Source organism: Xylanimonas oleitrophica (assembly GCF_003244315.1).
GTDB classification, from domain to species: domain Bacteria; phylum Actinomycetota; class Actinomycetes; order Actinomycetales; family Cellulomonadaceae; genus Xylanimonas_A; species Xylanimonas_A oleitrophica.
This window is the reverse complement of the sequence record NZ_QKWH01000001.1, coordinates 54,596-111,595: the sequence shown is the minus strand read 5'-3', so window position 1 is coordinate 111,595 and position 57,000 is coordinate 54,596. Positions and strand designations below refer to the sequence as shown.

Sequence of the window (57,000 nt, the reverse complement as noted above, 5' to 3'; positions counted from 1 at the left end):
AGCCGGTCGAGCTCGTCGTCCGCCACCGACACCTCGCCGGCGGCGGTGCCGAACGCGTCCAGCACGAACCCGGCCAGGCGCGGGGAGAACACGGCGTCGCCGCCCGCCACCTGCACCACGGCCGCCGAGAGGTCGGACGCCGAGATGTTCTTGGTGACGTAGCCGCGAGCGCCGGCACGGATGACGGCGACGACGTCCTCGGCGGCGTCGGACACGCTCAGGGCGAGGAACCGGGTGCCGCCGAGGAGGTCGGCGCACTGGCGCACCACCTCCGCGCCGCCACCGCCGGTACCGCCGGGCAGGTGGACGTCGAGGAGCACCACGGGCGGGCGCTTCTCGCGCACCACGGCGATCGCCTGGTCCACGTCGGCAGCCTCGCCCACCACGGTGACGCGCTCGTCGAGGGAGGCGCGCACCCCGGTGCGGAACATGTGGTGGTCGTCCACGAGGACCACGGGGACGGGCAGGGCCACGTCGGGGGCGTTCACGGGCGGGCTCCTTCGTCGGGGCGGGTGGGCGCTGCGGCGGGAGCCGGTGCGCCCGGGACGGTCGGGGGCACGGTACCCGGGGCGGCGGGGCCGCCGTCGCGCGCTGCCGCCTGGTCGGGGCGCGCCGCCGCCTGGTCGGGGCCCTGCGCAGAGGCCGACGCGTGGGGCGTCGCGGGCGCGGGCTCGCGCGGCATGCGCAGGCGCACCTCGGTGCCCCAGCCCGGCCGGCTGGTGACGTCGGCGGTGCCGCCGCGACGGCGCACGCGCCCCAGGATCGACTCGCGCACGCCGAAGCGGTCAGAGGCGATGTCCTCCATCGCGAACCCGTCACCGCGGTCACGGACGAACACCTCGGCCGCGGCGTCGGAGACCTCGAGGTAGACAGTCACGGGCGGGCGGCCGTGGGCGACGGCGTTGACCAGGGCCTCGCGCGTGGCCTGCAGCAGGGCGGTGGTGGCCTCGGTGGGCACGCAGTCGCCCACGACGACCACGTCGACGGCGACAGGACCCGCGTCGTCGGCCGCCGGCTTGCCGACACGGCCGTCCTCCACCTCGGCCACGAGCGAGCGCAGCTCGGCGGCCAGCGACGTGCCCGGCTCGCGCCGGTCGTCGTACAGCCACTCGCGCAGCTCACGCTCCTGCGCGCGGGCCATGCGGGCCACGGTGTCGGCGTCGTCGGCACGGTTGCGGATCAGGGCGAGGGTCTGCAGCACGGAGTCGTGCAGGTGCGCGGCGATGTCGGCGCGCTCGGCCTCGCGGGCGCGAGCGGCGCGCTCGTCGCCCAGCTCGCGAGCCAGCCGCAGCCACCACGGCGCCAGCACGAGCGCGAACCCCGTCAGGACGGCGATCGAGGCGAACGCCGCCTGCACCACCGCCCAGCCCGGGGTGTCCTGCCCCACGAACAGCAGCACGCCGGCCAGGACCAGCACCAGGCCGCCTGCCAGCCGGGTCAGCGCCGGGCCCCGGCCGCGGTCGCCGCCGTCCGGGCCGGCGCCGCCGCGCTGCAGGCTGTCGAGCTGGCTCCAGGCGAGCGCCAGGCCGCCCAGCGCGAGCACGGACGGCAGCACCCACGACTGGCTCCAGTCCCAGCCCGCGCGGACCGCCACCAGCACGGCGGCGCCCACGAGCAGCACGGCGCCCACGAGGATGTCCCGGCGTTGCATGCGCGCCACCGGCCCGGACAGCCGCAGGCGCGGCGCGAGCCGGTGCATGGCCGCCGGCTCTCGGGCGGCCGCGGCGTCACGCGGGTCACCCGTGGGCACCGTCACCCACCAGAAGACGTAGACGGCGACGCCGGCACCACCGGACAGCGCCAGCAGCACGACCAAGATCCGCACCACGGGCAGAGGCAGGCCGGTGTGTGCCGCCACGCCCGCGCACACGCCTGCCACCCAGCGGTCGCGCTGCGGCCGCCGCAGGGGCAGGCGGGCAGCGCCGCTCTCGGGACGTCCGGTCGTGGTGCTCACGCCCCGATCGTGGCACGTCCGCAGCACGAAGACGCCCCTCCGGGACACGAACCAGGGTGCCGGCACCCTCGCTCCGGGCACCTTTCAGGGTCGGCTCAGGGCAGCACCCCATGTCCCGGCAGCGGCGGGCGAGCAAGGATCGAGGCATGAGATCGCACCACCGGAGCACGCGGGGCACCTCGCCCCGCAGCGCCCACGACGTCCCCGGAGGCTCCCGATGAGCGCGCCGTTCCCCCCGCCGCACGAGCCCGGCCCCCGGCCGTCCGGCGCATACGGCCCCCCGCCTCGCCCCACGGGGCCCGCCGGAGACCGGTTCTTCGACTCGGTACGCCGGTCCGGGATCGCCCGTTCCGAGGACCGGTGGGTCGGCGGCGTCGCCGGTGGCGTGGCCGAGCGCCTCGGGTGGGACCCCCTCCTGGTGCGCGGCCTGCTGATCGTCAGCTTCTTCCTCACCGGGGCCGGCCTGGTGGCCTACGCCATCGGCTGGGCGCTGCTGCCCGAGCGCAGCGACGGCCGCATCCACCTGCAGCAGGCGCTGCGCGGCGACTTCGACGTCGCACTGCTCGGCTCGGTCGCGGTGCTCCTGACCGGCTTCGCCTGGGGCGACGGTTTCGCCTCCTGGTGGAGCACCGGCTGGGACTGGTTCTTCGGCATCTTCTGGCTCGCCGTGTGGGGCACGGTCGCCTGGCTCCTGTTCCGGTACCTGCGCGAGCGTCACCGCGACCGGCAGCAGGCCGCCCACGGTACGGCTGCCCACGGCGCGGCTCCCTGGGGCGCGGCGCCGTCCGGCCCCGGCGCACCCGGCACCCCGGGGCACGAGGGCGGTCCCGCGCCGGAGGCTCCGCGCCCGGCGACCGGCGCGCCCGGAGCTGCCGCGCCCGGCCCCGCCGCGTCTGGCACGTCCGGCACGTCCGGCAGCGACGACCCGCTGCACGACGACGCCGTGCCCGCGCACGGCTCGGCAGCGCGAGCCTCGGCCCCGGAGCCCGGCCGTACGGACCGCGAGCCCGTGCAGACCGCGCCCGCTCCGGGTGCGCCGCCGGTCTACGCCTCCCCGTACCTGCCGTCCGGTGCGCAGACGGGCTACGTGCCCCGCCCGCCGGCCGGGCCACCGGTGCCGCCGCCCGCCCCGCGCCGCCGCGAGATCGTGCGCGGCCCCGGCGGGCGCACGGTGGGTGCCGTCGTCGGCCTGGTGCTCATCGCCGGGGCGGCGCTCCTGGCCCAGCAGCGCACAGGTGTGGTGCTGCCGTGGCTCGGCAGCTCCTACGACGCCCCTCTCACCTGGCTGGGCGTCGCCCTCCTCGTCGTCGGGGCCGGCATCGTGGTCAGCGGCGTGCGGGGCCGGTCGAGCGGGTGGCTCGGGTTCTTCGCGATCGTCGGCCTGGTGGTGACCCTTCCGTGGGGCTTCCTCTCCGGGCGGCCCGTCACCCTGTGGGACGGCGTGGTGGTGGTCGACGGCCAGCCGCTGCGCGTCGCCACCGACGGCGCTGCCGAGATCACGGAGGGCACCATCACCGCGCGGTCGGTGGCCGAGGCCCAGGAGGGCTACCGCGTGCAGTTCGGCGACCCGACCGTCGATCTGTCCGAGCTGGACCTGACCGACGTCCCGCTGGGCGAGCCCGTCGAGGTGCCCGTCTCGCTGACGGCCGGCGACGTCACCGTGATCGTGCCGCGCGACGAGGCCGTCGAGGCCGAGGTGCGGCTGATGGCGGGCCAGGTCGTCTGGCGGCTCGACGGCGAGGAGCGCTCCGTCAGCCGCGTCGGGGGCGGCACCTCCCACCTGCACTCGGACGAGGCCGTCGACGGTGCCCGTCTGCGGCTCCTGGTCGGCGCGGGAGCCGGCAACGTGACCATCGAGGAGAAGTGATGAGCCAGAACCCGAACCACGACGACCCCACCGAGACCGCAGCGCCCGAGGACGCCGCGGCCGACGACCCCGCGCAGACGCAGGTGCTCCCCTCCGGGGGCACCCGCCTGCTGGGCCCTGACGAGACGCGGGCCGACGCGCACGACACGCAGGTGCTCAGCCCCGAGGACACCCAGGTCCTCGATGCCGGCGACGGCACGGGCGACGGCACGGGCCGCAGCGCCCGCCCGGACGAGCCGCTCTCGGTGTTCGACGTGCCCGACGTGCCCGACGACGAGCGGACCGTGGCCGCCGCAGGCACCGCCCCGTTCGGGACGACACCGCCCTACGACGCGCCGTCCGCCGCCGCTCCCCAGCACGCGACTCCCTCGCCCGGCGGGTCGCCGCACCCCGGACCCTTCTCCAGCGGGACGCCCTACGGCGCGGCACCCGGTGGTACGGGCGACGGCCCCGGCGCCTACGGCCCGGGAGCCTACGGCCCTGGGTATCGGGGACAGACCGGCTGGGCGCCGGCGGCGACGCCGCCCGCGCCCCTGGTCCGCACCACCCCGCGCACGGGCACGATCGTGTGGGGCTTCATCGTCCTCGCCGTCGGCCTCGGGGTGCTCGCCGTGGCGGCGGGCGCCCGCATCGACGTCGGGCTCGCCACGATCCTGCTGCTGGCGGTCGCAGGGGCCGTGCTCGTGGTGGCGTCCGTGGTCAGCGGCATCCGGCGCCGCAACCACGCCGACGGCGACGCCTGAGCCTGTCTCCCACCAGCCCCCCGTGCCCGAGGCGGCTAGGCGGTGGCTAGGTGGTGGCCAGGCGCCGACGGGGCGGGGGCCGGACCGTGCGCACGGTCCGGCCCCCGCCCCGTCGGCGTCGCCCTGGCCCCAGGGCTTCCGGGCCCTGACGTGGACCCTGCCCCGTCAGCCCGGCCCGTCAGCCCGGCCCGTCTGCTCCGCTCGGGCGGGGCGTGGCGACCGGCGGCTGCGCCGAGGCCGGGTCGGCGTGCCGGCCGGCCACCCCGCCTGCCGCGGGCACAGGGTGCTCGGGCGCGCTGACGGAGACCTCGGGACGGCCCGCGAGCCGCCGCAGCGCCGTGCCCAGCAGCACGAACAGCACACCGAGCGCCACCACCAGGGCGCAGAGCCCGAACGCGACGACCGACGTGAACAGCGAGGCCCGCAGGAACGAGGCGGTCATGACCACCTCGCGCAGCGGGTCGCCCTGCTCCAGCTCCGCGTACGTGCGCCCACCGCTCTCCGCGAGGGCGTGGTGGTTGATGATGTCGGCCTGCGCGTACGCCGTGAGCGGGCCGCGCACCGGCTGGCCGTCGAGGAACCGGGCGTCCTCCGCCACGGTGATGTCCTCGTCGGCGAGCTGCGAGGCGACCAGCACCCAGACGCCGACCCCGGCGAGGATCATGAGCAGCCCGGCGAGGATGCTGACGAGGCCGATCCCTCGGACCCCGCCGGTGGGACGTACTGTGACGGTGCTCGACATGGCGATCCACTCCTCCGGAGTCCCTGGTGGACGACGTGACGGGTCGTTGTGTCGCACGTCACGCTAACGACACCGGGCGCTCGCCGCCCGGTGAAACGCCAGGTGGGCGCCCCGTGAGCCCCGCCAGAAAGGAGCCGGCCGTGCGAGTGCTGCACCTGAGCGACTCCTACCTCCCGCTGCTCGGCGGCATCGAGACCCAGGTGGCGCACCTGGCGCGGCGACAGGTCGCCGCGGGCCACCAGGTCGACGTCGTCACGACGACGCCCTCGGAGCCCGGTGCGCGAGGCTGCACCACCGCCGTCCAGGACGACGGCGTGCGCGTCCACCGCATCGCGGCACGCGTGCCGGGCGGCTTCCCCGTGCACCCCCGCTCCACCCATCACCTGCTGGCGCTGGTCGAGCGGCTGGCGGCGGCGGGCGAGCGCCCCGACGTCGTCCACGTGCACATGGGGATGCTCGCGCCCACGGCACAGGCCGCGCTGCGCCCCCTGACGCGGCGCGGGCTGCCGACCGTGCTGACGGTGCACAGCGTGTGGGGCCGCTGGTGGCGGGCGTTCGCCGCGCTCGACCGGGTCACCCGCTGGTCGCGCTGGCCCGTGGCCTACACCGCCGTCAGCCACCTGGCCGCCGGGTTCGTCGAGCGGGCCGCCCACGGCACGCCCGTGACGGTGCTGCGCAACGGCGTCGACCTCGCGTGGCGCGCCGAGCGCGTGCCACCCGGCGAGCGCCCCACCCAGGCGTTGCACGTGGTGGCCGCCAACCGGTTCGCCCCTCGCAAACGGGTGCTGCCGATGCTCGAGGCCCTGCGGTCGGCGGCAGGACGCCTGCCCGCCGGCGCCCTGCGCGCGACGGTCGCGGGCGAGGGGCCGGAGCTCGATGCCGCCCGGCGGTACGTCGCCCAGCACCGCCTCGACTGGGTCGAGCTGCCCGGGCGCCTGAGCCCCGAGGCGCTCCACGACCTGTACGCCCGCGCCGACGTCTACCTGGCGCCGGGCGTCCAGGACGCGTTCTCGGTGGCGGTCCAGGAGGCCTGGGCGGCGGGCCTCGCCGTCGTGAGCCGGTCGCAGTCCGGCGCCGCCGAGCTGCTGGAGGACGGTGTGTCCGGCCTGCTCGCCGCCGACGACGACGCGTTCGCCGACGCCGTCGTACGGCTGGCGACCGACCGGGCCCTCCTGGAGCGGGTCGTGGAGCACAACCGCTCCGCCGCCCCGCCCACCGCCTGGCCGCAGGTGCTCGCGGACACCGACGCGGCGTACCGCCGTGCCGCGGAGCTGGCCCGGTGACGGGCCTCGACGACCTCCTCGGCACCGACAGCCTGACGCCGGCGCCGCAGGGGGCGCGCTGGGCCGACGTCCGCGACGTGCCGCCGCAGACCCTGCCCGACGTCCTCCTGGAGCACTGGGAGGACCTGCACCCCAAGGACCTGCGCTCCGCCGTCCGGGAGGCGTGGACCTCCCAGGACGACCCGGAGGCCCTGCTCGACGCCGAGACCTGGGCGGAGCTGTTCGACGAGGCCGGCTACCAGGTGGACGGGCGGCCCGCCGACAAGGAGAGCGACCTCGAGCCGCTGATGGACGACGTCGTGCTCACCCTGTACCGCGCGGCTCGCGAGCCGCGCGGCCTCGGCTGGACCACCGACCTGCGCGCGGCGCGGGCCGCAGCGGCACGCGACGGCGGGCGGGTCTGGCGGGTGGCGCTCGGCCCCGAGTACGTGCTCGCGCGGTTCACCGACCCGTGGGACGGGACGGAGCAGCTGGTCGTCGACGTCACCGACCTCGACGGCGGGGACTTCCGCCCCGTGTGACCGTCGGGACGCGGCGAGCCGCCCCACCACCCGGTCAGGTCGGTGGGACGGCTCGCCGGTCACTCCCGGCCGAGAGCCGGAGGGATCACTCCCACTCGATGGTGGCCGGCGGCTTGCTCGTCACGTCGAGCACCACACGGTTGATCTCGCGCACCTCGTTGGTGATGCGGGTCGAGATCGTCGCCAGCACCTCGTAGGGCAGGCGGGTCCAGTCGGCCGTCATGGCGTCCTCGGACGACACCGGCCGCAGCACCACGGGGTGCCCGTAGGTGCGGCCGTCGCCCTGCACGCCGACCGAGCGCACGTCGGCCAGCAGCACCACCGGGCACTGCCAGATCTCGCCGTCGAGGCCCGCCTTGGTGAGCTCCTCGCGGGCGATGGCGTCGGCCTTGCGCAGGATGTCCAGGCGCTCCGCGGTGACCTCGCCGATGATGCGGATGCCCAGGCCCGGGCCGGGGAACGGCTGACGAGAGACGATCTCCTCCGGCACACCGAGCTCGCGGCCCACCGCACGCACCTCGTCCTTGAACAGGGTGCGCAGCGGCTCGACCAGCTCGAACTTCAGGTCCTCAGGCAGGCCACCCACGTTGTGGTGCGACTTGATGTTGGCAGCGCCCTCGCCGCCGCCCGACTCCACGACGTCCGGGTACAGGGTGCCCTGGACGAGGAACCGGACCTCCTCGCCGTGCTCCCCCGCCTCCGCGATGATGTCGCGCTGGGCGTCCTCGAAGACGCGGATGAACTCGCGGCCGATGATCTTGCGCTTGGTCTCCGGGTCGCTGACCCCGGCCAGGGCGTCGAGGAAGCGCTTCTTCTCGTCCCGCACCACGAGGTTGACGCCGGTGGCGGCGACGAAGTCGCGCTCGATCTGCTCGACCTCGCCCTCACGCATCAGGCCGTGGTCGACGTGCACGCAGGTGAGCTGGTCGCCGACGGCCTTCTGCACGAGCGCCGCGGCCACCGCGGAGTCCACGCCGCCCGACAGCGCGCAGATGACGCGGGCGTCGCCCACCTGGGCGCGGATGGCGGCGACCTGCTCGGCGATGACGTTGCCCGGCGTCCAGTCGGGCGCCAGCCCGGCACCGTCGTACAGGAACCGCTCCAGCACCGCCTGGCCGTGGGCCGAGTGCTTGACCTCCGGGTGCCACTGCACGCCGAACAGGCGGCGCTCGCGGTCCTCGAACGCGGCCACGGGGGCGCCTGCCGTCGTGGCGAGCACCTCGAAGCCCTCGGGCGCCCGGTGCACGGAGTCGCCGTGGCTCATCCACGCGTCCTGCTTCTCCGGGGTGCCAGCCAGCAGCACGCCCGCCGAGCACACCTCGACCGGGGTGCCGCCGAACTCGCTCAGGCCAGTCCTGGCGACCTCGCCGCCCAGCGCCTGCGCCATGACCTGGAAGCCGTAGCAGATACCCATGATCGGCACGCCCGCCTCGAACAGCGAGGCGTCGATGCCGGGGGCGCCGTCGGCGTACACCGAGGCCGGGCCGCCGGAGAGGATGATCGCCGCCGGGTCCTTGGCGAGCATCTGCTCGACCGGCATCGAGTGCGGCACGACCTCGGAGTAGACCTTGGCCTCGCGCACGCGGCGAGCGATCAGCTGCGAGTACTGCGCACCGAAGTCGACCACGAGCACCGGACGGTGCTGCTCGGCGACCTCCGCGGCGATCTGCGCGGTGGTGGGCGCGTCGGCCGGCGCGGGGGCGCCGGAGGCGTTGTCAGGGGCGGTGGCGGGCGTCGTCACCACACCAGTCTAGTTGCGCGCGGGACCGCCGGGCGGTGGCGTCCCTCACCGAACGCTCAGGCGCCGGCGACCTCGTAGCGCTCGGCGAGCCCGGCGAGCTTGGCCTCGCCGTCGGCGTGCACGCGGCGCTCGACGACGAACGACATGAGGGGCACGACGCCGCTCAGCACCATCGTCGTCAGGCGGCCCCAGCCCCAGCGCATCACGGACCACAGGTGCAGCACGGTGACCAGGTACACCACGTAGACCCAGCCGTGCACGATGGGGATCCAGCGCAGGTAGGTCATGACGCCGTCGACGTCGACGAACTGGCCGATGGCGTACTTGATCACCATCTCGACGACCAGGATCAGGAGCATCACGCCCGTGACGAGGGCCATCGTGCGGTAGCGGGAGAGCGCTCCCCGGGCCTTGCGGATGGCGGTGGCGGCCTGTTCGGCGGAAACCTCGGTCACGCCCACCAGCGTAGGTGCCTGCCCGCGCGAGGAGAGCCCCTCACTCGGGGGCAGTCTCGTGACGGGCACCACACCACGACGCTGCGACACCGGGACACCGCTCCGCTGAGACAGGGCTCCACCGGACACGGCTCCACTGCGACACGGCTCCACTGGGAGACTGGGCACATGCCCCGGGACACCGAGCTCGACGCCATCACCGTGGACTCGCTGCGCGCCGCCGGCAGCGTCAAGTGGACGGCGTTCCCCGACACCCTGGGCGCGTTCGTGGCCGAGATGGACTTCGGCACCGCTCCCCCGGTGGCGCGCGCCCTGCACGACGCCGTCGACCGCGGCCTGCTCGGCTATCTTCCGGGCCACCTGGAGGTGGGGATGCAGCGTGCGTATGCCGCGTTCGCGCTCCGCCGGTTCGGCTGGGAGGTGGACCCGCAGCGGGTGCGGCCCGTGCCAGACGTGCTGGTGGCGTTCGAGGCGGTGCTCACCCACTTCACGCGCCCCGGCTCCCCGGTGATCCTCCCGACGCCGGCCTACATGCCGTTCCTGCCCCTGCCGGCCGACCTGGGACGCGAGGTGCTGCAGGTGCCGCTCGTGCCGGACGAGGCCCACGGCGGGCGGTACGCCTACGACCTCGACGCGCTCGACGCCGCGTTCGCCTCCGGGGCCCAGCTGCTCGTGCTCGTCAACCCGCACAACCCCACCGGCCGCGTGCTGGAGCGGGCAGAGATGCTGGCGATCAGCGAGGTGGTGGAACGGCACGGCGGGCGGGTCTTCGCCGACGAGATCCACGCCCCGCTGGTGCACCCTGGCCACCAGCACGTGCCCTACGCGTCGGTCTCCGCCGCGACGGCGGCGCACACGATCACCGCCACCTCGGCGTCGAAGGCGTGGAACGTGCCCGGGCTCAAGGCGGCCCAGCTGGTGCTCTCGGACGAGGCCGACGCCCGGCGCTGGTCCCGCGTGGGCCGGTGGGTCGAGCACATGGTGGCCACCCCGGGCGTGGTGGCGCACACGGTGGCGTACGACGACGGCGAGCCGTGGCTGCAGGACGTGCTGCGGTACCTGGACGGCAACCGCCGGCTGCTGGGGACGCTCGTGGACGAGCTGCTGCCCGGGGTCCGGTACACCCCGCCCGAGGGCACCTACCTGGCGTGGCTGGACGTCCGGGGGGCGGGTCTGGACCAGCCGGCCAGGTTCTTCCGGGAGGCGGCGGGCGTCGCCCTGACCGACGGGGCGGACTGCGGCCGGGCCGGCGAGGGGTTCGTGCGCCTCACGCTGGCGACGCCGCGTCCGGTGCTGACGGAGATCGTCGAGCGGATGGCGGACGCGCTCGCAGCGCGCTGACGGTCGGGGCGGGGTCAGCCGGGCAGACCGGCGATCCCTGCGTCCTTGCCGCGGCGCGGGCGGGGCGCCGTCCCGCCGGGCTGCTCGGCCCCGGCGCGCGCGGCGGCGAGCTCGTCACGGGCCAGGCGCACCCACAACGCGAGGGCGAACAGCCCGAACACCCACCACTCGACGGCGTAGAAGAGGCTCTGGAGGTTCACGCCCGCGCCCTCGACGACGGGCCGGGGAAGCGCGGCAGGGCCGCCGTCGGCGGCAGCGACCTGCGGAGGCTGCGAGCCGGTGACCACGAGGTACCCGTCCCAGATCGGCCCGCCCCAGAGGTTGACGAGGGAGGCCGTGGAGATGGCGTCGGTGACGGGCGGGCCGCCCGGTGCCGGCGCGGGCGCGGGCCTGCCGGAGGTCGCCTCGCCCGCCTGGAGCCACCCGGTGATCCGCACCTGTCCCGTGGGCACCGCGAGGCCCGGCGCGTCGGACGCCGAGGGCACCCAGCCGCGGACGACCGGCAGCACCGGGGACCCGGAGAGGTCGGCCCAGGAGGCGCCGCCGGTGCCGTCGTCGTCCACGCGCAGGGGCGTGAGCACCAGGTAGCCGGTGCGCCCGTCGAGCGCACGGCCCTCGACCAGCATCTGCCCCTCCGGCTCGTAGGTGCCCGAGACCCAGACCGAGCGGCCGACGACGTCGCCCGACATGGCGGACTGCGGGGCGACCAGGGTGCCCAGGCCGACGGGCTGGGCACCCACCTCGGCCGCGGCGTGCTGCTCGGAGAGGTCGGCGCGCTCGTAGGCGCGGTCGAGCTGCCAGATCCCCAGGCGCACGCAGAGCGCGACGGCGAGGACGGCGACGACGAGGGCGCCCAGCAGGGGCAGCCGCAGCAGCGCGCGGGCGGTGGACGGGCGGGGCACGGCCCCACCGTATCGAGGCCGCGCGCCGCGCGACGAGGCCGCCGGCCCGGATGTGCCAGGGGTCACTCGCCCCGGGGCGGCGCGGACGCCACCTGCTGTGATTGGATGTGGTCAGTCCACACCGGGAGGGTGGTGCACCGCTCCCGCCGTGGGCTCCGTCTCCGCCTGCGGACCCGCAGGTTGTGCGATGGAATGAAGGGCGCGGACGCCGCGAGTCCCCAACCGACGGGAGCGTGTGATGACGACGACGACAGCCACCACGAAGGCCGCCTGGCGAGCCACGGGGGTGGCGGACCTCTCGGAGGAGGCCCTCGAGACCATCGACAGGTGGTGGCGCGCCGCCAACTACCTCTCCGTGGGGCAGATCTACCTGCTCGACAACCCTCTGCTGCGCCAACCGCTCCAGCGTGACCACGTCAAGCCGCGCCTGCTCGGCCACTGGGGCACCACCCCCGGCCTCACGTTCCTCTACGCGCACCTGAACCGCGCGATCAAGGAGCGCGAGCAGTCCACCGTCTACGTCACCGGCCCCGGTCACGGCGGCCCCGGCCTCGTCGCGGCCTCCTACCTCGACGGCTCCTACTCCGAGACCTACTCGGACATCACGCAGGACGCCGAGGGCGTGCGCCGGCTGTTCAAGCAGTTCTCCTTCCCCGGCGGCATCCCGTCCCACGTCGCCCCCGAGACCCCCGGCTCGATCCACGAGGGCGGTGAGCTCGGCTACGCCCTCTCCCACGCCTACGGCGCCGCGTTCGACAACCCCGACCTGCTCGTCGCGGCCGTCGTCGGCGACGGCGAGGCCGAGACCGGGCCCCTGGCCACCAGCTGGCACTCCAACAAGTTCGTCAACCCCGCCACCGACGGCGTCGTGCTGCCGATCCTGCACCTCAACGGGTACAAGATCGCCAACCCGACGGTGCTCGCGCGCATCCCCCAGGAGGAGCTGCGCGACCTCATGGTCGGCTACGGCCACAAGCCGTACTTCTTCGAGGTGGCCGACGACTCCACCGAGTCGCACCGGGAGATCCACCGCCGGTTCGCCGCGCTGCTCGACGAGGTGCTCGACGAGATCGCCGCCATCAAGGAGCGCGCCGCCGGGGGCGACCTCTCCCGCCCCGCCTGGCCCATGATCGTGTTCCGCACCCCCAAGGGCTGGACGGGCCCCGCCACGATCGACGGCAAGAAGACCACCGGGTCGTGGCGCGCCCACCAGGTGCCGCTCGCCAACGCCCGCGACACCGACCAGCACCTCGCCGACCTCGAGGCGTGGCTGCGCTCCTACCGCCCCGAGGAGCTGTTCGACGACGAGGGCAAGGTCCTCGACGACGTCGTCTCGCTGACGCCGCCCGGCCACCTGCGCATGAGCGACAACCCGCACACCAACGGCGGGCTGCTGCTCAAGGACCTGCGGCTGCCGGACTTCCGTGCCTACGCCGTCGACGTCCCCTCCCCCGGAGGGGCCATCGCCGAGGCCCCCCGTGTGCTGGGCAGCTACCTGACCGAGGTGGTGCGCCGCAACCCCGACAACTTCCGGATCTTCGGCCCCGACGAGGTCGCCTCCAACCGCCTGCAGGCCGTCTACGACGAGACCGACAAGCAGTGGAACGCCGAGTACCTGTCGGCCGAGGTGGACGAGCACCTGGCCCGCGCCGGCCGCGTCATGGAGATGCTCTCGGAGCACCAGGTCCAGGGCTGGCTGGAGGGCTACCTCCTCACCGGCCGCCACGGCCTGCTCACCAGCTACGAGGCGTTCATCCACATCGTCGACTCGATGTTCAACCAGCACGCCAAGTGGCTCAAGGTCACCAACCACATCCCGTGGCGCCGGCCCATCGCGTCGCTCAACTACCTGCTCTCCAGCCACGTGTGGCGCCAGGACCACAACGGGTTCAGCCACCAGGACCCGGGCTTCATCGACCACGTGGTCAACAAGAAGGCCGAGATCGTCCGGGTGTACCTGCCGCCGGACGCCAACACCCTGCTGTCCACCTACGACCACTGCCTGCGCAGCCGGCAGTACGTCAACGTGGTGGTCAGCGGCAAGCAGCCGGCACCGCAGTTCCTCACCATGGACGAGGCGATCGAGCACTGCACGCGCGGCCTCGGCATCTGGGACTGGGCGGGCACCGAGGCACCCGGGGAGGACCCCGACGTCGTGCTCGCCGCCGCCGGCGACGTGCCGACGGTCGAGGTGCTCGCCGCGGCCGACATCCTGCGCCGCGAGCTGCCCGACCTGAAGGTCCGCGTCATCAACGTCGTCGACCTGATGCGGCTCCAGGACGAGAAGGAGCACCCGCACGGCCTGTCGGACAAGGAGTTCGACACGCTGTTCACCACGACGAAGCCGATCATCTTCGCGTACCACGGGTACCCCTGGCTCATCCACCGCCTGACCTACCGCCGCAACGGGCACGGCAACATCCACGCCCGCGGCTACAAGGAAGAGGGCACCACCACGACGCCGTTCGACATGGTGATGCTCAACGACCTGGACCGGTACCACCTGGTCATCGACGTCATCGACCGCGTGCCCTCGCTCGGCTCCCGCGCCGCCGGCCTGCGCCAGCGCATGCAGGACGCCCGCATCCGCGCCCGGGCGTGGACCCGCCAGCACGGGGAGGACATCCCCGAGGTGCGCGACTGGGTGTGGCCCGACGTCGGCGAGACCGGCACCCGCAAGGGCGGCCCGCAGTACCACGCCGCACAGGACACCGGCGGGGACAACGAGTAAGGCCCTGCCAGAGCCCGGCCGGGGGACCCCCGGCCGGGCTCGCCACTGCCGGGCGCGCCACGATGCGCCCGGCACCCCGAGAGAACCGAGGAGCACCACGCCATGACGGCGACCCGCAGCATCGTCATCGCCTCCCCCGAAGGAGACTCCGGAAAGTCGACGGTCGCCCTGGGCGTCATCGACCTGCTCGTACGCCAGGGCCAGCGGGTGGGGGTGTTCCGTCCTGTCTCCCGGGTGCCCTCCCAGCCCGTGGGCGACGCCGCCACGCAGCGCGACCACGTGCTGGAGATGCTGCTGGACCACGACGGCGTCGACCTGACGTACGACGAGTCGGTGGGCATCACCTACGACGAGATCCACGCGGACCCCGAGGCGGCCATGAGCCGCATCGTGGCCCGCTACCACGAGGTCGCGGACCGCTGCGACGCCGTGGTGGTGCTGGGCACCGACTACACCGACGTCTCCGGCCCCACCGAGCTCGCCTTCAACGCCAAGGTGGCCGCCAACCTCGGCGCACCCGTGCTGCTGGTGGTCTCCGCGCAGGGCCGCAGCACGGAGGAGACGCGGGCGCTGGCCGCCCTGTCGCTCGGCGAGCTGCGCGCCAACCACGCCCAGCCGGTCGGCGTCGTCGTCAACAGGTACGACGGCGAGCTCCCCGCCCCCGTGGAGGCGCTCAACGCCGACACCACGCTGCCGCTGTGGGTGGTCCCCGAGGAGAGCTTCCTCCAGGCCCCCACGGTGGCGCAGCTGCGGGAGGCCGTCGAGGGCGAGCTGCTGCTGGGCGACCCCCAGCTCATGGGCCGCGAGGCGCTCGACGTGCTCATCGGCGCCATGTCGCTGGCGCACCTGCTCGAGCACGTGTCCGACGGCGCCGTCGTCATCACGCCCGGCGACCGCACCGACGTGCTGCTGGGCCTGCTCGCGGCCCAGAGCGCCCCCACCTTCCCGTCGCTCGCCGGCATCATCCTCACCGGCGGGTACACGCCCGAGGGCACCCTCGGCGACCTGGTCCGCGCGCTGGACCCGCACGTGCCCGTGATCTCCACGCAGCGCGACACCTACCCTGCCGCCCGCGCCGCGGCCAAGACGCGCGGCAAGGTCACCGTGACCTCGACCCGCAAGATCGACGTCGCCCGGGCGCTGTTCGAGAAGAACGTGGACGGCGCCGAGCTGCTCGCCCGCCTCGACGTGCCCCGCCCCGAGGTCGTCACCCCGCTGATGTTCGAGTACGAGCTCATCGAGCGGGCCCGGGCCGACCGCCGCCGCGTGGTGCTGCCCGAGGGCGACGACGACCGCATCCTGCGCGCAGCCTCGACGGTGCTGGCCCGCGGCATCGCCGACCTCACGATCCTCGGCGACGAGACGTCGGTGCGGGCCCGCGCCGCCGAGCTCGGCCTGGACATCGCTTCCGCCCAGGTGCTCTCCCCGCACGACCCGGAGCACGTGGAGCTGTTCGCCGAGGAGTACACGCGGCTCCGCTCCCACAAGGGCATGACCGTGGAGCGGGCCCGGGAGATCGTCACCGACGTCTCCTACTTCGGCACGATGATGGTGCACCTGGGCCTGGCCCACGGGATGGTCTCGGGCGCCGCCCACACCACGGCGCACACCATCCGGCCGTCGTTCGAGATCATCAAGACGGCGCCCGGCATCTCCAGCGTCTCGTCGGTGTTCCTCATGTGCCTCGAGGACCGGGTGCTGGTCTACGGCGACTGCGCCGTCATCCCCGACCCCACCACGGAGCAGCTCGCCGACGTCGCGATCAGCTCGGCGGCCACCGCCGCGCAGTTCGGCGTCGAGCCGCGCATCGCCATGCTGTCCTACTCCACGGGCGAGTCGGGCTCCGGCTCGGGCGTGGACAAGGTCCGTGCGGCCACCGCGGTGGTCCGCGAGCGCCGCCCGGACCTGTCGGTGGAGGGCCCCATCCAGTACGACGCCGCGGTGGACGCGTCGGTGGCGGCGTCCAAGCTGCCGGAGTCCTCGGTGGCGGGGCGGGCCACGGTGTTCGTGTTCCCCGACCTGAACACGGGCAACAACACGTACAAGGCCGTGCAGCGCTCGGCGGGAGCGGTCGCCGTCGGCCCGGTGCTGCAGGGCCTGAACAAGCCCGTCAACGACCTGTCGCGCGGCGCGCTCGTGCAGGACATCGTCAACACCGTCGCCATCACGGCCATCCAGGCCCAGCAGCCGGCCTGAGCGCCCCGGAACAGGAGCAGAACCTCGTGAGCATCATCCCCGACGCCGAGCGCCCCAACCCTTACAGCGCGTACGGCGCCCACGGCTCCGTCCTCGTGCTGAACTCGGGCTCGTCGTCGCTCAAGTACCAGCTCGTCAACCCGGTGGGCGGTGAGGCGATCGCCAAGGGCACGATCGAGCGGATCGGCGAGTCCTCGGGCATCGTGACGCACAAGTTCGCCGGCAACACCACGCGCCGCGAGCAGCCGGTGGCCGACCACGGCGCGGCCCTGGAGGTCGCCCTCGGCCTGTTCGAGGAGATCGGGCCGCGGCTGTCGGAGGCCGGCATCTACGCCGTCGGGCACCGCGTGGTGCAGGGCGGCGAGCTGTTCTCCGGCCCCGTGATCGTGGACGACGAGGCGCTGGAGAAGATGGAGTCGCTGGTGCCGCTGGCACCGCTGCACAACCCGGCCAACATCCAGGGCATCCGGGTCGCCCGGCAGCTGCTGGGCGACGTGCCGCACGTCGCCGTGTTCGACACGGCGTTCTTCCAGGACCTGCCGCCGGAGGCGTACACGTACGCGATCGACCGGGACGTGGCCGACCGGTACGCGGTGCGCCGCTACGGCGCCCACGGCACCAGCCACCAGTACGTGGCCGGCAAGATCGCCCGGGTGCTGGGCCGCCGGGTGCAGGACCTCAACTCGATCGTCCTGCACCTGGGCAACGGGGCGTCGGTCTCCGCGGTCAAGGGCGGCGTGCCGATCGAGACGTCGATGGGCCTGACCCCGCTCGAGGGTCTGGTGATGGGCACGCGCTCGGGCGACGTCGACCCGGCCGTGGTGTTCCACCTGGCGCGCAACGCGGGCATGAGCATCGACGAGATCGACGACCTGCTGAACAAGCGCTCGGGGCTCAAGGGCCTGGCGGGCGAGAACGACATGCGCGAGCTGCACCGCATGGTCGACGAGGGCGACCCGGACGCAAACCTGGCCTTCTCGGTGTACGTGCACCGCATCAAGAAGTACATCGGTGCGTACGCGGCGCTGCTGGGCCGGGTCGACGTCATCGCGTTCACGGCGGGCATCGGCGAGAACGACGCCCTGACGCGCACAGCGGTGATCGACGGCCTCGAGCCGTTCGGCATCGCGATCGACGAGGACCGCAACGAGGCCCGCAGCGACGACCCGCGGATCATCTCGCCGGAGTGGACCAAGACGCTGGTGATGGTGGTGCCCACGATGGAGGAGCTGGCGATCGCCCGCCAGTGCGTCGAGGCGGTGGAGACGGCGCGCACCTGATCCCTGTGCCGTGACAGTCGTGGCCCGGTTCCGCGTGCGGAACCGGGCCACGACTGCACCTGCGACGGTGTGTCTAGAGGGCGAGGGCGTCGCGCACGGCCGGGTCGACGAGCGCCCGCACCGCCTCGCGCGCCTCGGACGCCGACGTCGCGGCCAGGGCGGCGTCCGCCGCGGCCCGGCACGTGTCCAGGTCGTGACGCCGCAGCAGGTGCCGCACGGCGGGCAGGGCACCCGGGCTCATGGACAGGCTGGTGATGCCCAGGCCCGCCAGCACCAGTGCCATCAGGGGGTCGGCGGCGGACTCGCCGCACACCCCGACGGGCTTGCCCAGCTCCGCGCCCGCCCGCGCGGTGGCGGCCACGAGGTCGAGCACCGCGGGCTGCCACGGGTCGAGCAGGTCCGCGAGCGACCCGCGCAGACGGTCGGTGGCCATCGTGTACTGGGCCAGGTCGTTGGTGCCGAGCGACACGAAGTCGACGTGACGCAGCAGGTCCGCGGCCCGCAGCGCCGCCGACGGCACCTCCACCATGACACCCACCTTGCACGGCTCGGTGAGCCCCACCTCGTGAGCGAGCGCGGCGAAGTCGGCGGCCTCCTGGGCGGTGGCGATCATCGGAGCCATGACCCACGGGCTGGTGCCCGTGTCCTTCGCCGCCTGCGCCAGCGCGGCGAGCTGGGTGCGCAGCAGCTCCGGCTCGCGCCGCACCAGCCGGTAGCCGCGCACGCCCAGGGCGGGGTTCTCCTCACCGGGCTGGGTGACGAACGCGAGCGGCTTGTCGGCGCCCGCGTCCAGCGTGCGCACCACCACCTTGTCGCCACCGCCGCGGCCGGCGAACGCACCGAGCACCTCGGCGTAGACGGCGGTCTGCTCCTCGAGCGTGGGGGCCGAGGACCGCTCCAGGAACAGCACCTCCGTGCGGAAGAGCCCCACGCCCTCGGCCGGGGTCGCGGCGGCGCGGCCGGCGTCGGCCGCCGTGCCGATGTTGGCGAGCAGCGCGACGGCGTGCCCGTCCGCGGTGGAACCCGGGGCGGTGTCCCCCTCCAGCTCCTCCTGCACGCGGGCGCGCTCGCGTGCCTGGGCGCGCAGTTCCTCGGCGGGGTCGACGACGACGGTGCCCGTCGCGGCGTCGACCGCCACCTCGCGGCCCGCCTCGACCTCCATGACCCCGGTGGTGCGCACCACGCAGGGCAGCCCGAGCTGGCCCGCGATGATCGCGGTGTGCCCGGTGGGCCCGCCGTGCTCGGTGACGATGGCCAGCACCTTGTCCACCTCGAGCGCCGCGGTGTCCGCGGGCGACAGGTCCTCGGCGACGACGACGCTGGGCACCTCCAGCGCAGGCACGCCCGGCTCGGGAAGCCCCAGCAGGAGGGCGAGGACGCGGTCGCGCACCGAGCGCAGGTCGGTCACCCGTTCGGCCAGGTACCCGCCCGCGGCGCGGAACATCTCGGCGAAGCGGTCGACCGCACGGTCCACGGCCTGGGCGGGGCTCTCCCCCGCGGCCACGCGCTGCTCGGCGTCCGCCAGCAGAGCCGGGTCCTGGGCGATCTGGGCCGTCGCGGCGAGCACCTCGGCGATGGCGCCCTCGGCCGCCCCCGCACGCTCCTGGAGCGTCGCGGCCACCGCGGCGAACGCCGCGCGCAGCGCCTCGGCGTCACCCGGGCCGCCGTCGGACGGCACGGCCGGGGACGGGTGCGCCTTGGCGACCGGGCCCACGACCATGCCGCGCCCCACGCCGACGCCCTGGAAGGTGGTCGGACCGGCGTCGACGGTCACGAGGTCGCCTCCTGCGCGGGGGCGGCGGTGCCGGCCGCGGCGCCCGCGTCCGGCGCGTCGAGGTCCGTCTCGATGAGGCGGGCCAGGTCCTCCAGCACGCCCTCGTCCTCGCAGGCGAGGGTGACCTCGTCGCCCAGCCGGGCGCCGAGCGTCATGACCAGCAGGGTGCTGGCGGCGTCGACCGGCGCGCCGTCGCCCTTGGCGATCGTGACGGGCACGCCCGTGGCCGCGACGGCCTGGGTGAACAGTGCGGCGGGGCGGGCGTGCAGGCCCTGCAGCGACGCGACGACGGCGGTGCGCTGGGACATCGGTGTCTCCTACGGTCGGGGATGGGTCGGGGTGGTGCCCGGGCGGGAGACGGTGCCTGCCGGGGCCTGGTCGGCGAGCTCCAGGAGCTCGGCGGGGTGCAGGTGCGCGGGCGGCTCGGCCACCGCGCGGACGGCGGTCAGGTCGACGTCCTCGGGGCCCGGCGCCGCGCTCCCCGGCAGCGCCACGGCCGCCCGGCCCCACGCGACCGCGGTCCGCAGCCGCTCGAGGACGTCACCGTGGGCCGCGAGGAACCCGGCGAGGGTGCAGTCGCCCGCTCCCACGGTGCTGCGCGGCACGAGCGGCGGGCCGCCCGCCCACCAGCACGCGTCGGGCGTGACCAGAAGCGCACCGTCGGCCCCCAGCGACACGAGCGCCTGCCCGTGCCCCCGGGCGAGCACGGCCCGCGCACCGTCGACGATCTCGCCGACGGTGCGCGGTGCCGCACCCAGCAGGTCCTCGAGCTCCTCGAGGTTGGGCTTGAGCAGCGCCGCGCCCCCGTGGTCGGCGACGGCGTGCAGCGCCGCGCCGGAGGCGTCGACCGCCGCGGGCACCCCACGGGCACCCGCGGCGTCGATCAACCGCAGGTACAGGTCGTCGCCGCCTGCCCGCGGCAGGCTGCCGGCCAGCACGAGCCATGCCGCGCCCGCCTCCAGCTCCGCCTCGACCGCCGCGACCAGCGCGGCAGCCTCTGCCGGGTCGAGCGCCGGGCCCGCCGCGTTCACCTTCGTGGTCGTGCCCGCCGCGTCGACGACGGCCACGTTGCTGCGGGTCGCCTCGCGCACCGGCACGGCACGCGAGGCGATCCCGAGCCCACCCAGGAGGTGAGCCAGCTCCACGCCGTCGGCCCCGCCCGTGGGCAGCACGGCCCGGGTGGCGACCCCGTGCCGGGCGAGGGCGCGCGAGACGTTGATCCCTTTCCCTCCGGGGTGCACGTGCGTGTCCAGCGCCCGGTTGACCTCGCCGACGTGCAGGGCGCCGACGTCGAAGGTGCGGTCCAGGCTCGGGTTCGGGGTGACGGTGACGATCATCAGGCGTTGACCTGCCCGAGGATCGTGTAGACGGCGTCGGCGTCCGGGGCCTCGAGCACGCTCCGGGCCGCCGCCTCGTCGGAGAACAGGACGGCGATGCGCCCCAAGATCTCCAGGTGGGAGTCGCCCTGGCCGGCGATGCCGACCACGACGCGCACGGGGCTGCCGCCCCAGTCGATCGGCTCGTCGTAGCGCACCAGGCACACGGCCGACCGGGAGATCTCCGCCTTGGCCTCGTTGGTGCCGTGCGGGATCGCGAGCCCGTTGCCCATGAAGGTGGACACCGTGCTCTCCCGCTCGAGCATCGCGTCGACGTAGGCGGGCGTGACGGCCCCGGCACCGACGAGCAGCTCGCCGGCCTCGCGGATCGCCTCGTCCCTCGTCCGTGCCTCGCCGGGCACGACCACCAGGTCGCGGGTCAGCACCTCGGTCACTGCGTCACCTCCTGGCCGGCCTCGGGCCGGTTCGCCTGGGCCTCGCGCACGACCTCGTCGTACACGGGGCTGTTCATGAAGTTGTCGACCGACAGGTGCCGGGCGCCGGGCGCGCGCAGCCGAGCGCGCTCGGTCAGCTCGCGCTGGCTGATCACCAGGTCGACGTCGTCCTCGAGGTTCGCGACCGCCTTGTTGACCACGGTCACGCCCTCGACGCCCGCCTTGCGGAGCTTGTCACGCAGCACGCTCGCACCCATCGCGGACGACCCCATGCCGGCGTCGCACGCGAAGACGATGCTGCGCACCGGGCGGGACCCTCCCACCACAGCCTGCGCCTCGCCCGCGGCCTCGGCAGCCGGGCCGCCGCGCAGTGCCGCCAGCGCGTCCGAGCTCTTGCCCTTGTTCGCCTCGGTCTGCGCGATCGCCGCGTCGAGGTCGCCGCTCTCGCCGGCCGCGAGGTCACGGCGCCGCGACGCCCGCAGGATCAGCGAGGCCACCAGGAACGAGACCAGGCAGCTGAGCACCACGGACAGGATCACGCCGACATAGCTGCCGCGGGCCGTGACGGCCAGCACCGCGAGGATGCTGCCGGGCGACGCGGGGCCGCGCAGGCCGCTGTCGAACAGCGCGTTGGTGGCCACGCCCGTCGCCCCGCCGAGGATGGCGGCCACGATGAGCATCGGCTTCATCAGCACGAACGGGAAGTAGACCTCGTGGATGCCGCCCACGAACTGGATCACGGCCGCGCCGGACGCCGTGCTGCGCGCCGCGCCCACGCCGAAGACCATGAAGGCCAGCAGGATGCCCAGGCCCGGGCCGGGGTTGGCCTCGACCAGGAACAGCAGCGAGTGGCCCGCCTCCGTGACCTGCTGCGCGCCGAGCGGCACCAGCACGCCGTTGCCGATGGCGTTGTTGAGGAACAGCACCTTGGCCGGCTCGACGATGAGGCTCATGACCGGCAGCAGGCTGTGGTCGGCCAGCCACGCCACCACGTTGCCGAGCAGCGTGCTCAGCTGGGTCACGACCGGCGCGATGCCGAAGAACGCCGCCACCGACAGCGCGGCACCCGTGATGCCCGCCGAGAACATGTTGACGAGCATCTCGAAGCCGGGCTTGATCTTGCCTTCCCAGAGCCCGTCGAGCTTCTTCATGACCCAGGCCGCGAGCGGGCCCACGATCATGGCGCCCAGGAACATCGGCACGGTCGAGCCGGCGATCATGCCGACCGTCGCGATGGTGCCCACGACACCGCCGCGCTCGCCGTGCACCAGGCGGCCGCCCGCGTTCGCGATGAGCAGCGGCAGCAGGTAGGTGACCATCGGCCCGACCAGGCCGAGGTACTGCGAGAAGGTCGTACCGTCGTCGGCCATCGCAAGCTGGGTGGCCGCGCCCTCCCAGCCGACGACGCTCGCGTCGCCGTAACCGCCCAGGATGGGGTTGGGGAGCCAGCCCGTGCCGATGAACAGCGCCGTGATCAGCCCCCAGGCCAGGAAGGCCGGGAGGTTCGGCATGATCATCGCGGTGAGGAAGGACCCGAACCGCTGCAACCGCACCTGGGCAGCACGCCCGCGGCTGATCGAGGCCCCCGCCGCGGCGGGGGCAGTGGTGGATGACATCGTTGCGTTCACGCTCCGTCGATCGTCGTTGATCTGGTGACGCCGAGCCTCACGGCTCGATCGTGACCTTGATTCCGGTTCCGCCGCGCACCACGTCGAGCCCCTCGGCCACGCGCTCGAGCGGCAGCCGGTGGGTGATGAGGTCGGTGACGGGGACGCTGCCGTCGGCGATGAGCGCCAGCGCCTTCTTGTTGTGGTCGGGGCTCGACCCGTTCGCGCCCCACACGCTCAGCTCCTTGTAGTGCACCAGGTTGGAGTCGAGCGTGATCGTCGGACGGTCCTTGGGCAGGCCGCCGAACAGGCTGATCCGGCCGCGCGGGGCGAGCATCTGCAGGCCCTGCTCCTGGGCGGCACCCGAGGCCGCGGCGGTGATGACGACGTCGGCCCCACGGCCGCCCGTCAGCTCGCGCACGGCCTCGACCGGGTCCGTCTCGGCCGAGCAGATCGCGGCGTCGGGCTTGACGACGTCGGCCGCGAGGTCGAGGCGCTCGCGCGACAGCTCGACGAGGAACACCTTGGCGGCACCGCGGGCGCGCGCCAGGCGCACGTGCAGGCAGCCGATGGGGCCGGAGCCGACCACCACGACGGTGTCGCCGTCGTGCGTGTCGATGAGCTCCTGGGCGTTGATGGCGCAGGCGAACGGCTCGGCCACCGACGCCTCGGCGAAGCCGACGCCGTCGGGGATGCGGTTCAGGCCGTCCACGGCCATGACCTGCGGCGGCACGATCATGTACGGCGCGAAACCACCGTCGAACTGGTAGCCCATGGAGAGCTGGTTGGGGCAGATCGTGGGGATGCCGGCCTGGCACCAGTCGCACTTGCCGCACGGGATCGCGGCGATGACCTGGACGCGGTCGCCCACGGCCCACCCGGTCACGCCCTCGCCGAGCTCGGCGATCTCGCCGGCGATCTCGTGGCCCATGACGCGCTCGGGCTCCATGCGCTGGTGGCCGGACGTCGAGATCTTGACGTCGGTGCCGCACATGGAGGTGGCGCGCACGCGCAGCTTGATCTCGCCCGGGCCGGGGGTGGGCTCGGGGGCGTCCTCGAGCCGCACGTCGCCGGGGGCGTAGAACTTGAAGACCTTCATCGCTCTCCTTCAGCAGTGGCCGCTCGGTCAGGCCCGCACGACGCGGGGACCCGCGGCCTCGATCTCGTCGGCGAGCTCGGGGTCGAGCCCGGTGTCGGTCACGAGCGTGTCGACGCGTGCCAGCGGCGCCACGATCGCGAGGTCGGTGCGGCCCACCTTGGAGTGGTCCGCGAGGACGACGGTGCGGCGGGCTGCCGCGACCAGCGCGCGCTTGACGGACGCCTCGGCGAGGTCCGGCGTCGTGATGCCGTCCTCGACGGTGAGCCCGTTGGTACCCAGGAACGCCACGTCCACGCGCACGTCCCGCAGCGCCCGCTCGGCCCAGTCGCCGACGGCGGCGAGCGTGCGGCCGCGCAGCGTGCCGCCCACCAGGTGGAGGGTCACGTTGGGCCGTGCCGCCAGCACGGTGGCCACGGGCAGCGCGTGGGTGACGACCGTCAGCTCGCGGTCGTGGGGCAGGATCTCCGCGAGCCGCACCGTGGTGGTGCCCGCGTCGAGGACGACGGCGCCCCCGTCGGGCAGCTCGTCGAGCGCGGTCTTGGCGATGCGCTCCTTCTCCGCGGCGAGCACGCTCTCGCGGTCGGCCACCGCCGGCTCGAACCCGAGGCGCTCGACCGGGATCGCGCCGCCGTGGACCCGGCGGACCAGGCCGTGGCGCTCGAGCACCGTGAGGTCGCGGCGCACCGTCTCGGGCGTGACGTCGAGGTCGGCCGCGAGGCGGGTCACGTCGACCCGGCCCTGCGCACGCGCGGTGGCGAGGATCTGCTGGTGCCGCTCCGGTGCGTACACGTGCCCTCCCGTGCCGGGCTGCGATGCCCGGCTGTCGCTCTGCCGATGTCCGTATGTCTGTTTCTACGCCCGTTTGCGCCCGGTGTCTAGCCCCGCTCCGCCACCGGGTTCCCGCCGACCGGGTGAGATCGGACGCAGCCGGGCGGGCCTCCGGACCGCCGTAGGCTCGGCAGGTGATCCTCCTCGACGCTCCCGCGTGGCCGGCGCACGGGACCCTGTGGTCCCACCTCGTCTCCGACACGTCGCTGCACGAGCTGCGCACCTTCGCGCGGGCCGCGGGCGTGGGCGACCGCGCCTTCGACCTGGACCACTACGACACCCCCGCCGACCGCCACGCCGAGCTGGTCGCCGCGGGCGCCGAGCCCGTCGACGGCCGCACGCTCGTGCGCCGGCTGGGGGCATCGGGCCTGCGCGTCCCCGGGCACGAGCGGGCCGGCGCGCGCCGGGACGCGCTGCGGACGCGGTGGCAGGCCCTGTGGCAGGGACTGTGGGCCGACGGTCGCACCGGGACGGACACCACGGCTGCGGCCGCCGCTGTGGGCGACGACCTGCTCGAGCGCTGGAGCGAGCCGCACCGCGTCTACCACGGCCGCCTCCACCTGGCCGCAGCGCTCGACGCCCTCGACACCCTGCTCGCGGAGACCGGGACCCCCGCCGCCCAGGCCCGCACGGCGCGGCTGGCCGTGTGGTTCCACGACGCGGTGCACGAGGCTGGCCGGGCGGACCCGGGGCAGGCCCCGACCGACACCCGACCCTCAGGCGACGGCAGCGGCGACGGCAACGACGGCGGCAGCGACGAGGAGCGCTCGGCAGCCCTGGCCCGCCACCTGCTGGCCCCGCTCGTCGCCACGGGAGCGCTCACCGCCACCGACGTCGAGGAGGTGGCCCGCCTGGTGCTGGTCACCACCGACCACGCGCCCGACCCGGACGACCTGCTGGGAGCGCTGGTCAGCGACGCCGACCTCGCCGTGCTCGGCGGCACCCCGGCCCGCTACTCCCGCTACGTGCACCAGGTCCGTGCGGAGTACGGCCACGTGCCCGACGACCTGTTCCGCACCGGGCGTGCCGCCGTCCTCGAGCAGCTCCTGGCGCTCCCCCGGCTCTTCCGCACCCCGGCGGGGCACGCGCGGTGGGCCACGCAGGCGCAGGTCAACCTGCGCGCCGAGCTCGCGACGCGCGCCTGAGCACCTGAGCACCGGCACCCGAGCACCGCGTGCGCGAGCTCGTGGGCCGCTGCGCCCCGGCTACGGCCGGCGCAGCACCCGGAGGGTGTGCATCGCCGCGGTCAGGACACGCGACGGCGCCTCGCCGCCCAGCCCGTAGAGGGCGTCCAGCGAGACGCCGAACCGCTGCCCGCGCTGGGCCACCACCGTCTGCGCCTCGGTCACGGCCTCGACCACCTCGCGCCCGTGCCGACGGCCCTGGCCGGACGCCTTGAACCCACCCATCGGGGCCGCCGTCGAGCCCCACGCGGACATGTACCCGTCGTTGACCACCACGGTGCCCGCCTCCACACGGGCCGCCAGGCGGCGGGCCCGTGCCACGTCCCGCGACCAGATGCTGGCGCTGAGCCCGAACGGGGTGTCGTTCATGACCGTCACCGCGTCGTCGTCGCACGCCACCCGCCGCACCGACACCACGGGACCGAACGTCTCCTCCTGCGCGCACAGGGCGTCCGCCGGCACACCGTCCAGCACCGTGGGCTCGTAGAAGAACGGCCCCACGTCGGGGCGGTGCGCACCGCCGGCCAGGACGCGAGCACCCCGGCCGACGGCGTCCTCCACATGCCTGCGCACGCGCTCGAGCTGCGCGGGGGAGACGAGCGAGCCGACGTCGGCGGAGTAGTCGAGCCCCGCACCGAGCCGCAGGGCGCGCACGGCGGGCACGAACCGGTCCAGGAAGGCGTCCGCCACGGCCTCGTGCAGCACCAGGCGCTCGATCGCCATGCAGAGCTGGCCCGCGTTCGCGAAGCAGGCCCGTACGATCCCGTCGACGCTCGCCGCCACGTCGGCGTCGGCGGCGACGTAGAGGGCGTTCTTGCCGCCGAGCTCGAGGGTCGCGCCGACCAGGCGCCGCCCGGCCGCCGCGGCCACCTCCCTGCCCACCTGCGTCGAGCCCGTGAACGCCACGTGGTCCGCCTCGCCTGCCACGGCACGGCCGACCTCGACCCCTCCGGCGACCACCAGGAAGAGATCCTCCGGCAGACCGGCGTCGTGCAGCGCCCCCGCGACCCACAGCGCGGACAGGCTCGTCTGCGGGTCGGGCTTGACGACCACCGCGTTGCCCGCCAGCAGCGCCGGCAGCGCCTCGGACAGCGCCAGGGTCAACGGATAGTTCCACGGGGCGATCACCCCGACCACGCCGACCGGACGGCGAGCCACCCGCACCCCGGTCAGCAGCGGGAGCATGCCGGGCTCCGACCGCTCCGCGAGGTAGCGCGGCCCGCGCACCGCGTAGTGGCGGGCCGTCTGCGCGACGTCGGCGACCTCCTCGAAAGCGCTGCGCCGGGCCTTTCCCGACTCGAGCTGCACGAGGTCGAGGATCTCCCGCTGGCGGCGCAGCACCAGCTCACCGACACGGTCGAGCACCCGGGCGCGCTGCCGGACGGGCACCCGCCGCCACGCCGCCTGCGCCGCGCGGGCCCGTCCGACGGCGCGAGCCACGTCGTCGGGCGAGGACAGCGGGAGCGCGACGAGCGGCGCGCCGGTGAACGGGGCCGTGGCCACGTGCTCGCCCGCGGTGCCCGACGTGACGACGCGGCCGACCAGGCGGGCGACGGCGCCCGGGTCCAGCGGGGAGGCGCCCGCCCGGGCGCCGGGGTCGACGGCGGCGGGCGGGGCGCCGGCCTCACGCAGGGTGGCCATGCCGCCACCGTACGCCTGCTGAGGGACCCTCAGCAGGCGCGACGCGGGCGGCTCAGCGCGGCTGGTACGGCGAGACGACGACCTCGACGCGCTGGAACTCCTTCAGGTCCGAGTAGCCCGTGGTGGCCATCGCCCGCTTGAGCGCTCCCACCAGGTTCAGCGTGCCGTCCGCCTGGCGGCCGGGCCCGAACAGGATCTCCTCGAGCGTGCCGGCCGTCCCGACCTCGACCCGCTCCCCGCGCGGCAGCACCGCGTGGTGCGCCTCCGAGCCCCAGTGCCAGCCCGCACCCGGCGCCTCGGACGCCCGCGCGAGCGCGGCGCCCAGCATCACGGCGTCCGCCCCGCACGCCACGGCCTTGACGATGTCGCCCGAGCGGCCCACGCCACCGTCCGCGATGACGTGCACGTAGCGGCCGCCCGACTCGTCCAGGTAGTCGCGGCGCGCCGCCGCGACGTCCGACACCGCCGTGGCCATCGGCGCGTGGATGCCGAGGGAGACGCGCGTGGTGTGCGCCGCTCCCCCGCCGAACCCGACGAGCACGCCCGCCGCGCCCGTGCGCATCAGGTGCAGCGCCGCCGTGTACGTGGACGCCCCGCCCACGACGACGGGCACGTCCAGCTCGTAGATGAAGCGCTTGAGGTTCAAGGGCTCGGCGTTGCCCGAGACGTGCTCGGCGGAGACGGTGGTGCCGCGGATGACGAACAGGTCCACGCCGGCGTCCACGACCGTCTGGTAGTGCTCCTGCGTGCGCTGGGGCGAGAGCGCTCCCGCCACCGTGACCCCCGAGGCCCGGACCTCCTTGAGGCGCTGGGTGATGAGCTCGGGCTTGATCGGCTCGGCGTAGATGTCCTGCATGCGCTGCGTCGCCTCGTCCGCCGGGAGCTGCGCGATCTCGGCGAGCAGCGGCTCCGGCGACTCGTAGCGCGTCCACAGGCCCTCGAGGTCGAGCACGCCCAGGCCGCCCAGGCGGCCGAGCTCCACCGCGGTCGCCGGGCTCATCACCGAGTCCATCGGCGCCGCCATGATCGGCAGCTCGAAGTGGTAGGCGTCGATCTGCCAGCCGACCGAGACGTCCTTCGGGTCGCGGGTGCGCCGCGAGGGCACCACCGCGATGTCGTCGAAGGAGTACGCACGGCGTCCGCGCTTGCCACGGCCGATCTCGATCTCGTTGCTCACCGGACCAGCCTACCGGCGAGCCCCGGCAGGCGGGCCGCCGGGGCTCGCCTGCCGGGGCTGTCGGTGCCCGGTGGCACAGTCGCTCCCGGCAGCACGGAGACGCCGACGACACCGGTGACGACGATGACGACGAGACAGGAGCAGCGGATGGGCGAGCAGTCGTACCAGGCCTTCACCGCCGGCTGGGCCGAGGGCCCGCTGGTCGGGTTCGACACGGAGACCACGGGGGTCGATGTCACGCGCGACCGCATCGTCACCGCGGCCGTGGTGCTGCGCGTGCCGGGCGTCAGCACGCACGTGCGCACCTGGCTCGTGGACCCGGGCGTCGAGATCCCCGCGGAGGCCGCGGCCATCCACGGCGTGACCACCGAGCACGCCCGCGCGCACGGGCAGGCCCCCGCCGAGGCCCTCGAGGAGATCGCCGCCGAGCTCGCCGGGCACCTGCGCGAGGGCGTTCCCGTGGTGGCCTACAACGCGGCGTTCGACCTGTCGCTGCTCGACGCCGAGCTCGCGCGCCACGGGCTCCCCACGCTCCCCGAGCGTCTCGGCAGGGCCGTCGGCCCCGTGCTGGACCCGCTGGTGCTGGACCGCTGGCTCGACCGCTACCGCCCGGGCAAGCGGCGGCTGGGCGACCTCGTGACGCACTACGGCGTCCAGGGCACGGGCGACCTGCACTCGGCCGACGTCGACGTGCTCGCCACCCTCGACGTGCTCGACGCCCTCGTGCGCCGTCACGAGGACGTGGCCCTCATGTCGCTCGAGCAGCTGCACCTGGCGCAGGTGGGCGCGCACCGGGACTGGGCCACGAGCTTCAACGACTGGCGCGCACGCAAGGGGCTGGAGGGTCCAGGGGCGTCCACGGCCTGGCCGGTGGAACCGGCGCCCGCTCCCGTCTTCTGAGAGGGGCGAGGGTCTTCCCGCGGGGGTCTCTCGGTGGCCGCCGCCTGAGCGACGGCCACCGAGCTCGACTCCCCGGCATCGCCTCCGGTTCATCGTTGCGAGCAGCAGACCTGCGGAGCCGGAGCAAGGAGCTCCGCCGGCCACCGACCGCGTGACGCTGAGTGCGCCACCCCGTCGACACCGACCCTAACCAGGGACGACGCCCCTTGTCAGGGTTCTGAGTGGCGAGGATGCGGCATTGGCGGTCTTACGACATCGCGTGGTGTCGGGTTGCGACCTGGCGCGGAACGCCAGGAGACGATCAGAAGCCGCTGTAGTTCGGCGCCTCGACCGTCATCTGCACGTCGTGGGGGTGGCTCTCCTTGAGCGACGCCGACGTGATCCGCACGAACCGCCCCTTGGCCTGCAGCTCCGGGATCGTGCGCGCACCGACGTAGAACATCGTCTGGTGAAGACCGCCGACGAGCTGGTGCGCGACGCTCGACAGCGTGCCCTTGTACGGCACCTGCCCCTCGACGCCCTCCGGGACGATGAGATCGTCGCTGAGCACCTCGGCCTGGAAGTAGCGGTCCTTGCTGTAGGACTTCTTGCCGCGCGAGGACATCGCCCCGAGCGAGCCCATGCCGCGGTAGGCCTTGTACTGCTTGCCGTTGACGAGGATCGTCTCGCCCGGCGCCTCCTCCGTGCCCGCCAGCATCGAGCCCAGCATGACGGTCTCGGCACCGGCGACGATCGCCTTGCCGATCTCGCCCGAGTGACGCATGCCGCCGTCCGCGATGACCGGCACGCCGGCCGCGCGCGCGGCGAGCGACGCCTCGTACACCGCCGTGACCTGCGGCACGCCTACGCCGGTGACGACGCGCGTGGTGCAGATCGAGCCCGGACCCACGCCCACCTTGATGGCGTCCGCACCGGCGTCCACGAACGACTGCGCCCCCTCGCGGGTGGCCACGTTGCCGCCGATGACCTGGACGTCCTTGGTGGCCGGGTCCTTCTTGAGGCGCTCCACCATCTCGATGAGCATCCGCACGTTGCCGTGCGCGGTGTCCGCCACCAGGACGTCGGCACCCGCCTCGATCAAGGTGGTGGCCCGCTGCCAGGCGTCGCCGAAGTAGCCGATCGCGGCACCCACGAGCAGGCGGCCCTGGGAGTCCTTCGAGGCGTTCGGGAACTGCTCCGACTTGACGAAGTCCTTGACGGTGATGAGGCCCGCGAGCCGGCCGTCGGCGTCCACCAGCGGCAGCCGCTCGAGCTTGTGCTTGCGCAGCAGCACCGTGGCCTCCTCGCGGGAGATGCCCGCAGGGCCGGTGATGAGCGGGGCCGGGGTCATGACCTCGGCCACCTTGGTGGTGCCCCACTCGGCGACCGGGGTGAAGCGCAGGTCGCGGTTGGTGACGATGCCGACCAGCCGCTCCTGCGCGTCCACCACGGGGAAGCCGGAGATCCGGTACTCGCCCGCGAGCTTGTCGAGCTGCTCGAGCGTGGCGTCCGGCGAGATGGTGACGGGGTTGTCGATGATGCCCGTCTGCGTGCGCTTGACGAGGTCGACCTGGCGCGCCTGGTCCTCGATCGACAGGTTGCGGTGCAGCACGCCGATGCCGCCCTGGCGCGCCATGGCGATCGCCATCCGCGCCTCGGTGACGGTGTCCATCGCCGCCGAGACGAGCGGGACCCGCAGCGAGATCTCGCGCGTCAGCCGCGACGTCGTGTCGATGTCCGAGGGCGCCAGGTCGGAGTAGCCGGGCAGCAGGAGGACGTCGTCGTACGTGAGCCCGAGGAAGCCGAAGGGGTCGTGCGGGGTCGCATCCGTCATGACTGGATTCTACGTTCCACGGGTCCCCGGTATTCCGGCCCGTCCGTGCAGCGCCGTGGGATCGGTCACCGCGCGCCAGGTGCCGATCCCCCTCCCAGGTCAGCCGACGACGGCGAGGACCTCGTGGAGCAGGCCCGGGAACGAGCGCACGCGCTGCACGCTCGTCGCCAGAGGCACCTCGCTGGCCGCGTCGTCCCGGCGCAGGCCCACGAAGATGGGCAGCTCCCCGAAGCTCTCGTGCACCGCGTGGACCACGTCCAGGTCGGGGCGGGCCAGGGTCGTGGCGAGCACGACGGCGGCGGGCCGCACCATGGTGACCAGCTCCACCGAGCGGTGCGTGCTGGCCGGGCCCGTGACGATCCGGGCGGTAGCCCCCTTGGCCACGAGCGCGGCGGCCAGCGCGTGGGCCGCGAGCGGCACCACCTCGTCGGGCGCCGCGAAGATCAGCACGATCTTGCGCATGCGGCTCGGGTGGTTGGCCGGCGGGTTGCCCGCCTTGACCATCGCGTGCTCGAACGCCTGCGTGAACTCGCGCAACGCTCTCAGCGCGGCCGTCGCCAGCACGAGCTCGGGCACCTCGCCGGGGGTGCCGAGCACGGTGCGCTGGGCGATGCGCAGCCACGCCGGCTCGACGAGCTGGGTCCACCAGGCCGCAGGGTCGCCCTGGACACCGAGACGCAGGAGGGAGTCGCACTCCGCCTGGTCGTAGGCGAGGGCGGCGTCGATGACGGCCGAGACGCGTGCCGAGATGGTGCTCTGGGCGGCGCCGGGCAGGGACGTGGCGCCGGCACCCCGGCCGCCCTCACCGCCGCCGGGCAGCGCCCGCAGGTGGCTGCGCGCGGCACGGGACGCGGACTGCTCGGGGCCCTCGGGCTCGCGCTCCGCCCGCTCGTCGCCCTCGCTCTCCGCGCCGCCCTCGCTGGAGCGGTCGGGCGCGGTGGGTGCGTCGTCGTCGGCCCCGACGTCGTCGAGCTCGGCCTCGAGCGCAGCCCGCGCGGCGTCGACGGGCGCCACGCCCTCGAGCGTGAGGCGGCGCATGACGAGGAGGCGCGCCACGTCCTCGGGGGTGTAGCGGCGGTGCGAGCCGGCGGTGCGTCCGGACGGTCCCAGGCCGTAGCGACGGTCCCACGTGCGGAGGGTGGCCGGTGCTACTCCCAGGCGCCGCGCGACTGCCGCGACGGCGAGGCCAGGGCTCGACGTGCGGGACCCGTCCTCGGAGGAGGCAGGCCGGGAGGAAGTCATGGCTCGATTGTGCCGATGGTGTGCAGACACCGCCAGCGCGCCACGTCGAATGACGCGATTCCTGTTCAGGTGGCGCGGTTCAGCAAGGGGTGAACCGGTCGGCTGTCCAGATTTCATCCGTGAAGTTGAGCAGAACTTGCCCGGCCACCGTCGCGAAACTCGTGCTTGAACAACTTCTGCACAACTTGTAGGTTGTTCGTCATGACGGAGATCTCGAGGCTTCCTGGTCCGGTGATGGAGCTGTGGGAGTGGCAGTACCAGGGTGCGTGCCGCGACTCGGACGACACTCTGTTCTTCCACCCCGAGGGCGAGCGCGGTTCCACCCGCCGCCGCCGTGCGGAGGCCGCCAAGGCCATCTGCCACTCGTGCCCCGTGATGATGCAGTGCCGCGAGCAGTCGCTGCGGGTGCGCGAGCCCTACGGCGTCTGGGGCGGCCTCTCGGAGGACGAGCGCGCCGCCATCCTCGCCGGCAACACCCAGCTCACCGGCTGACCCCACCACCCGTCAGCACGAACCGTGCCCGGCAGCGCGACGCAGCGCCGCCGGGCACGTCCCGTCTGCGGGCACCTCGCCAGGCACGCGCGCTCGCCACGGGCGTGCCCGTCCGCACGCACGGCCACCGCACGCACGAGGCCCCCGCACGCACGAGGCCCCCGCACCGATGTCGGTGCGGGGGCCTCGTGACGGCCGGCGGCCGGGACGGCCGCCGAGGGATCGTCAGACGACGACCGCGAGGATGTCGCGCGCGGAGAGCACCAGGTACTCCTCGCCGCCGTACTTCACCTCGGTGCCGCCGTACTTGCTGTAGATGACCTTGTCACCGACCTTGACGTCGACCGGGATGCGCTTGCCGTTGTCGTCGAAGCGACCCTCGCCCACAGCCAGGACCTCGCCCTCCTGGGGCTTCTCCTTGGCGGTGTCCGGGATGACCAGGCCGGAAGCGGTCGTGGTCTCGGCCTCGATGGCCTTGACGACGATCCGGTCCTCGAGCGGCTTGATGGGGACCGACACGTCGGACCTCCTCTTTCGCTGTGATGCGTGCTGGACTGAGATCGCGCCCGGAGGCTGGCCGTCGTCGCGGGTGCCGGCACAGCGCGCGTGCGCTGCGACCAATCTAGGAGCGCCGTTAGCACTCTGACAAGTCGAGTGCCAAGGAGTGTCGGCCGTTCCGCTCCCGGCGCACAGCCCGGCGGCCCCGCCGGCCCTGCTGTGGGGTCCCGCGAGCCCCGCCGCCGCCGTCTGACAGGATTGGTCGGTGGACGCCTCGACCCTGAGCAAGCTGCTGAGCCCCGAAGGATGGGCCCTGCTCGGCTCGCTCCCCCCGTACGACGAGAGGCGGGCGATGGCGCTGGCCATGCGCCTGCGGGACGACGGCGTCGACCCCGACCTCGCCGCCGCCGCCCTGACCCAGAGCCGGCTGCGTGCCAAGACGCGCGGCAAGCTGGGCAGCTTCGCCGACGGCATGCTGTTCACGCCCGACGGCGTGGAGCAGGCCACGCGGCTGGTGGTCGCGGCCCTCCACGCCCGGCGGTACCTCGCGGCCGGGGTCACCAAGGTCGCCGACCTGACGAGCGGCGTCGGCGCCGACGCGCTCGCGTTCGCGGGCGTCGGGCTCCAGGTGCTCGCCACCGACGTCGACGAGGTCACTGCCGCGGTGGCCACGGTGAACCTGCGGCACTTCCCCGAGGCGGAGGTGCGGCACGGCGACGGGCTGGCGCTGGACCTCGCGGCCGAGGGCGTCGACGGCGTGTACGCCGACCCCGCCCGCCGCACGCGCAGCGGCCGGCGGGTCTTCGACCCCGCCGCCTACGCTCCCCCGCTCGACGCGGTCTGGGCCCTGCGTGACGTCGTGGCCGCCGTCGGCATCAAGGTCGGGCCGGGCATCGCGCACCACGGCCTGCCGGCCGACGCCGAGACGCAGTGGGTGTCGGTCGAGGGCGACGTGGTCGAGGCAGGCCTGTGGTTCGGCCCGCTCGCCCCCCACGGTCCCGGCCGCTCCGCCCTGCTCCTGCGCACGTTCGCCGGCTCGACCCTGACCCGCACGCTGCGCTCGGACCCTGACGACGACGCGGAGGCGCCGGACCTGGGCGCACCCGGCGCCTACCTGTACGAGCCCGACGGCGCGATCATCCGCGCCGGGCTCGTGGCCCACGCGGCCCGTGAGCTCGGCGGCCGCCTGCTGGACCGCACCATCGCCTACGTCACCACCGACCAGCCGGCTCCCGACAGCGCCGTCGACCCCACCACGGGCGCGGCTCCGCTGGCCACCGGCTACCGGGTCCTGGACGTCATGCCGTTCAACCTCAAGCGCCTCAAGGCATACCTGCGCGAGCGGCGGGTGGGCCGTCTGACGATCAAGAAGCGCGGCACCGCGGTCACCCCGGAGCAGCTGCGCGCCCAGCTGGCTCTCAAGGGCGACGCCGAGGCCACCCTCGTGCTGACCCGGGTCGCCGGCGCCCAGCACGTGCTCGTCGTGGAGCCCCTGGCCGCCTGACAGCCGGACGGCACCCGACGTCGCCCGCACCGGTCACCGTCACCAGGGCCCCTGACGCACCGCCGCCCCGCCGGGGACCACCCCGGCGTGGCGCACGCGCCTTCTCGGAGCCTGTGCCCAGCAGCCGTGCGAGCATGACGCGCATGGTGCTGGACTTCGCCCCTTCGCGGCGCTCGACCGTCGGCCTCGAGTGGGAGCTGGCCCTGGTGGACGCCGACTCGGGCGACATGCGCCAGGCCGGCCCCGCCGTCGTCGCGGCACTCGCACCGCACGACGGCTCGCCGCACCCGCACGTGCGGCCGGAGTTCATGCGCAACACCGTCGAGCTCGTCAGCGGCGTGTCCCGGAGCGTGGGCGAGGCCGGGGCCGACCTGGTGCGCGCGGCCGACGAGGTGCGCGCCGTGACGGACCCGATGCGCGTCGAGCTGGTGTGCGCGGGCACCCACCCGTTCTCCCACTGGTCCACGCAGAAGGTGAGCGACGGCCCGCGGTACCAGACGGTCGTGGACCGAGCCCAGACGTGGGGCCGCCAGATGCTGATCTACGGCGTCCACGTGCACGTCGGGATCGAGGACCGGGCCAAGGTGCTGCCCATCGTCCGCGGGCTGCTCGTCCACTACCCGCACCTGCAGGCGCTCTCGGCGTCGTCCCCGTTCTTCGACGGCCGCGACACCGGCTACGCGTCCATGCGTGCCCTGCTGTTCCAGCAGCTGCCGACCGCCGGGCTGCCGTACCAGTTCGACGAGTGGTCACAGCTCGAGCGGTACGTGGACGACATGCTGCGCACCGGGGTGATCGACGGGTTCGACGAGGTGCGGTGGGACGTGCGCCCGGCCCCGAAGTTCGGCACCGTCGAGGTGCGGGTGTGCGACGGCGTCTCCAACATCTCCGAGCTGCTCAGCCTCGCCGCGCTGACCCACTGCCTGGTGGAGCACCTGTCCACCCTCCTCGACGAGGGCCGGCCGGTGCCGACGATGCCGCAGTGGTTCGTGCAGGAGAACAAGTGGCGAGCCGCGCGCTACGGCATGGACGCCATCATCATCCTCGACGAGGCGGGCAACGAGGAGCTCGTCACCGACGCGGTGCGGCGCCTGGTGGCCGAGCTGGAGCCGGTGGCGCAGCGCCTGGGCTGCACCCAGGAGCTGGCCGGGGTGCTCGACATCCTGGAGCGCGGGGCCTCGTACCAGCGTCAGCGCGCGGTGGCAGCGGCGCACGGGGCCGACGGCGGCAACGACGGCCTGGAGGCCGTCGTGGCGCACCTCGTGGCCGAGATGCGGGCTGGCACCCCGCTCGCGCCCGGGCGGTGACCCGGCTCGCTCCGTCAGAGGTGCCGGCCAGGCAGTGCCGGTCAGACGGTGCCAGTCAGACGGTGCCAGTCAGACGGTGCCGGTCAGACGGTGCCAGTCAGACGGTGACGGTCGTCAGCGACATCGACGAGTCGACGCCGATGTCCAGGTTCGACGGCGCGACCCCCGCGCGCACGACGGCGGAGCCCAGGGCCGCGATCATCGCACCGTTGTCGGTGCAGTAGCGGATGGGCGGGATGCGCAGGTCGATGCCGGCCTCGGCGCACCGCTTCGCGGCCATCTCGCGCAGCTGGCTGTTGGCCGAGAACCCTCCGCCGATGACGAGGGTCTCCACGTCGTGCAGGCGGCACGCCGCGATGGTCTTCGCGGTGAGCACGTCCACCACGGCCTCGGCGAACGACGCGGCCACGTCCGCCACCGGGACCTCGCGGCCGGAGTCCTGGCACGCCTCGACCCAGCGGGCCACGGCCGTCTTGAGGCCGGAGAACGAGAAGTCGTAGGCGTGCTTCGCCTGGTCCTTGGCCGCGGTGAGCCCGCGCGGGAACCGGATGGCGGTCGGGTCGCCCTCGCGCGCGAGCCGGTCGATGTGAGGGCCGCCCGGGTAGGGCAGCCCCAGCAGGCGGCCCACCTTGTCGAACGCCTCCCCCGCGGCGTCGTCGAGCGTGGAGCCCAGCTCGGTGACGTCGGTGGCGATGTCGTCCACGAGCAGGAGCGAGCTGTGCCCGCCCGAGACGACCAGGGCCATGACCCGGTCGGGGAACGGGCCGTCCACGAGCTGGTCGACGGCGGCGTGCCCGACGACGTGGTTGACCCCGTACAGCGGCTTGTTCAGGCCGATCGCCAGCGCCTTGGCGGCGCTGGTGCCGATCGTCAGCGGCCCCACGAGACCGGGGCCGGCGGTGACGGCGATCGCGTCGACCTCGGACAGGTCGACGTCGGCCTCGCCGAGCGCCTTGGAGATCGTGGGGATCATCGCCTCGAGGTGGGCGCGCGAGGCGACCTCGGGGATGATGCCGCCGTAGCGGGCGTGCTCGTCCATCGAGCTCGCCGTCGCGTCCACCAGCAGCTCGTCGCCGCGCACCAGCGCGACGCCAGTCTCGTCGCAGGACGTCTCGATACCGAGGACGAGGGGGTCACCGGAAGCCATGCGGTCATTCTCGCACCAGCCGCCGGCGTGCCGGCCCGACCTCCCCTCCGCCCTGTGGCCGACGTCACGCACGGCAGCGGAAACACCGGGCGCCGGCGACCGGTTCGCACGGACATGACCGAGACCCTGGACACCGCCCCGTCGCTCGCCGTCGGCGACGACGTGGCCGACCTGCTCTTCCGCAACGCCCGCACCACCATGCGGTGGACGGACGCCGAGGTCACCGACGCGCAGATCCAGCAGGCGTGGGACCTGGCGAAGTTCGGCCCCACCGCGATGAACACGCAGCCGCTGCGCCTGCTCGTCGTGCGCTCGGCCGAGGCGAAGGCCCGCCTGGTGGCGCACATGGCCGACGGCAACAAGCCCAAGGTCGAGGCGGCCCCCGTCTCCCTCGTGCTGGCCCACGACCCGGCGTTCCACGAGCACCTGCCCACCCTGTTCCCGGTCTACCCGGACATCAAGGAGCAGCTCGCCCCGGCCGCCGACGTCCGCGAGCAGATGGCTCGCACCAACGCGCTGCTGCAGGCCGGCTACCTGATCCTGGCGCTGCGGGCGGTGGGCCTGGCCGCCGGCCCCATGAACGGCATGGACTTCGACGGCGTCGACGCCGAGTTCTTCTCCGGCTCCGGCTTCCGGTCGTTCCTCGTGGTCAACGCCGGCGTGGCCGACGGCGAGGGCACGCCCTTCCCGCGCCTGCCGCGCCTCGCGCTGGACCAGGTCGCCGAGATCCTCTGACCGCGCCGCACGCCGGGCCGGGGCACCGCGCACCGGCCCGGCGTCGCGCGTCCGCCTCCCCGTGCTGCGCGTACCCGTGCCACGCCGCCGGGCGCGCAGGAGGCGGTGCTACCTCGGCCCGGGACCTGTCGCCGCCGGCCGCTCCGGGTCGTTCGACCACTGCGACCACGAGCCCGGGTAGAGCGCCGCGGTGACCCCCAGGGCCGCGAGCGCGGCCACCTGGTGCGCCGCCGTCACGCCGGACCCGCAGTAGACGCCCACCGGGCCGCCGCCGTCGGACCCGATCCCCAGGCCGGAGAACCGCTCGCGCAGGGCGGCCGTGGAGCGGAAGGTGCCGTCGTCGTCGAGGTTGCCAGCGGTGGGTGCCGACAGCGCCCCGGGGACGTGGCCGGCGCGCGGGTCCACGGGCTCGGCCTCGCCGCGGTACCGCTCGGGGGCGCGGGCGTCGAGCAGCACGCCGTCGCCGTCGGCGAGGCGGGCCGCCTCGTCCGCGGTGAGCGTGGGCAGGTGGCCGGGGCTCAGGACGACGTCGCCCGGCGCCGGCACCACCTCGCCTGTCTCGAGATCCCGGCCCGTGCGCTCCCACGCGGCGAGGCCGCCGTCGAGGATCCGCACGTCCCGCAGGCCGAAGTACCGCAGCAGCCACCAGGCGCGGGCGGCCGACGTGCCGCCCACGGCGTCGTAGGCGACCACGCGGGAGCCGGCGCGCACGCCCCAGCGGCGGGCCGCCTGCTGGAGCTGGGCGGTGCTGGGCAGGGGGTGGCGCCCCTCGGCCGGCGAGGGCGGCGCGGCGAGCTCGGTGTCGAGGTCCACGTAGACGGCGCCGGGCAGGTGCCCGTCGCGGTAGCGCTCGTGCCCGTCGGTCATGCCGAGCGCCCAGCGGACGTCGAGCAGCACGGGGGCGCCCGCCACCGGGTCGGGCCCGGCGAGGCGCAGGTCGGCGGCGAGCTCGTCGGCGGTGACGAGCACAGCCGCCCGGGGGTCGTCGGCCCGGGCCCCCGCGGAGAGGTCTGCGACGTCGTTCACGGGGTCTCCTCGCCGGTCAGCAGCAGGCGCATGGTGTACGCGTCCTTGTCCTCCGGCTGGTAGTAGCGCTTGCGCACACCGAGACGCGCGAAGCCGAGGCTCTCGTACAGGGTGATCGCGGGCTCGTTGTCGACCCGCACCTCGAGGAACACCGCCTGCGCACGCAGCTCCCGCGACCGGGCCACGAGGGCCTCCATGAGGGCACGCCCCACCCCTCGGCGCTGCCAGGCCGGGTCGACGCCCACGGTCATCACCTGGGTGACGTCGCCGTCGAACCACAGGCCCGCGTAACCCACCACGGGGCGTCGCGCGGTGCCGATGCCGCAGTCGGGGAGCGCCGTCTCGGCGACGACGTACCAGCGCCCGAGGGCCGCCAGCTCGTCGGCGAGCATCCCGTACGTCCAGGCGCCGGCACCGAACAGCGCCCGCTCCAGCTCGAGCACCCGGTCGAAGTCGTCGTGGCGCAGGTCGCGCAGGCGCACGGCGCGCTCGTGACCGGGAGCGGGGGCGCCGCCCGCCGGACCGTCGGCGCGCGGGCCGCCCGCCACCGTCCCCATCAGACGTCCCGCATCAGGCGTCGCCGCCCACCACGGCACCGGTGGCCGGGACCACGCGGGGCTTGGCCACCGGCTCCTGGACGTCCGGGCGGCGCAGGTACAGCGGCTCGGTCGGCAGGTCGAGCCCGGCGTCGCGGCGCTGCAGCGCGACCCGTGCGAGCGCGGCCGCGTCCGGCTGCACCGGGGCGCCGTCGGTGACGGTCAGGACGTCCGGGTAGAGGGTCGCGCCCTCGCCGACGACGACGAGGCGCCCGGCGGCCGGCGGCGCGAGCGCGTCGCCCAGGTCGGCCGGGCGGGCGACGTCCGGCCCCGCGACGGGCTCCACGACGGGCACGCCGTCGATGCCGCCCTGGGAGACCACCCGGTACCGGGCCCAGTAGACCTCCTTGCGGCGGGCGTCGGTGGCCACGAGCACCTCGTCGTCCGGCGCCAGCGCCAGGTCCGTGACGGCCTGGACGGCGAGCGCGTCGAGGCTGGGCACCCCGAGCGCGGGGACGCCGACCGCCAGCGCGAGCGTGCGCGCGGTGACGAGGCCGACCCGCAGGCCGGTGAACGGGGCGGGCCCCGTGCCCCCGACGACGGCGGTGAGGTCACCGCGGTCGAGCCCGGCCTCGGCGAGCACCCCGGCGATCATGGGCGCGAGCTGCTCGGCGTGCCGCCGGCGCTCGTCCACGCTGCGTGCGGCGAGCAGGGTGCCGTCCTCGGCCACGAGAGCGACGGCGACGGCTGCGGAGGTGTCGATCGAGAGAACTGCCACGGGTCCAGCCTACGTTCGGGCGGCGACGACGATGGCCTGGAGGTCGACGCCGGCCCAGCGGGCCCCGAGACCGCGCAGGGTCGCGTGCCGCACGCCGGTCTCCGCGTCTTCGAGCCCGGCCGGGTCCTGGTCGGTGCCCTCCACGGGCACGCCGTCGCTCCCCTGCTCGTCGGTCAGGCCGCGGGGCCGCACCAGGTCGATCTCGAGCCGGTCCTCCGTCAGCGTCTCCGCGAGGCCGCGGCCCCACTCCACCACGGTGACCGAGTCCTCGAGGGAGGAGTCGAGGTCGAGCGCCTCGAGCTCGTCCAGCCCGCCGAGGCGGTAGGCGTCCACGTGCACCAGGCCGGGACCGGTGGTGCCGTCCTCGCGCGGCAGCGGCGGGTGCTCGCGGGCCACGATGAACGTGGGGGACGCGACCTGGCCGCGCACGCCGAGCGCGGCGCCGAGCCCCTGGGTGAACGTCGTCTTGCCCGCACCGAGGTCGCCGGTGAGGATCACCAGGTCGCCCGCGCGCAGCTCGCGCGCCAGCGCCGCACCCAGCGCCTTCGTCGTCGCGGCGTCGGGCAGCTCCACCCTCGCCGTGGTCACGTCGTTCACGACCACACGGTCCTCTCCGCCGGCAGGCCGGCCGTCGACTGGCTGCCACGACCCTCGTGAGCAGCGGTGTTGTGATCCCCCAGCACGTGCTGGCCCACGTGCACGCGTGGTACGCGAGCGCCCAGCCGGGTGACGATCTCATAGCTGATGGTGCCCGCAGCCTGGGCCCAGTCCTCGGCGCTCGGCACGACGGCGGCGTGCGCCAGCCCGTCCGAGGAACCGAACAGAGTGACGACGTCGCCGGCGCCCTCGGTGGCGTACGGACCGAGGTCCAGCACCACCTGGTCCATGCAGACGCGGCCCGCCACGCGCACCACCCGGCCGGTGTCCGCGTCGCCGTCCCCGGCGGCCCCCGTGGCCCCGATCCCGGCCGACGCCTGCCCGCCCACGTGCACGGGGCCGCCCGGGCCGGCGCTCCCGCCGGACGCGTGCCGCGGGATGCCGTCCCCGTAGCCGAGCGGCACCACGCCCAGCACCGTGTCCTGCGGCGTCGTGTACAGGTGCCCGTAGGAGACGCCGTGCCCGGCGGGCACGCGCTTGACGGTGGCGAGGCGCGCCTGGAGCGTCATCGCCGGCCGCAGCCCGTACGCGCTCGGCGGCCCCGCCTGGGGCACGGGCGACAGGCCGAAGACCGCCAGGCCCGGCCGCACCAGGTCGTAGTGGAGCCCGGGCGCGGTGAGCGTGGCGGCCGACGCCGCGGCGTGCCGCAGCTCGACCTCGACACCCGCGCCCTCGACGGTGCGCACGGCGTCGTCGAAGACCGCGCGCTGCTGGTCGAGCGTGGGGTGGCCGGGCTCGTCGGCGAACGCCAGGTGCGTCCACACGCCCACCACCTGCACGAGCCCCTCGCGCTGCAGCGCCGCGGCCCGCGCCGCGGCGTCGGGCACGTCCGCCGGGACGATGCCGTTGCGGCCCAGCCCCGTGTCCACCTTGAGGTGCACGCGGGCCGTGCGGCCCGTCGCGCGCGCGGCGGCGGCCACGCCGTCCAGCGCCCACGGCGCGGCGACCGAGACGTCGACGTCGGCGGCCAGCAGGGCCTCGAAGTCCACCCCGGGGGCGTGCAGCCAGGTCAGGACCCGCGCCTCCTGCGGGCCGACCCCCGCTGCGCGCAGGGCGAGCGCCTCCGACGCCTGGGCGACACCCAGCCAGGTAGCGCCGCCCGCGAGCGCCGCCCGCGCCGAGGGCACCAGCCCGTGCCCGTAGGCGTCGGCCTTGACCACCGCCATGAGGGCCGACGACGGCGCGTGGCCCCGCAGGGCACGCACGTTGTCGCGGATCGCCTCCAGGTCGACGACCGCGTGCGCCGGGTAGCCGGCCGGGAAGGCGGGAACCTCAGGGGTGGTCACGCCGGTCATCCTCTCACCGTGCCGGCGCGGCCGTCCCCGTACCCGCACCGGGCTGGGCGCCCGGGACGGCCTGCGCCGCTCGCGGTGCCGGCCGCTGGGCCGCTCCCACCGGGGACGCGGCCAGCGCGCGGCGCGAGACGAACCGGCGCTCGGCCCCCGAGAGGGGGTCGGTGAAGGTCAGGGAGCGGGCCAGGAGCTGCAGGGGTCGCGCCGGGTCCTCGTCGCCGTCGGGCCGCAGCACCGGCCAGAACGGGTCGTGGAGGATCGGCAGCCCCAGGGACGCCATGTGCAGGCGCAGCTGGTGCGTCTTGCCGGTGTGCGGCTCCAGCCGGTACAGGCCCACCCCGCGCGCCTCGTCCCGCGCCACCAGGTCCACGCGCGACTCCGCGTTGGGCTCCCCCGGCACCTCCTGCGCCGCAGCGACCCCGCGCTGCTTGACGATGCGGCTGCGCACCGTCGTCGGGAAGCCCCCGGGCGGCTCGCTCCCCGGGGCGGGCAGCGGCGCCACCGCCTCGTACACCTTGGTCACCTGCCGCCGCGCGAACAGCTCCTGGTAGGCGCCCCGCACGCGCGGGCGGACCGTGAGCACGAGCACGCCCGCCGTCGGGCGGTCCAGGCGGTGCGCCGGGGACAGCTCCGGCAGGTCCAGGGTGCGCCGCAGGTGCGTCAGCACCGTCTGCGTCACCCACCGGCCGCGCGGCATCGTCGCCACCAGGTGCGGCTTGTCCACCACCAGCAGGTCCTCGTCGCGGTGCAGCACCTCGATCTGCGTCAGCGCGGGCACCTGCGGCTCGTCGGCCGGCGCGTCCCGGTACAGGAAGAGGAACCCCCGCGGCTCGTACGGCGTGCGCGCGTCCACCGGCTCCCCGCGGCCCGTCACCACCTCGCCAGCGCCCACCTTCTCCAGCAGCCGGTCGGCGTCGTCCGGGAACCGCGCGAGCAGGTACTCCAGGGCCGTGGACCATCGCGCGACCGACGCCGGGTCGTGCGGCAGCACCAGGCGCGTGGGGTTCAGGCCGTCACGCACCGGCAGGGGGTGGAAGGGCACGTCCCCCATCGTCCCACCGGGGGTGCAGGATGGGGGCATGCCCGACCTCTACGAGATCCCCTTCCGGCGGATGGACGGCACGACGACGTCGCTGGCCGAGCACCGCGACGACGTCGTGCTCGTGGTCAACGTGGCCTCGCGCTGCGGCCTCGCCCCGCAGTACGCGACCCTGGAGACCCTGCAGGGCAAGTACCGCGACCGCGGGTTCACCGTGATCGGGTTCCCCTCCAACCAGTTCCTCCAGGAGCTGGGCTCGAACACCGCGATCGCCGAGTTCTGCTCGACCACCTACGGCGTCACGTTCCCCGTCGTGGACCGCATCCGCGTCAACGGTCGCCGCACCCACCCGCTGTTCGAGGCGCTCAAGAAGACGCCAGACGCCGAGGGGCACTCCGGGCGCATCCGCTGGAACTTCGAGAAGTTCCTGGTGCTGCCCGGGGGCGAGGTGCGCCGGTACTCGCCGCGCACCCTGCCCGACGACCCGGTGATCGTCGAGGAGATCGAGGCGCACCTGCCGCGCTGAGCGCGGTCGGGCACCGGCCTCGTCCGTGCCCGGGCGCCTCGGTGCCCGGTCAGCGCAGCGCCAGGAGCGCGGCGACCGTGCCGGGCAGCGCGCCGGCCACGTCGAGCGCGGCGACGGGTCCGCCCGGGTTCGCCCGCTCGGCGGCCCGCCCGTGGACCAGGGCCGCCGCGGCAGCGATCTCGGCCGCCCGCTCCGGGTGCGCGACCACCTCGGCGGAGCGGGCGGCGAGCATCGTGCCCAGCAGCCCCGCGAGCACGTCGCCCGCTCCGGCCGTGGCGAGCCAGCCCGGGGCGTCGGCCTGCGCGTACGCCGTGGGCCCAGGCCCGACGACGACGGTCGCGCCGCCCTTGAGCAGCACGGTCGCGCCGGTCAGCTCGTGCGCCCGGCGGGCCCAGCGCAGCGGGTGGGCCTCGACCGCGGCCCGGTCGACGTCGTCCCCCCGCGAGCGCAGCAGGGCGGCCAGCTCGCCCGCGTGCGGCGTGAGCACCACCCATCCCGGGCAGCGGTGGTCCAGCAGGGCCAGGGCACCGGCATCGACGACCGCCGGCACGGGAGCCCCCGCGCCCGGCAGCAGACCCGAGGCCGCGGCGAGCGCCGCCCGCGCCCGGTCACGCTGGCCGTCGTCGTCGCCCTCGGCGGGGAAGCCGGGGCCGAGCACCCACGCCTGCACCCGGCCCCCGGCCGTGACCACCTCGGGACGGGCGGCCACCACGGCCTGTCCCACGGCGTCCGGCCCCTGGTAGCGCACCATGCCCGCACCCGCCCGCACCGCGGCCGAGGACGCCAGCACGGCGGCACCCGGGTAGGTGGCCGTGCCGGCCACCACCCCCACCACGCCACGGGTGTACTTGTGGTCCGCGGGACCCGGCACGGGCCAGGCGCGGGCGACGTCGGTGTCCTCCAGGCGCACCACGGCAGGGCGGCGTGCGGAGGCCGCCGCCTGGGCACCGGTACCGGCCAGCTCGAGCCCGAGGTCGATCACCGCGCCCGCCCCGGTCAGGTGCGTGGCCGGGGGCAGGAGCAGGCCGGGCTTGGCCGCGCCGAACGTCACGGTGCGGTCCGCCGGGAGCACCGGCCCCGGCACCGTGCCGTCGTCCACCCCCACCCCGGAGGGCACGTCGACCGCCACCACCCACGGCCGCGCCGGATCACCGGGCTCGGGCAGCGCCTCCAGGAGCGCGGCGACGACGGCGGCACCCGTCCCCCGCAGCGGGCCCCGGGCACCGATGCCCACCAGGCCGTCCAGCACGACGTCGGCCCCCGCGCCGGCAGTGCCCCCGGCGCCCGCAGCGCTCGCACCGCCCGCACCGCCCGCACCGCCCGCGACCTCGGTGGCGACGGCCGACGGCGCCGCCCCTGCCCCGGCGTCGACCACCACCACGCGACCGCCCGCACCCCGCAGCGCCGCCAGGCCGCCGTCGTGCACCCGCTCGTCCGCGAGGTACGCCGTCACCGCCAGGCCGCGCCGCGCCAGGAACGCCCCCGCGTGCAAGGCGTCTCCCCCGTTGTTGCCCGCCCCCACCAGGAGCGCCACCCGCGCGCCGCGCACCGACCCCTCCACGAGCCCGCCGTCCGGCCCCGGCACCGCCCGGCGCCGGGCCAGGTCACGGCGCACCACCGCGGCCAGGGCGAAGGCCGCCCGCTCCATCAACGGCACCCCCGCCGCGAGCAGCGGCTCCTCGGCGGCACGGACGTCGGCAGCGGGCCAGGCCTCGATCATGCAGCCATCTTGGCCCCCGCCGGCGCCCGGTGCCGACCGGTCGCGCACCGGTCACGAGCACGGACCCGAGCACCGGCCCCGAGCGCCGGCGGGCCCGCCCTGCCTCCGCCGCCCCCGGCGAGTACGTTGACGGCATGCGATTCGGACTCTTCATCCCGCAGGGCTGGCGCTTCGACCTCACCGACGTCCAGCCCGAGAACCACTGGGAGACGATGCTGTCTCTCCTCCACTACGCCGACAACGCCGCGGCCGGCGAGGCGGTCCCGGGCGGGGAGTTCGCCTGGGAGTCCGTCTGGGTCTACGACCACTTCCACACCACGCCCGTGCACAGCACCGAGGCCACCCACGAGGCGTGGACCCTCATGGCCGCGTTCGCCGCCGCGTCCCAGCGCGTGCGCCTCGGCCAGATGTGCACCTGCATCGCCTACCGCGAGCCCACCTACCTCGCCAAGGTCGCCGCCACCGTCGACGCGATCTCCGGGGGCCGCACCGAGATGGGCATCGGCGCCGGCTGGTACGAGCACGAGTGGCGCGCCTACGGCTACGGGTTCCCCAGCGCCGGGGAGCGGATCAAGGCGCTCGACGAGGGCGTCCAGATCATGGCGAGCATGTGGCGCACCGGCTCCTCCGGCACCTTCCAGGGCGAGCACTACCAGGTCGACGGCGCCCTCTGCTACCCGCAGCCCCTGCAGAAGGTCACCGTGGACGGCGAGGAGAAGCCCTCCGTCCCACTGTGGATCGCGGGCGGCGGCGAGAAGAAGACGCTGCGCACCGCCGCGCGGTACGCCCAGTACACGAACTTCTCCGGCGACCCGGAGGGCTTCGCCCACAAGTCGTCCGTGCTCGAGGCGCACTGCAAGGACGTCGGCCGCGACTTCGGCGAGATCACGCGATCGGCCAACTACAACGTGGTCATCGGCGAGAACCAGGCCGAGGTCGACGACAAGCTCGCGTGGATCGAGGCGCACTACCGCAAGCACACTCCGGAGCACGCCGACGGCCAGATCGACTCCTGGCGCAACGGCCCGCTGGTCGGCACGCCCGAGCAGATCAGCGAGAAGCTCGCCGAGCTGCGCGGCCTGGGGCTGGAGTACGCCATCACGTACTTCGCCGACGCGGCCCGCGACAGGGACCAGATCGAGCTGTTCCAGCGCCAGGTCATCCCGAACCTGCAGGGCTGACCGACCGCGGACGGCCGGAGGCGGGCCACCTGGTCAGGTGGCCCGCCTCCGGCCGTTCGCGCGTGCGGGGCCTCAGGGCGTCGAGCCCGGTCCCCGGGTCGCTCGGTCAGCCGGTGTACTCGAAGTGCCACGGCTCCTCGCGGCCACCGCCCTGCCGGGCCCACCCGGGGTTCACCCACCCGTAGGCGGGGCCGTGGGTGCGCAGCCACTCGTACTTGGGCCGCCCGTAGTCGTACTCGCCGCGCTCGGGCACGTCGATCGCCGTGCCCCACCCGTGGTTGGACGTGCCTGGCACGGCCGCCCGACCCGGCCCGTACCGCTGGTACACCTCGACCTGCCGGTAGTAGGCGCGGTAGGTGCCCTCCAGCGGTACGGGGTGCCCGAACGTGGCCTGGAACGCGGCGCTCATCCGCCCGAACGCCGCCGCCGCGTCGCAGCGCAGGAGCCACCCGTCACCGACGTTGCACAGGGTGGACGGCACCACGTTGCCGTTGGAGGCCGGGGCGCGGTACTCGGTGAACTCCGTGCCGTACCAGGGGCCGTTGCCCTTGCCCTGGATCAGCACCTGGATCGCCTCGACCCGGTAGCCGGCCCCCGCCGTGCCCGACGGGTCGCCGTCGCGCGTCCAGCCCATCCAGCCGTAGTTCTGCACGTGCACCCGGTAGTACACGCTGAGCCGGGCTGCCATCTCGCCGGTCAGGCGCACCCGCACGGCCTCGACCCTGCGGCCCTGCCCCGTCGTCCCCGCCACGGCCCCGTCGCTGCGGTACGGCTGCCAGCCGACGTCCTGGACGTGCGTGGAGTACTCGATCCCGCCGGGGACCGGCTGGTCCTGCAGGCGCAGGCGCAGCGCCTCCACGCGCAGCCCCCTGCCGCTCGTCCCCGCCACGGCGCCGCCGCGCACCTCGCCCTGCCAGCCGACGTTCTGGACGTGCGCCGAGTAGGCGACGGCGGCGGAGTAGGCCGGGCGGGCGGTCGAGCCGGGGGCGGCGGCACCCTTGGGCACGATCCGCACCTGCATCGCCTCGATGCGCAGCGCGAGGCCCTCCGAGCCCGCCGTGGCGCCGTTCGCCGCCCAGCCCAGCCAGCCGGACTCCTGCACGTGCACCCGGTAGTAGAGGTCGTGGGTGCGCGCCAGCCCGCCCGTGAGCTGCATCCGCAGCGCCTCGATGCGCTTGCCCCGGCCGGTGGTGCCCGTGACCTGCCCGTCACCGGTGGCACGGGTCCAGCCGGAGTCCTGCACGTGCGTCGTGTAGACGATGCCGCCACCGCCGGAGACCGACGCCGCGAACGCCTCCAGCCGCAGCCCCTGACCGACGGTGCCGCCGGTGCCGCCGTCGCTGGTGACCGGGAGCCAGCCCCGGTTCTGCGAGTGCGCCTGGTACTGCACCGACGGCGTGGCAGCCAGTGCTGGCACCGCCCCGAGCTGCAACCATGCGAGGGCCAGCAGCGCTGCCCCGAGCGCTCTCAGCCGTCCGGTCGACGTGCGCCGCTTCGTGCCCATGCGAGACCCCACTCCCGAGATGTGCGCCACGGTGTGCCGGGGCCATCGTGCCCTCAGCCCTCGGCCACCACCATCGCAGACGCGATGCCCGCGTCGTGGGAGATCGACAGGTGCCACGCGGTGACACCGAGCAGCTCGGCCCGCTCGCGCACCGTGCCGCGCACCTCGACGCGCGGCGGTCCACCGGGCACCCGGTGGACCGTCGCGTCGTGCCAGCGCAGGTCGCCCGGGGCGCCGAGCGCCTTGGCGATCGCCTCCTTCGCCGCGAACCGCGCAGCGAGGGACGCGTCCGGCAGGTCCCGCTCCTCGGGGGTGAAAAGACGCTCGCGCAGGCGGGGCGTGCGTTCGAGGGTCGCCATGAACCGGGCGACGTCGACGACGTCGATCCCGACGCCCACGATCATGGACGCCCGCTCCCCGGCCGGCCGCCGCCCGTCACTCGACGGTGACGGACTTGGCCAGGTTGCGCGGCTGGTCGACGTCGAGCCCCTTGGCCGTGGCGAGCGCCATGGCGAAGATCTGCAGGGGCACGACGGCGAGCAGCGGCTGCAGCAGGCTCGGGGCCTTCGGGATCCAGAACACCTCGTCGGCGAACTGCCGCACCGCGTCGTCGCCGTCCTCCGCGATCACCAGGGTGCGCGCACCGCGGGCGCGGATCTCCTGGATGTTGGAGACGACCTTCGAGTGCAGCCCCTCGCGGCTGTTCGGCGACGGCACGACGACGAACACGGGCTGGCCGGCGTCGATCAGCGCGATCGGGCCGTGCTTGAGCTCGCCCGCCGCGAAGCCCTCGGCGTGGATGTAGGCCAGCTCCTTGAGCTTGAGAGCACCCTCCAGAGCCACCGGGTAGCCCACGTGGCGGCCCAGGAACAGCACCGACGTCGCGTCCTTCATCGAACGCGCCGTGGCACGGACGTACTCGCCCCGCTCGATGACCGTCTGCACCTTGTCCGGCAGCGCCCGCAGCTCGTCCAGGAGGCCGGAGATCTCGTCGGGGAACTTGTTGCCCCGCAGCTGGGCCAGGTACAGGCCCAGCAGGTACGCGGCGGTGATCTGCGAGAGGAACGCCTTGGTGGAGGCCACCGCGATCTCGGGGCCGGCGTGCGTGTACAGCACGGCGTCGGACTCGCGCGGGATCGTGGAGCCCTGGGTGTTGACGATGGACAGCACCTTGGCGCCCTGCTCGCGGGCGTGACGCACCGCCATGAGCGTGTCCATCGTCTCGCCCGACTGCGAGATCGCGACCACGAGGGTCTTCTCGTCGACGATCGGGTCGCGGTAGCGGAACTCGTGCGCGAGCTCCACCTCCACCGGGATCCGGCACCAGTGCTCGACGGCGTACTTGGCCACGTGCCCCGCGTACGCGGCGGTACCGCAGGCGATGACGATGATCTTGTCGACGGCGCGCAGCACGGACTCGTCGATGCGGATCTCGTCCAGCGTCAGACGACCCGACAGGTCGGTGCGGCCCAGCAGGGTGTCCGCCACGGCGTGCGGCTGGTCGTGGATCTCCTTGTCCATGAAGGAGTCGAAGCCGCCCTTCTCGGCGGCGGCGGCGTCCCAGTCCACCGTGAAGCGCTTGGCCTCGGCGGGGCGCCCCTCGAAGTCCGTCACGTCGACCGACGTCGGCGTGATGGTGACGATCTGGTTCTGTCCCAGCTCCAGCGCCTCCTTGGTGAAGGCGATGAACGCCGCGACGTCGGAGCCGAGGAAGTTCTCCCCCTCGCCCAGGCCGACGACGAGCGGCGAGTCGTGGCGGGCGCCGACGACCGTCTGCGGGTCGTCGGCGTGGACCGCGAGCAGCGTGAACGTGCCCTCGAGGCGGCGGGCCGTCACGGCCATCGCCTCGGACAGGTCCTTCGTCCTGGCGTAGGCCTGCGCCAGCAGCTGGGCGGCGACCTCGGTGTCCGTCTCGCTGCGGAACGTGACGCCGTCGGCGAGCAGCTCCGCCTTGAGCGTCGCGAAGTTCTCGATGATGCCGTTGTGGATGACCGCGAGGCGGTCACCGTCGGCCAGGTGGGGGTGGGCGTTGGCGTCGGTGGGGCCGCCGTGCGTCGCCCAGCGGGTGTGCCCGATCGCGGCGGTCGCCTCCGGCATGGGGTGCGCGTCGATCTCGCCCACCAGGTTGCTCAGCTTGCCGGACTTCTTCGCGAACGCGACCTTGTCCTGACCCGGCCCCACGAGCGCCACGCCCGCCGAGTCGTAGCCCCGGTACTCGAGCCTGCGCAGGCCCTCCAGCGTGACCTCCAGCGGGTGCCCCGAGGGCACCGGCGTGGTGGCCGAGGCCCCGTCGAGGAGACCCAGACCCGTGTATCCGACGATTCCGCACATGGCGAGGAGTCTACTGAGCACCAGGACCACCTCCGCGCGCCGTGCGCCGGGTGAACGGCCGCCTCCCCGCCCGGCCGCCGACGGGTGAGCGCCCCGCCCGCGTCCTAGGGTCGCCGCGTGCCGTCGGTTCGGATCGGTCTGTCCGGGTGGCGCTACGCGCACTGGCGCGGGCGCTTCTACCCGCCTGGCCTGGTGCAGCGCCGGGAGCTGGAGCACGTGGCCTCGCTGTTCCCCACCGTGGAGCTCAACGGCTCCTTCTACTCGCTCCAGCGCCCCGCCTCCTACCTCGCCTGGCGCGACGCCACCCCGCCGGGGTTCCTGTTCGCCGTCAAGGGCGGGCGGTTCGTGACCCACATGAAACGGCTGCGCGACGTGCGCACCCCGCTGGCCAACTACTTCGCGAGCGGCGTCCTGGCCCTGGGCGACAGGCTCGGCCCCGTGCTGTGGCAGCTGCCGGAGCGCGAGGCGCTCGACCTCGACGTGCTCGAACGGTTCCTCGGCCTGCTGCCCCGGACCACCGCGGGCGCCGCCCGCCTCGCCGCGGAGCACGACGGCCGCCTGAAGGCCGAGCCGTGGACCGACGTCGACGCCGACAGGCCGCTGCGGCACGCGCTCGAGGCGCGCCACCCGTCCTTCGACGACCCGGCCGCGCTGCGGCTCCTGCGCGAGCACGACGTCGCCCTGTCGGTGTCCGACGGCGCCGGCCGGTGGCCGCTCTTCGAGCACGTCACCGCCGGGCTGGTGTACGTGCGCCTGCACGGGCCCGTCGAACCGCTCTACGCCACCGGGTACGGCCCCGACCTGCTCGACGCGTGGGCCGCCAGGGTGCGCCGCTGGTACGACGCCGGGCACGACGTCGTCGTCTACCTGGACAACGACGGGGACGCGCACGCCCCGCGTGACGCGCTGGCGCTCCTGGAGCGCCTCGCCGACGTCGCGGTGGCCGCGCGCGCCGGGGCGCCGCCCGGCCCGGCGGCGCCCGCCCCGCGAGCACGGTCCGCGCCGGTCCGGTGAGCACCGAGCGACCGTCGCAGGGACCGGATGCCGGGACGCGGGACCCGTTGCGGCACAATCGGGACGTGGTCGCCCTCTCCGAGGACGCAGCCGGTGGCACGCCGGACCCTGCGTCGCCCCTCTCCCCCAGCGCGCCGGACGTCTCGCTCGCCGCGCGGGGCCCCGCGTCCCCGTACGTCGACCTGGACCGCGCCGCGTGGAGCCGCCTGTCGAGGTCGACGCCGCTGCCGCTGACGACCGAGGACGTGCAGCGGCTGCGCGGGCTCGGGGACCCCATCGACCTCGCGGAGGTGGACGCCGTCTACCGGCCGCTGTCCCGGCTGCTCAACCTGTACGTCACGGCGTCGGCGCGGCTGCACCAGGCGAGCTCGACGTTCCTCGGCGAGCCCGCGCCCCGCACCCCCTACGTGATCGGTGTGGCCGGGTCGGTCGCCGTCGGGAAGTCGACGACGGCGCGCATCCTGCGCGAGATGATGGCGCGCTGGCCCGAGACCCCCCGGGTCGAGCTGGTCACCACGGACGGGTTCCTGTACCCGAACGCAGAGCTGCAGCGCCGCGGGCTGATGGAGCGCAAGGGCTTCCCGGAGTCCTACGACCGGCGGGCGCTGATCCGGTTCGTCCAGCGGGTCAAGGCCGGGCAGGAGGAGGTGCGGGCGCCCGTCTACTCCCACGTCACGTACGACATCGTGCCGGGCGGGGAGGTCGTGGTCCGCAAGCCCGACGTCCTCATCGTCGAGGGGCTCAACGTGCTGCAGCCGGCCCGCCCCACGGCCACCGACGAGTCGAGCGTGGCGGTGAGCGACTTCTTCGACTTCTCGATCTACGTGGACGCCCGCACCCGCAACATCCGCCAGTGGTACGTGGAGCGGTTCCTACAGCTGCGCCGCACGGCGTTCGCCCGCCCCGAGAGCTACTTCCGCCGCTTCGCCGACCTGTCGGACGAGGAGGCCACGGCTCGCGCGCTGACCATCTGGGAGTCGATCAACGCCCCCAACCTCGAGCACAACATCCTGCCCACGCGGGGCCGCGCGACGCTCGTGCTGACCAAGGGTCCCGACCACGCCGTGCAGCGGGTGCGTCTCCGCAAGCTCTGAGCGCTCCCCGGGCCCGGGTCGGCGGGGGCGGACCGCGGGGGGGCAGGACGGTGGCGGCCTAGGCCGCCTCGTCCACGTCCACGGGCGCCGGGGCGACGGCGGCCGCCACCGGCTGCGGCGACCGCGTCCGCGCGTGCATGACGCCGCGGACGGCGAAGTCCAGGACGACGCCGAGCAGGACGCCGACGACGACGCCCGCCACCATCGCCAGCAGCGGCTGGTGGCCCAGCCACGCCCCCGCCGTCAGTCCCACCACGGCCGAGTACAGCGCCCAGACCACCGCGGCGATGGCCGAGAACAGCATGAAGCGCTTGCGCGGGTACTGGACGGCGCCAGCCGTCATGTTCACCGCCACCCGGCCCACGGGGACGTAGCGGGCGGCGATGATGAACGACGCGCCGCGCCGGGCCAGCGCCCGCCGCGACCACGCGACCGTCTCTCGGCCGCGGCGGGTGCGCAGCACGCGGATCCGCTCGACCCCGATGGACCGGCCGATCTGGTAGGCGATCTGGTCGCCCACCCAGGCGCCGGCCATCGCGGTCAGCAGGATGCCGGGCAGCCACGGCACACCCGCCGTCTTGCTCGCGACGGCGAGCGTGATCACCACCGACTCGCTCGGCAGGGGCGGGAAGAAGCCGTCGACGGTGGCCAGCGCCCACATCACCGGGTACACCCACGGCGAGCCGGACAGGGCGAGGATCCAGCCCTCCAGCTGGGCCAGGAACGTCGACAGGTCCACGGCAAGGTCTCTTCTCGTCGGTCGGGCACGCACCCGATGACTGCGGGTGCCGGCGGTCGGCCGTGCACCAGCCTAGGCACGCGCACGCACCATCGTGATCGGGGGAAGCCCGGAGCGCACCCCTGAGCCACGAACATTCACCCCGGCTTCACGCGCCGGTCGCCGCCCGCCACGCGTCGCGCGACCGCCACCCGTGCAAGGCCCTGGGCGCGCTGACAGCACGCTCAGGGCAGGTCGAAGCCCAGTCCCCGCGCGGCCGGCTCCGGGTCGACCGAGGTGGCCCAGTAGCGGGCGAGGTTCTCGTTGCTCGTCAGCGAGCGGGTCTGCGCGTGGTCGAGGTACAGCTCGCCGCGCAGGTGGTCGGTCTCGTGCTGCACGATGCGTGCCGGCCAGCCCACGAGCCGCTCGTCGACCACGGAGCCCGTCTCGTCCTGCGCGGTCAGGCGCACCTCGTGCCACCGCGCCACGACCGCCTGCCAGCCCGAGACCGACAGGCACCCCTCGAAGAAGCCCACCCGGCGCGGCTCGCCCACCGGGTCGCCCACCGGCTCGTAGGAGGGGTTGACCAGCACCCGGAACGGCAGCGGGGTCCGCTCTCGCGGGTCGCCGGGCGCACCGGCGTCCTCCACGACGGCCAGCGCCAGGCCGATGCCCACCTGAGGGGCCGCGAGCCCCACGCCGGGCGCCGCGTGCATGGTGCGGCGCATGACCTCGACGAGTCCCGGCAGGAGGTCGCCGAGCTGGCCGGTGTACGGCACCGCCGGGGTCCGCAGCACCGGGTCGCCTGCCTGGACGATCGGCAGCACCCCGTCCGGCCCGACGGCCGCGAGCAGGTCGGCCACGGCCGCCCGCAGCTCGGCGTCGACCGGTCCGGTGAAGCCGGCAGCCGTCGCGCCGGACGTCCCGCCCTCCGCCGGCCCGGTTGACGCCGCGCTCACAGCGCGAGCCGCTCGCGCACCACGACGGCGAGCTCCTCGGCCACGCCGTCGGCCTGCTGCTGCGTCGCCGCCTCGACCATCACACGGACCAGCGGCTCGGTGCCCGACGGGCGCAGCAGGACACGGCCCGTGGCGCCGAGCGACGTCTCCGCGGAGGCGACCGCGGCCAGCACGCCCGCGTCGCTGCTCGCCCGCGACTTGTCCACGCCCTTGACGTTGACCAGGGTCTGCGGCAGGCGCGGGATGCTCCCCGCCAGGTCGGCCAGGCGCTGGCCCGACCGCTTGACCTCGGCCGCCAGGTGCAGCGCCGTCAGGACGCCGTCACCCGTGGTCGAGTGCTCGGCGAGGATGATGTGGCCCGACTGCTCGCCGCCGAGCCCGTGGCCGTGCGCGCGCATCGCCTCGAGGACGTACCGGTCGCCCACCGCCGTCTGCACGGTGGCGATGCCGGACTCCTGCATCGCCAGCAGCAGGCCCAGGTTGCTCATCACGGTGACGACGAGGGTGTCGTTGGGCAGACGGCCCGCCGTCTTCATCGAGCGGGCCAGGATCCCCAGGATCTGGTCGCCGTCCACCAGCGCCCCGCCGTGGTCCACCGCGAGGCAGCGGTCGGCGTCACCGTCGAACGCGACACCGAAGTCGGCCTCCGCCGCGACCACCACGGCCTGGAGCTGCTCCGGGTGGGTGGAGCCCGCCTTCTCGTTGATGTTGCGCCCGTCGGGGCTCGCGTTCATCACCACGACGTCCGCGCCGGCCTGCCGCAGCGCCTCCGGCCCCACCTCGCTGGCGGCACCGTTCGCGGCGTCCACCGCGATCCGCAGCCCTTCCAGGGGGCGGTGGTCCGGTGTCGTGCCCACGCTCTGCACGAGGTGCTCGACGTAGCGCTGCACCGCGATGCCCGCGTCCACGCGCACCCGCCCGACGTCGGCTCCCGTGGGCCGCTCCCACGTCTCCCCGAGGCGCGCCTCGATGCGGTCCTCGACGGCGTCGTCGAGCTTGAGACCGCCCCGCTGGAAGAACTTGATCCCGTTGTCCGGCATCGCGTTGTGGGACGCCGAGATCATCACGCCGAGGTCGGCGTCGAGCTCGGTCACCAGGTAGGCGAGCGCGGGGGTGGGCACCACGCCGAGGTCGACGACGTCGACGCCTGCGCTGGCGAGGCCGGCGATCATGCCGGCACCCAGGAACTCACCGGAGGCGCGCGGGTCGCGCGCGACCAGGGCGCGCGGGCGGTGCCCGGAGAACTGGGGGGACGAGCCGAGCTCGTGCGCCGCGGCGCTGCCGAGCGCCAGCGCGAGCTCCGCGGTGACGTCCCGGTTGGCAAGACCTCGGACACCGTCGGTGCCGAACAAGCGGGCCATGGGATTCCTCTCGGTGGGGGCAACCTGATCGTAGACGCCGGCCGACCGCCGCTGACGTGGCCGGTCGCGCACGACTGCGGCCCCGCCGGACGGAGTCCGACGGGGCCGCAGCGAGCAGCTCTGGAAGCCCCGCAGAGCACCGCAGCGGCGAGGCTGCGGGGCCAGAGCGCTCCAGATCAGCGCTTGCTGTACTGGGGGGCCTTGCGGGCCTTCTTGAGACCGGCCTTCTTGCGCTCGACGACGCGGGCGTCGCGAGTCAGGAACCCGGCCTTCTTGAGCGCGGGGCGGTTGGCCTCGCGGTCGATCTCGTTGAGCGCACGGGCGATGCCCAGGCGCAGGGCGCCGGCCTGGCCGGACGCGCCACCACCCGTGATGCGGGCGATGACGTCGAAGCGGCCCTCGACCTCGACCAGCTTCAGCGGGGAGTTGACCAGCTGCTGGTGCACCTTGTTCGGGAAGTAGTCCTCGAGGGTGCGGCCGTTGATCTTCCACTGGCCGGTACCGGGGACGAGGCGCACGCGCGCCACGGCCTCCTTGCGGCGGCCCAGGGCCTGGCCCGGAGCCGTGATGGACTGACCGCCGTTGGCGACGGGCGCCTCGGTCTCGGTCGTGTAGGTGCTGGGGGTCTCCAGCTCGGTGTCGACGGTGGTCTCTGCCACTTTTCGAATCCTTCGTCTCGCTGCGCAGCGGCTCAGGCCTGCTGCGAAACCTGGGTGATCTCGAACGGCTGGGGCTGCTGGGCCGCGTGCGGGTGCTCCGCACCGCGGTAGACCTTCAGCTTGCCGAGCT

Annotated in this window: 52 protein-coding genes (2 of these 52 only partly in view); 18 read left to right on the top strand and 34 right to left on the bottom strand. The window is 74.5% G+C overall.

Features of this window, described 5'->3' with window-relative positions; all coding sequences use genetic code 11:
- Both DNL40_RS00595 and DNL40_RS00590 read right to left on the bottom strand, forming a co-directional pair.
- A protein-coding gene (locus DNL40_RS00595) for a response regulator (RefSeq protein WP_281268401.1) crosses the window boundary here: on the bottom strand, nt 1-488 show its 5' portion. It extends 184 nt beyond the left edge of the window; 488 of the gene's 672 nt are visible here — the first part of the coding sequence; it begins with the start codon at nt 486-488; its stop codon lies off the left edge, out of view.
- A complete protein-coding gene (locus DNL40_RS00590) occupies nt 485-1,954 on the bottom strand; it encodes an ATP-binding protein (protein WP_111249296.1) in 1,470 nt (489 codons plus the stop codon). The genes DNL40_RS00595 and DNL40_RS00590 overlap by 4 nt, the downstream gene beginning before the upstream one ends.
- A gap of 217 nt (nt 1,955-2,171) precedes the next feature.
- Here DNL40_RS00590 and DNL40_RS00585 point away from each other — a divergent pair, with 217 nt between their 5' ends.
- Together DNL40_RS00585 and DNL40_RS00580 are read left to right on the top strand one after the other, a co-directional pair.
- A complete protein-coding gene (locus DNL40_RS00585; RefSeq protein WP_111249295.1) occupies nt 2,172-3,821 on the top strand; it encodes a PspC domain-containing protein in 1,650 nt (549 codons plus the stop codon).
- Nucleotides 3,821-4,564 carry a hypothetical protein gene (locus tag DNL40_RS00580; protein ID WP_111249294.1) on the top strand — a complete coding sequence of 248 codons (744 nt, stop codon included), beginning with the start codon at nt 3,821-3,823 and terminating at the stop codon, nt 4,562-4,564. The genes DNL40_RS00585 and DNL40_RS00580 overlap by 1 nt, the downstream gene beginning before the upstream one ends.
- A 178-nt stretch (nt 4,565-4,742) precedes the next feature.
- Here the strand turns inward: DNL40_RS00580 and DNL40_RS00575 are convergent, their stop codons facing one another.
- Entirely contained in the window at nt 4,743-5,306 is a 564-nt protein-coding gene (locus DNL40_RS00575) for an aromatic ring-opening dioxygenase LigA (RefSeq protein ID WP_342766625.1), read from the bottom strand.
- Between the two features lie 140 nt (nt 5,307-5,446).
- Between DNL40_RS00575 and DNL40_RS00570 the strand changes: the two genes are divergently transcribed.
- Entirely contained in the window at nt 5,447-6,589 is a 1,143-nt protein-coding gene (locus DNL40_RS00570) for a glycosyltransferase family 4 protein (RefSeq protein WP_111249293.1), read from the top strand.
- Complete coding sequence (locus tag DNL40_RS00565; RefSeq protein WP_111249292.1) at nt 6,586-7,110, top strand: hypothetical protein; 525 nt, start codon at nt 6,586-6,588, stop codon at nt 7,108-7,110. The genes DNL40_RS00570 and DNL40_RS00565 overlap by 4 nt, the downstream gene beginning before the upstream one ends.
- Before the next feature lie 85 nt (nt 7,111-7,195).
- Here the strand turns inward: DNL40_RS00565 and guaA are convergent, their stop codons facing one another.
- Together guaA and DNL40_RS00555 are read right to left on the bottom strand one after the other, a co-directional pair.
- Nucleotides 7,196-8,776 (bottom strand): glutamine-hydrolyzing GMP synthase, encoded by a 1,581-nt coding sequence (guaA, locus tag DNL40_RS00560; protein ID WP_111249861.1) that lies wholly within the window; start codon nt 8,774-8,776, stop codon nt 7,196-7,198.
- 131 nt (nt 8,777-8,907) lie between these two features.
- Nucleotides 8,908-9,306 carry a DUF3817 domain-containing protein gene (locus DNL40_RS00555; protein ID WP_111249860.1) on the bottom strand — a complete coding sequence of 133 codons (399 nt, stop codon included), beginning with the start codon at nt 9,304-9,306 and terminating at the stop codon, nt 8,908-8,910.
- Nucleotides 9,307-9,474: 168 nt separating this feature from the next.
- On the opposite strand from DNL40_RS00555, the gene DNL40_RS00550 reads away from it, so the two are divergent.
- On the top strand, nt 9,475-10,647 hold the full coding sequence (locus DNL40_RS00550; protein WP_111249291.1) for a MalY/PatB family protein: 1,173 nt from the start codon (nt 9,475-9,477) through the stop codon (nt 10,645-10,647).
- Between the two features lie 14 nt (nt 10,648-10,661).
- On the opposite strand, the gene DNL40_RS00545 is transcribed toward DNL40_RS00550, so the two are convergent.
- Entirely contained in the window at nt 10,662-11,549 is an 888-nt protein-coding gene (locus tag DNL40_RS00545; protein WP_245885545.1) for an SURF1 family protein, read from the bottom strand.
- 238 nt (nt 11,550-11,787) lie between these two features.
- Between DNL40_RS00545 and DNL40_RS00540 the strand changes: the two genes are divergently transcribed.
- The 3 genes from DNL40_RS00540 to DNL40_RS00530 all read left to right on the top strand — a co-directional run bounded on the left by DNL40_RS00540 (nt 11,788) and on the right by DNL40_RS00530 (nt 17,756).
- Nucleotides 11,788-14,280, top strand: a complete 2,493-nt coding sequence (locus tag DNL40_RS00540; RefSeq protein ID WP_111249290.1) for a phosphoketolase family protein — start codon at nt 11,788-11,790, stop codon at nt 14,278-14,280.
- 102 nt (nt 14,281-14,382) lie between these two features.
- Nucleotides 14,383-16,476 carry a phosphate acetyltransferase gene (pta, locus tag DNL40_RS00535; protein ID WP_111249289.1) on the top strand — a complete coding sequence of 698 codons (2,094 nt, stop codon included), beginning with the start codon at nt 14,383-14,385 and terminating at the stop codon, nt 16,474-16,476.
- A gap of 26 nt (nt 16,477-16,502) precedes the next feature.
- Nucleotides 16,503-17,756: an acetate/propionate family kinase gene (locus DNL40_RS00530; RefSeq protein WP_111249288.1), complete on the top strand. Its 1,254-nt coding sequence runs from the start codon at nt 16,503-16,505 to the stop codon at nt 17,754-17,756.
- A gap of 73 nt (nt 17,757-17,829) precedes the next feature.
- On the opposite strand, the gene ptsP is transcribed toward DNL40_RS00530, so the two are convergent.
- The 7 genes from ptsP to DNL40_RS00495 are packed head-to-tail and all read right to left on the bottom strand — an operon-like array spanning nt 17,830 to nt 24,796.
- On the bottom strand, nt 17,830-19,530 hold the full coding sequence (gene ptsP / locus DNL40_RS00525) for a phosphoenolpyruvate--protein phosphotransferase (protein ID WP_111249287.1): 1,701 nt from the start codon (nt 19,528-19,530) through the stop codon (nt 17,830-17,832).
- The gene (locus tag DNL40_RS00520; protein WP_111249286.1) at nt 19,527-19,838 is read right to left on the bottom strand and encodes an HPr family phosphocarrier protein; all 312 of its coding nucleotides are present in this window, start codon (nt 19,836-19,838) and stop codon (nt 19,527-19,529) included. The genes ptsP and DNL40_RS00520 overlap by 4 nt, the downstream gene beginning before the upstream one ends.
- A gap of 9 nt (nt 19,839-19,847) precedes the next feature.
- On the bottom strand, nt 19,848-20,867 hold the full coding sequence (locus DNL40_RS00515) for a 1-phosphofructokinase family hexose kinase (RefSeq protein WP_111249285.1): 1,020 nt from the start codon (nt 20,865-20,867) through the stop codon (nt 19,848-19,850).
- Nucleotides 20,867-21,301, bottom strand: a complete 435-nt coding sequence (locus tag DNL40_RS00510) for a PTS mannitol transporter subunit IIA (RefSeq protein ID WP_111249284.1) — start codon at nt 21,299-21,301, stop codon at nt 20,867-20,869. Before DNL40_RS00510 ends, DNL40_RS00515 begins: the two co-directional genes overlap by 1 nt.
- The gene (locus tag DNL40_RS00505) at nt 21,298-22,917 is read right to left on the bottom strand and encodes a PTS mannitol transporter subunit IIBC (RefSeq protein WP_111249283.1); all 1,620 of its coding nucleotides are present in this window, start codon (nt 22,915-22,917) and stop codon (nt 21,298-21,300) included. The genes DNL40_RS00510 and DNL40_RS00505 overlap by 4 nt, the downstream gene beginning before the upstream one ends.
- 49 nt (nt 22,918-22,966) lie before the next feature.
- The gene (locus DNL40_RS00500) at nt 22,967-24,007 is read right to left on the bottom strand and encodes a zinc-dependent dehydrogenase (RefSeq protein WP_111249282.1); all 1,041 of its coding nucleotides are present in this window, start codon (nt 24,005-24,007) and stop codon (nt 22,967-22,969) included.
- A 27-nt stretch (nt 24,008-24,034) separates the two neighbouring features.
- Nucleotides 24,035-24,796 (bottom strand): DeoR/GlpR family DNA-binding transcription regulator, encoded by a 762-nt coding sequence (locus DNL40_RS00495; RefSeq protein ID WP_111249281.1) that lies wholly within the window; start codon nt 24,794-24,796, stop codon nt 24,035-24,037.
- A gap of 176 nt (nt 24,797-24,972) precedes the next feature.
- Here DNL40_RS00495 and DNL40_RS00490 point away from each other — a divergent pair, with 176 nt between their 5' ends.
- A complete protein-coding gene (locus DNL40_RS00490) occupies nt 24,973-25,980 on the top strand; it encodes a DUF4031 domain-containing protein (protein WP_111249858.1) in 1,008 nt (335 codons plus the stop codon).
- Nucleotides 25,981-26,040: 60 nt separating this feature from the next.
- Here the strand turns inward: DNL40_RS00490 and DNL40_RS00485 are convergent, their stop codons facing one another.
- A complete protein-coding gene (locus DNL40_RS00485; RefSeq protein ID WP_111249280.1) occupies nt 26,041-27,660 on the bottom strand; it encodes a succinic semialdehyde dehydrogenase in 1,620 nt (539 codons plus the stop codon).
- A 52-nt stretch (nt 27,661-27,712) separates the two neighbouring features.
- Nucleotides 27,713-28,837, bottom strand: a complete 1,125-nt coding sequence (locus tag DNL40_RS00480) for a GuaB3 family IMP dehydrogenase-related protein (RefSeq protein WP_111249279.1) — start codon at nt 28,835-28,837, stop codon at nt 27,713-27,715.
- 123 nt (nt 28,838-28,960) lie between these two features.
- On the opposite strand from DNL40_RS00480, the gene DNL40_RS00475 reads away from it, so the two are divergent.
- Nucleotides 28,961-29,737, top strand: a complete 777-nt coding sequence (locus tag DNL40_RS00475) for an exonuclease domain-containing protein (protein WP_425450739.1) — start codon at nt 28,961-28,963, stop codon at nt 29,735-29,737.
- Nucleotides 29,738-30,038: 301 nt separating this feature from the next.
- Here the strand turns inward: DNL40_RS00475 and guaB are convergent, their stop codons facing one another.
- The gene (gene guaB / locus DNL40_RS00470) at nt 30,039-31,550 is read right to left on the bottom strand and encodes an IMP dehydrogenase (RefSeq protein ID WP_111249277.1); all 1,512 of its coding nucleotides are present in this window, start codon (nt 31,548-31,550) and stop codon (nt 30,039-30,041) included.
- A 99-nt stretch (nt 31,551-31,649) separates the two neighbouring features.
- Entirely contained in the window at nt 31,650-32,792 is a 1,143-nt protein-coding gene (locus DNL40_RS00465) for a MerR family transcriptional regulator (protein ID WP_111249276.1), read from the bottom strand.
- 201 nt (nt 32,793-32,993) lie between these two features.
- Between DNL40_RS00465 and DNL40_RS00460 the strand changes: the two genes are divergently transcribed.
- Nucleotides 32,994-33,284 carry a WhiB family transcriptional regulator gene (locus DNL40_RS00460; RefSeq protein ID WP_111249275.1) on the top strand — a complete coding sequence of 97 codons (291 nt, stop codon included), beginning with the start codon at nt 32,994-32,996 and terminating at the stop codon, nt 33,282-33,284.
- A 225-nt stretch (nt 33,285-33,509) separates the two neighbouring features.
- Here DNL40_RS00460 and groES read toward each other — a convergent pair whose 3' ends face one another.
- Nucleotides 33,510-33,803, bottom strand: coding sequence for a co-chaperone GroES (groES, locus tag DNL40_RS00455; RefSeq protein WP_111249274.1), 294 nt, complete (start codon nt 33,801-33,803; stop codon nt 33,510-33,512).
- Between the two features lie 244 nt (nt 33,804-34,047).
- Here groES and DNL40_RS16280 point away from each other — a divergent pair, with 244 nt between their 5' ends.
- Together DNL40_RS16280 and DNL40_RS00440 are read left to right on the top strand one after the other, a co-directional pair.
- Nucleotides 34,048-35,286, top strand: coding sequence for a class I SAM-dependent methyltransferase (locus DNL40_RS16280; protein ID WP_179950878.1), 1,239 nt, complete (start codon nt 34,048-34,050; stop codon nt 35,284-35,286).
- Between the two features lie 143 nt (nt 35,287-35,429).
- Nucleotides 35,430-36,593, top strand: a complete 1,164-nt coding sequence (locus tag DNL40_RS00440) for a glutamate--cysteine ligase (protein WP_111249272.1) — start codon at nt 35,430-35,432, stop codon at nt 36,591-36,593.
- Nucleotides 36,594-36,690: 97 nt separating this feature from the next.
- On the opposite strand, the gene tsaD is transcribed toward DNL40_RS00440, so the two are convergent.
- Nucleotides 36,691-37,740, bottom strand: coding sequence for a tRNA (adenosine(37)-N6)-threonylcarbamoyltransferase complex transferase subunit TsaD (gene tsaD / locus DNL40_RS00435; RefSeq protein ID WP_111249271.1), 1,050 nt, complete (start codon nt 37,738-37,740; stop codon nt 36,691-36,693).
- Nucleotides 37,741-37,854: 114 nt separating this feature from the next.
- Between tsaD and DNL40_RS00430 the strand changes: the two genes are divergently transcribed.
- Nucleotides 37,855-38,475 (top strand): malonic semialdehyde reductase, encoded by a 621-nt coding sequence (locus tag DNL40_RS00430; protein ID WP_111249270.1) that lies wholly within the window; start codon nt 37,855-37,857, stop codon nt 38,473-38,475.
- Between the two features lie 108 nt (nt 38,476-38,583).
- On the opposite strand, the gene DNL40_RS00425 is transcribed toward DNL40_RS00430, so the two are convergent.
- The 6 genes from DNL40_RS00425 to DNL40_RS00400 are packed head-to-tail and all read right to left on the bottom strand — an operon-like array spanning nt 38,584 to nt 43,815.
- Complete coding sequence (locus tag DNL40_RS00425) at nt 38,584-39,501, bottom strand: sulfurtransferase (protein WP_111249269.1); 918 nt, start codon at nt 39,499-39,501, stop codon at nt 38,584-38,586.
- Entirely contained in the window at nt 39,498-40,058 is a 561-nt protein-coding gene (gene rimI / locus DNL40_RS00420) for a ribosomal protein S18-alanine N-acetyltransferase (protein WP_111249268.1), read from the bottom strand. The genes DNL40_RS00425 and rimI overlap by 4 nt, the downstream gene beginning before the upstream one ends.
- A gap of 13 nt (nt 40,059-40,071) precedes the next feature.
- Nucleotides 40,072-40,815, bottom strand: a complete 744-nt coding sequence (tsaB, locus tag DNL40_RS00415; protein ID WP_111249267.1) for a tRNA (adenosine(37)-N6)-threonylcarbamoyltransferase complex dimerization subunit type 1 TsaB — start codon at nt 40,813-40,815, stop codon at nt 40,072-40,074.
- A gap of 9 nt (nt 40,816-40,824) precedes the next feature.
- Entirely contained in the window at nt 40,825-41,403 is a 579-nt protein-coding gene (tsaE, locus tag DNL40_RS00410) for a tRNA (adenosine(37)-N6)-threonylcarbamoyltransferase complex ATPase subunit type 1 TsaE (protein ID WP_425450748.1), read from the bottom strand.
- Nucleotides 41,404-41,408: 5 nt separating this feature from the next.
- A complete protein-coding gene (gene alr, locus DNL40_RS00405) occupies nt 41,409-42,767 on the bottom strand; it encodes an alanine racemase (RefSeq protein WP_111249266.1) in 1,359 nt (452 codons plus the stop codon).
- Between the two features lie 4 nt (nt 42,768-42,771).
- Nucleotides 42,772-43,815 carry a pseudouridine synthase gene (locus DNL40_RS00400; RefSeq protein WP_218925983.1) on the bottom strand — a complete coding sequence of 348 codons (1,044 nt, stop codon included), beginning with the start codon at nt 43,813-43,815 and terminating at the stop codon, nt 42,772-42,774.
- 28 nt (nt 43,816-43,843) lie between these two features.
- Here DNL40_RS00400 and DNL40_RS00395 point away from each other — a divergent pair, with 28 nt between their 5' ends.
- Complete coding sequence (locus DNL40_RS00395) at nt 43,844-44,329, top strand: glutathione peroxidase (protein WP_111249265.1); 486 nt, start codon at nt 43,844-43,846, stop codon at nt 44,327-44,329.
- 49 nt (nt 44,330-44,378) lie between these two features.
- On the opposite strand, the gene DNL40_RS00390 is transcribed toward DNL40_RS00395, so the two are convergent.
- On the bottom strand, nt 44,379-46,049 hold the full coding sequence (locus DNL40_RS00390; protein ID WP_111249264.1) for a bifunctional ADP-dependent NAD(P)H-hydrate dehydratase/NAD(P)H-hydrate epimerase: 1,671 nt from the start codon (nt 46,047-46,049) through the stop codon (nt 44,379-44,381).
- 134 nt (nt 46,050-46,183) lie between these two features.
- On the opposite strand from DNL40_RS00390, the gene DNL40_RS00385 reads away from it, so the two are divergent.
- Nucleotides 46,184-47,230, top strand: coding sequence for an LLM class F420-dependent oxidoreductase (locus DNL40_RS00385; protein ID WP_111249855.1), 1,047 nt, complete (start codon nt 46,184-46,186; stop codon nt 47,228-47,230).
- Nucleotides 47,231-47,336: 106 nt separating this feature from the next.
- Here DNL40_RS00385 and DNL40_RS00380 read toward each other — a convergent pair whose 3' ends face one another.
- From DNL40_RS00380 to glmS, 3 genes are read right to left on the bottom strand one after another with little or no spacing between them, the layout of a single operon-like run.
- A complete protein-coding gene (locus tag DNL40_RS00380) occupies nt 47,337-48,734 on the bottom strand; it encodes a D-alanyl-D-alanine carboxypeptidase family protein (RefSeq protein ID WP_111249263.1) in 1,398 nt (465 codons plus the stop codon).
- Nucleotides 48,735-48,787: 53 nt separating this feature from the next.
- The gene (locus DNL40_RS00375) at nt 48,788-49,138 is read right to left on the bottom strand and encodes a holo-ACP synthase (RefSeq protein WP_111249262.1); all 351 of its coding nucleotides are present in this window, start codon (nt 49,136-49,138) and stop codon (nt 48,788-48,790) included.
- Nucleotides 49,139-49,169: 31 nt separating this feature from the next.
- Entirely contained in the window at nt 49,170-51,065 is a 1,896-nt protein-coding gene (gene glmS / locus DNL40_RS00370) for a glutamine--fructose-6-phosphate transaminase (isomerizing) (protein ID WP_111249261.1), read from the bottom strand.
- 117 nt (nt 51,066-51,182) lie between these two features.
- Between glmS and DNL40_RS00365 the strand changes: the two genes are divergently transcribed.
- Complete coding sequence (locus tag DNL40_RS00365; protein WP_218925968.1) at nt 51,183-52,079, top strand: DUF72 domain-containing protein; 897 nt, start codon at nt 51,183-51,185, stop codon at nt 52,077-52,079.
- Between the two features lie 65 nt (nt 52,080-52,144).
- Nucleotides 52,145-53,173 carry a type I pantothenate kinase gene (gene coaA, locus DNL40_RS00360; RefSeq protein WP_281268400.1) on the top strand — a complete coding sequence of 343 codons (1,029 nt, stop codon included), beginning with the start codon at nt 52,145-52,147 and terminating at the stop codon, nt 53,171-53,173.
- Nucleotides 53,174-53,231: 58 nt separating this feature from the next.
- Here coaA and DNL40_RS00355 read toward each other — a convergent pair whose 3' ends face one another.
- The 5 genes from DNL40_RS00355 to rplM form a co-directional block, all read right to left on the bottom strand.
- The gene (locus DNL40_RS00355) at nt 53,232-53,912 is read right to left on the bottom strand and encodes a DedA family protein (RefSeq protein ID WP_111249260.1); all 681 of its coding nucleotides are present in this window, start codon (nt 53,910-53,912) and stop codon (nt 53,232-53,234) included.
- Nucleotides 53,913-54,136: 224 nt separating this feature from the next.
- Nucleotides 54,137-54,766 carry a peptide deformylase gene (locus tag DNL40_RS00350; protein WP_111249852.1) on the bottom strand — a complete coding sequence of 210 codons (630 nt, stop codon included), beginning with the start codon at nt 54,764-54,766 and terminating at the stop codon, nt 54,137-54,139.
- Nucleotides 54,767-54,846: 80 nt separating this feature from the next.
- Complete coding sequence (gene glmM, locus DNL40_RS00345; protein ID WP_111249259.1) at nt 54,847-56,211, bottom strand: phosphoglucosamine mutase; 1,365 nt, start codon at nt 56,209-56,211, stop codon at nt 54,847-54,849.
- A gap of 176 nt (nt 56,212-56,387) precedes the next feature.
- Nucleotides 56,388-56,870 carry a 30S ribosomal protein S9 gene (rpsI, locus tag DNL40_RS00340; RefSeq protein ID WP_111249258.1) on the bottom strand — a complete coding sequence of 161 codons (483 nt, stop codon included), beginning with the start codon at nt 56,868-56,870 and terminating at the stop codon, nt 56,388-56,390.
- Between the two features lie 32 nt (nt 56,871-56,902).
- A protein-coding gene (gene rplM, locus DNL40_RS00335) for a 50S ribosomal protein L13 (RefSeq protein ID WP_111249257.1) crosses the window boundary here: on the bottom strand, nt 56,903-57,000 show its 3' end. It continues 352 nt past the right edge of the window; 98 of the gene's 450 nt are visible here — the last part of the coding sequence; its start codon lies off the right edge, out of view — the gene reads right to left on this strand; the stop codon is at nt 56,903-56,905.

Coding starts and splice junctions, on each gene's coding strand:
- DNL40_RS00465 (WP_111249276.1), bottom strand. CDS start 32,792: ATGACTTCCTCCCGGCCTGCCTCCTCCGAGGACGGGTCCCGCACGTCG.
- DNL40_RS00385 (WP_111249855.1), top strand. CDS start 46,184: ATGCGATTCGGACTCTTCATCCCGCAGGGCTGGCGCTTCGACCTCACC.
- DNL40_RS00400 (WP_218925983.1), bottom strand. CDS start 43,815: ATGGGGGACGTGCCCTTCCACCCCCTGCCGGTGCGTGACGGCCTGAAC.
- DNL40_RS00395 (WP_111249265.1), top strand. CDS start 43,844: ATGCCCGACCTCTACGAGATCCCCTTCCGGCGGATGGACGGCACGACG.
- DNL40_RS00440 (WP_111249272.1), top strand. CDS start 35,430: ATGGTGCTGGACTTCGCCCCTTCGCGGCGCTCGACCGTCGGCCTCGAG.
- DNL40_RS00550 (WP_111249291.1), top strand. CDS start 9,475: ATGCCCCGGGACACCGAGCTCGACGCCATCACCGTGGACTCGCTGCGC.
- DNL40_RS00585 (WP_111249295.1), top strand. CDS start 2,172: ATGAGCGCGCCGTTCCCCCCGCCGCACGAGCCCGGCCCCCGGCCGTCC.
- DNL40_RS00390 (WP_111249264.1), bottom strand. CDS start 46,049: ATGATCGAGGCCTGGCCCGCTGCCGACGTCCGTGCCGCCGAGGAGCCG.
- guaB (WP_111249277.1), bottom strand. CDS start 31,550: ATGACGGATGCGACCCCGCACGACCCCTTCGGCTTCCTCGGGCTCACG.
- pta (WP_111249289.1), top strand. CDS start 14,383: ATGACGGCGACCCGCAGCATCGTCATCGCCTCCCCCGAAGGAGACTCC.
- DNL40_RS00580 (WP_111249294.1), top strand. CDS start 3,821: ATGAGCCAGAACCCGAACCACGACGACCCCACCGAGACCGCAGCGCCC.
- DNL40_RS00475 (WP_425450739.1), top strand. CDS start 28,961: ATGACGACGAGACAGGAGCAGCGGATGGGCGAGCAGTCGTACCAGGCC.
- glmM (WP_111249259.1), bottom strand. CDS start 56,211: ATGGCCCGCTTGTTCGGCACCGACGGTGTCCGAGGTCTTGCCAACCGG.
- DNL40_RS00505 (WP_111249283.1), bottom strand. CDS start 22,917: ATGTCATCCACCACTGCCCCCGCCGCGGCGGGGGCCTCGATCAGCCGC.
- DNL40_RS00515 (WP_111249285.1), bottom strand. CDS start 20,867: ATGATCGTCACCGTCACCCCGAACCCGAGCCTGGACCGCACCTTCGAC.
- tsaD (WP_111249271.1), bottom strand. CDS start 37,740: ATGGCTTCCGGTGACCCCCTCGTCCTCGGTATCGAGACGTCCTGCGAC.
- alr (WP_111249266.1), bottom strand. CDS start 42,767: ATGACCGGCGTGACCACCCCTGAGGTTCCCGCCTTCCCGGCCGGCTAC.
- glmS (WP_111249261.1), bottom strand. CDS start 51,065: ATGTGCGGAATCGTCGGATACACGGGTCTGGGTCTCCTCGACGGGGCC.
- DNL40_RS00380 (WP_111249263.1), bottom strand. CDS start 48,734: ATGGGCACGAAGCGGCGCACGTCGACCGGACGGCTGAGAGCGCTCGGG.
- rimI (WP_111249268.1), bottom strand. CDS start 40,058: ATGGGGACGGTGGCGGGCGGCCCGCGCGCCGACGGTCCGGCGGGCGGC.
- DNL40_RS00375 (WP_111249262.1), bottom strand. CDS start 49,138: ATGATCGTGGGCGTCGGGATCGACGTCGTCGACGTCGCCCGGTTCATG.
- DNL40_RS00500 (WP_111249282.1), bottom strand. CDS start 24,007: ATGAAGGTCTTCAAGTTCTACGCCCCCGGCGACGTGCGGCTCGAGGAC.
- DNL40_RS00460 (WP_111249275.1), top strand. CDS start 32,994: ATGACGGAGATCTCGAGGCTTCCTGGTCCGGTGATGGAGCTGTGGGAG.
- DNL40_RS00540 (WP_111249290.1), top strand. CDS start 11,788: ATGACGACGACGACAGCCACCACGAAGGCCGCCTGGCGAGCCACGGGG.
- DNL40_RS00520 (WP_111249286.1), bottom strand. CDS start 19,838: ATGTCCCAGCGCACCGCCGTCGTCGCGTCGCTGCAGGGCCTGCACGCC.
- DNL40_RS00575 (WP_342766625.1), bottom strand. CDS start 5,306: ATGTCGAGCACCGTCACAGTACGTCCCACCGGCGGGGTCCGAGGGATC.
- DNL40_RS00430 (WP_111249270.1), top strand. CDS start 37,855: ATGACCGAGACCCTGGACACCGCCCCGTCGCTCGCCGTCGGCGACGAC.
- DNL40_RS00485 (WP_111249280.1), bottom strand. CDS start 27,660: ATGGCCACCCTGCGTGAGGCCGGCGCCCCGCCCGCCGCCGTCGACCCC.